The 40,638-nt window shown below is 64.0% G+C and carries 34 protein-coding genes (1 of these 34 cut by a window edge); 20 read left to right on the top strand and 14 right to left on the bottom strand.

Annotated features, from left to right (window positions below; all coding sequences use genetic code 11):
• Window positions 1-191 precede the first annotated feature (191 nt).
• The 3 genes from FDY95_RS23990 to FDY95_RS23980 all read right to left on the bottom strand — a co-directional run bounded on the left by FDY95_RS23990 (window position 192) and on the right by FDY95_RS23980 (window position 1,520).
• A complete protein-coding gene (locus tag FDY95_RS23990; protein WP_138081905.1) occupies window positions 192-395 on the bottom strand; it encodes a hypothetical protein in 204 nt (67 codons plus the stop codon).
• Window positions 396-404: 9 nt separating this feature from the next.
• Window positions 405-794, bottom strand: a complete 390-nt coding sequence (locus FDY95_RS26630) for a hypothetical protein (RefSeq protein ID WP_212744949.1) — start codon at window positions 792-794, stop codon at window positions 405-407.
• A 123-nt stretch (window positions 795-917) separates the two neighbouring features.
• Window positions 918-1,520, bottom strand: a complete 603-nt coding sequence (locus FDY95_RS23980; protein ID WP_212744948.1) for an RNA polymerase sigma factor — start codon at window positions 1,518-1,520, stop codon at window positions 918-920.
• Window positions 1,521-1,961: 441 nt separating this feature from the next.
• Here FDY95_RS23980 and nuoK point away from each other — a divergent pair, with 441 nt between their 5' ends.
• The 4 genes from nuoK to FDY95_RS23960 all read left to right on the top strand — a co-directional run bounded on the left by nuoK (window position 1,962) and on the right by FDY95_RS23960 (window position 7,379).
• Window positions 1,962-2,294, top strand: a complete 333-nt coding sequence (gene nuoK, locus FDY95_RS23975) for an NADH-quinone oxidoreductase subunit NuoK (protein WP_111480783.1) — start codon at window positions 1,962-1,964, stop codon at window positions 2,292-2,294.
• Between the two features lie 110 nt (window positions 2,295-2,404).
• On the top strand, window positions 2,405-4,345 hold the full coding sequence (nuoL, locus tag FDY95_RS23970) for an NADH-quinone oxidoreductase subunit L (protein ID WP_138081903.1): 1,941 nt from the start codon (window positions 2,405-2,407) through the stop codon (window positions 4,343-4,345).
• 121 nt (window positions 4,346-4,466) lie between these two features.
• Window positions 4,467-5,927, top strand: coding sequence for a complex I subunit 4 family protein (locus FDY95_RS23965; protein ID WP_138081901.1), 1,461 nt, complete (start codon window positions 4,467-4,469; stop codon window positions 5,925-5,927).
• Between the two features lie 12 nt (window positions 5,928-5,939).
• Window positions 5,940-7,379, top strand: coding sequence for an NADH-quinone oxidoreductase subunit N (locus FDY95_RS23960; RefSeq protein WP_138081899.1), 1,440 nt, complete (start codon window positions 5,940-5,942; stop codon window positions 7,377-7,379).
• Window positions 7,380-7,678: 299 nt separating this feature from the next.
• On the opposite strand, the gene FDY95_RS23955 is transcribed toward FDY95_RS23960, so the two are convergent.
• From FDY95_RS23955 to FDY95_RS23935, 5 genes are all read right to left on the bottom strand, one after another.
• Window positions 7,679-8,992, bottom strand: a complete 1,314-nt coding sequence (locus tag FDY95_RS23955) for an OmpA family protein (protein ID WP_138081897.1) — start codon at window positions 8,990-8,992, stop codon at window positions 7,679-7,681.
• Window positions 8,993-9,081: 89 nt separating this feature from the next.
• Window positions 9,082-10,398, bottom strand: coding sequence for an OmpA family protein (locus FDY95_RS23950; protein WP_138081895.1), 1,317 nt, complete (start codon window positions 10,396-10,398; stop codon window positions 9,082-9,084).
• A gap of 346 nt (window positions 10,399-10,744) precedes the next feature.
• Window positions 10,745-11,545 (bottom strand): 3'-5' exonuclease, encoded by an 801-nt coding sequence (locus tag FDY95_RS23945; protein WP_212744947.1) that lies wholly within the window; start codon window positions 11,543-11,545, stop codon window positions 10,745-10,747.
• 486 nt (window positions 11,546-12,031) lie between these two features.
• Window positions 12,032-12,685 carry a response regulator gene (locus tag FDY95_RS23940; RefSeq protein ID WP_138081893.1) on the bottom strand — a complete coding sequence of 218 codons (654 nt, stop codon included), beginning with the start codon at window positions 12,683-12,685 and terminating at the stop codon, window positions 12,032-12,034.
• Window positions 12,686-12,873: 188 nt separating this feature from the next.
• Entirely contained in the window at window positions 12,874-15,945 is a 3,072-nt protein-coding gene (locus FDY95_RS23935) for a sensor histidine kinase (RefSeq protein ID WP_138081891.1), read from the bottom strand.
• 319 nt (window positions 15,946-16,264) lie between these two features.
• Between FDY95_RS23935 and FDY95_RS23930 the strand changes: the two genes are divergently transcribed.
• The 6 genes from FDY95_RS23930 to ureG all read left to right on the top strand — a co-directional run bounded on the left by FDY95_RS23930 (window position 16,265) and on the right by ureG (window position 21,619).
• Window positions 16,265-16,864, top strand: a complete 600-nt coding sequence (locus tag FDY95_RS23930; protein WP_138081889.1) for an urease accessory protein — start codon at window positions 16,265-16,267, stop codon at window positions 16,862-16,864.
• A gap of 108 nt (window positions 16,865-16,972) precedes the next feature.
• Window positions 16,973-17,716 carry an urease subunit beta gene (locus FDY95_RS23925; RefSeq protein ID WP_138081887.1) on the top strand — a complete coding sequence of 248 codons (744 nt, stop codon included), beginning with the start codon at window positions 16,973-16,975 and terminating at the stop codon, window positions 17,714-17,716.
• Window positions 17,717-17,751: 35 nt separating this feature from the next.
• Window positions 17,752-18,189, top strand: a complete 438-nt coding sequence (locus tag FDY95_RS23920; protein WP_138081885.1) for a hypothetical protein — start codon at window positions 17,752-17,754, stop codon at window positions 18,187-18,189.
• Between the two features lie 46 nt (window positions 18,190-18,235).
• Window positions 18,236-19,951 (top strand): urease subunit alpha, encoded by a 1,716-nt coding sequence (gene ureC / locus FDY95_RS23915; protein ID WP_138081883.1) that lies wholly within the window; start codon window positions 18,236-18,238, stop codon window positions 19,949-19,951.
• 108 nt (window positions 19,952-20,059) lie between these two features.
• A complete protein-coding gene (locus FDY95_RS23910; RefSeq protein WP_138081881.1) occupies window positions 20,060-20,731 on the top strand; it encodes an urease accessory protein UreF in 672 nt (223 codons plus the stop codon).
• Window positions 20,732-20,866: 135 nt separating this feature from the next.
• The gene (ureG, locus tag FDY95_RS23905; RefSeq protein ID WP_138081880.1) at window positions 20,867-21,619 is read left to right on the top strand and encodes an urease accessory protein UreG; all 753 of its coding nucleotides are present in this window, start codon (window positions 20,867-20,869) and stop codon (window positions 21,617-21,619) included.
• 226 nt (window positions 21,620-21,845) lie between these two features.
• Here the strand turns inward: ureG and FDY95_RS23900 are convergent, their stop codons facing one another.
• On the bottom strand, window positions 21,846-22,742 hold the full coding sequence (locus tag FDY95_RS23900) for an urease accessory protein UreD (RefSeq protein WP_138081878.1): 897 nt from the start codon (window positions 22,740-22,742) through the stop codon (window positions 21,846-21,848).
• Between the two features lie 210 nt (window positions 22,743-22,952).
• On the opposite strand from FDY95_RS23900, the gene FDY95_RS23895 reads away from it, so the two are divergent.
• Window positions 22,953-23,981 (top strand): phytanoyl-CoA dioxygenase family protein, encoded by a 1,029-nt coding sequence (locus tag FDY95_RS23895; RefSeq protein ID WP_138081876.1) that lies wholly within the window; start codon window positions 22,953-22,955, stop codon window positions 23,979-23,981.
• A 73-nt stretch (window positions 23,982-24,054) separates the two neighbouring features.
• Window positions 24,055-24,729: an MCP four helix bundle domain-containing protein gene (locus tag FDY95_RS23890; protein ID WP_138081874.1), complete on the top strand. Its 675-nt coding sequence runs from the start codon at window positions 24,055-24,057 to the stop codon at window positions 24,727-24,729.
• Window positions 24,730-24,817: 88 nt separating this feature from the next.
• On the opposite strand, the gene FDY95_RS23885 is transcribed toward FDY95_RS23890, so the two are convergent.
• Window positions 24,818-25,207 (bottom strand): hypothetical protein, encoded by a 390-nt coding sequence (locus FDY95_RS23885; protein ID WP_138081872.1) that lies wholly within the window; start codon window positions 25,205-25,207, stop codon window positions 24,818-24,820.
• Between the two features lie 69 nt (window positions 25,208-25,276).
• The gene (gene aspS / locus FDY95_RS23880; protein WP_138081870.1) at window positions 25,277-27,037 is read right to left on the bottom strand and encodes an aspartate--tRNA ligase; all 1,761 of its coding nucleotides are present in this window, start codon (window positions 27,035-27,037) and stop codon (window positions 25,277-25,279) included.
• A gap of 246 nt (window positions 27,038-27,283) precedes the next feature.
• Here aspS and FDY95_RS23875 point away from each other — a divergent pair, with 246 nt between their 5' ends.
• Window positions 27,284-27,754, top strand: coding sequence for a hypothetical protein (locus tag FDY95_RS23875; protein WP_138081868.1), 471 nt, complete (start codon window positions 27,284-27,286; stop codon window positions 27,752-27,754).
• A gap of 267 nt (window positions 27,755-28,021) precedes the next feature.
• Window positions 28,022-28,600, top strand: coding sequence for a hypothetical protein (locus FDY95_RS23870; protein ID WP_138081866.1), 579 nt, complete (start codon window positions 28,022-28,024; stop codon window positions 28,598-28,600).
• Window positions 28,601-28,664: 64 nt separating this feature from the next.
• Here FDY95_RS23870 and FDY95_RS23865 read toward each other — a convergent pair whose 3' ends face one another.
• Window positions 28,665-29,462 (bottom strand): LytR/AlgR family response regulator transcription factor, encoded by a 798-nt coding sequence (locus FDY95_RS23865; protein WP_138081864.1) that lies wholly within the window; start codon window positions 29,460-29,462, stop codon window positions 28,665-28,667.
• Between the two features lie 15 nt (window positions 29,463-29,477).
• Window positions 29,478-30,764, bottom strand: coding sequence for a sensor histidine kinase (locus tag FDY95_RS23860; RefSeq protein WP_138081862.1), 1,287 nt, complete (start codon window positions 30,762-30,764; stop codon window positions 29,478-29,480).
• Between the two features lie 387 nt (window positions 30,765-31,151).
• On the opposite strand from FDY95_RS23860, the gene FDY95_RS23855 reads away from it, so the two are divergent.
• The 4 genes from FDY95_RS23855 to FDY95_RS23840 all read left to right on the top strand — a co-directional run bounded on the left by FDY95_RS23855 (window position 31,152) and on the right by FDY95_RS23840 (window position 37,490).
• Complete coding sequence (locus FDY95_RS23855) at window positions 31,152-32,051, top strand: ABC transporter ATP-binding protein (RefSeq protein WP_138081860.1); 900 nt, start codon at window positions 31,152-31,154, stop codon at window positions 32,049-32,051.
• Window positions 32,052-32,230: 179 nt separating this feature from the next.
• Window positions 32,231-35,854: an ABC transporter permease/M1 family aminopeptidase gene (locus tag FDY95_RS23850; RefSeq protein ID WP_138081858.1), complete on the top strand. Its 3,624-nt coding sequence runs from the start codon at window positions 32,231-32,233 to the stop codon at window positions 35,852-35,854.
• A 451-nt stretch (window positions 35,855-36,305) separates the two neighbouring features.
• A complete protein-coding gene (locus FDY95_RS23845) occupies window positions 36,306-36,725 on the top strand; it encodes a nucleoside deaminase (RefSeq protein ID WP_138081913.1) in 420 nt (139 codons plus the stop codon).
• A 150-nt stretch (window positions 36,726-36,875) separates the two neighbouring features.
• Window positions 36,876-37,490, top strand: a complete 615-nt coding sequence (locus FDY95_RS23840; protein WP_138081856.1) for a superoxide dismutase — start codon at window positions 36,876-36,878, stop codon at window positions 37,488-37,490.
• 65 nt (window positions 37,491-37,555) lie between these two features.
• Here FDY95_RS23840 and FDY95_RS23835 read toward each other — a convergent pair whose 3' ends face one another.
• On the bottom strand, window positions 37,556-38,395 hold the full coding sequence (locus FDY95_RS23835; RefSeq protein ID WP_138081854.1) for a hypothetical protein: 840 nt from the start codon (window positions 38,393-38,395) through the stop codon (window positions 37,556-37,558).
• Window positions 38,396-38,566: 171 nt separating this feature from the next.
• Here FDY95_RS23835 and FDY95_RS23830 point away from each other — a divergent pair, with 171 nt between their 5' ends.
• Together FDY95_RS23830 and FDY95_RS23825 are read left to right on the top strand one after the other, a co-directional pair.
• Window positions 38,567-39,856 carry a nucleoside permease gene (locus tag FDY95_RS23830; protein WP_138081852.1) on the top strand — a complete coding sequence of 430 codons (1,290 nt, stop codon included), beginning with the start codon at window positions 38,567-38,569 and terminating at the stop codon, window positions 39,854-39,856.
• A gap of 96 nt (window positions 39,857-39,952) precedes the next feature.
• Window positions 39,953-40,638 carry the 5' portion of an AAA family ATPase gene (locus tag FDY95_RS23825; protein WP_138081850.1) on the top strand. Its footprint extends 439 nt past the window's final position, so the window shows 686 of its 1,125 coding nt (coding positions 1-686); it begins with the start codon at window positions 39,953-39,955; its stop codon lies beyond the right edge, outside the window.

Below are 40,638 nucleotides of genomic sequence, written 5' to 3'. Positions count from 1 at the left end.
CTCCCGCACTTGCCGCAGCTCATCGTGGTCTGAATCATACCGCTTGTACGTAAAAACCACGCATTAGACCACCGCCCATCATTAAACTGCCCAGCAGGGAGTAGCCATTCTTGGCATAAACTCTAGTGCTTAAAGCAAAAGCGGCTCCTGAACCATCAGGAGCCGCTTTTGCTTTACAGGATATTATCGTGTCACTGGAGCCGCCACCACTTACGCACCAGGTGTCCCTTCCACAGCCACAGCCCCGACAGCGCCACCAGGGGCAGAATCACCCAGCGCACAGCGGCGGCAGCTTCGGGCTTCTCGGCCACGGGGCCGTAGATGAAGCCCAGGATGGGGATACTGGCCAACAGGTGCAGCCAGCGGATAAGCTTACGCTCGGTAGCGGCTTTCATGATGCGGAACTACTCGGCGGTGGGCGGCGTAACGGCGGGGCGGGCGAAGGGCTGCTCGGGCATGCGGCTCCAGGGGCCGCAGTTGCGCATGCGCTGGCGGAACTTCTCCCGCTGCTCCTCGCTCATGCCTTCCATGCGGCTGGCCATTTTCTGGCGCCAGTGCTGCTGGGCTTTGGCTTTCCAGGCGGCGCCGGGGCCGCCGCCGCGGAAGCCCCCGAGCAGCAGCTTGCTGAGGATGAACAGACCCAGGGCCTGGGCAAAGGAAACGGTGGGCAGGTGGAACAGGTAAGGCATCAGCCAGTTCCAGAGCGACATGACGACGAAGCCGGCCAGGGCGACGAAAAAGGCCACGGCGAGTATGATGCGCAGGCCGCGGAGCAGCCAGAATTTGCGGTCCATGAGAAGGGAATGTGCTACTGTGGGAAATGTGCTGATGTGCTAATGATTGAGTTCAGGAGCAGGTTTGCCCCTCTGTGTGCGTCCGTGCCTTAGCACCTCAGCACGTTCAATCACATTAGCACATTAATCGAGGAAAAGGTCGTCGTACAGGGCTTGGAGCTTCACGCGGAGCTGCTGCACGGCGTAGTGTTTGCGCGAAATCAGGGTTTTGAGGGGCACGCCGGTTTCTTCGGCCATCTGCTTGAAGGTCTTGCCCTCGAACTCGTGCCAGACGAATACCTCCCGCTGGGCGGGCGGCAGTACTTCCAGCGCATCGAGGATGGCCTCCATGATGGTTTCGCGGGCCATGGCCGTTTCGGTGGAGTCGTCGGGCGCGGGCAGGATGTCGGCCAGCAACAGGGGCTCGTCGGAATCCGAGGCGGAGTGGTAGGCGGCGGCTTCCTCCAGGGAGGCGGCTTTGGGGCGGCGGTACCGGTCGATGATTTTGTTGCGAGCCACGCGGAACAGCCAGGCGGCCATCTGCTCCACGGGCTTGACGAGGCGGTAGGTTTGCACCAGCTCGTAGAAGACGTCCTGCAGCACGTCTTCGGCATCGTCCTCGTCGGGGATGCGGCGGCGGATGAACGAGAGCAGCTTGCCGCGCTGCTCGCGCACGGCCTGCTGCAGCCGGTCGTTTTGCTCGGTCATGGCCGCGCTGGTGGATGGTATGATCAAGGCCTGTTCCATTCTGAAGGGGAAGACGCCGGCCGCCGAAAATTACTTTACGGGGAATAGAAAATTTTCGGGCGGGCTAGCTGGCCACGCTGCGGGCACGGCCGGCGGTAACACTGGCAGTCATTGCGAGGCGTAGCCGAAGCAATCCTTCCTCTAGTAGTACAACGGTACAAACCGCACCACCCGCAACGGGTATCTGCGGTTTCAGGTGGTACCGTTTTCGGTTCCTGCCAGTTGGGCCGTCGTGCCGCGAGAGGAAAGATTGCTTCGTCGTGCCTCCTCGCAATGACGGCCACCCGAACCGTTGTCTGGGCATTTGCCATCGGCAAGGCGCGGCGGCGGCCGGACAATAAGGGCAGTTTTGCGCGTGGTTTTCCCAAGTTTCGGGCTACCTTTGCCCGCTAATTGGCCCCAGTTTGTTGTGGGCTTTTTTCCGCCGTTACCCCGTCCTGAATGGAACAGACGATACCGGAAGTCATTCGCACCGTTCCGCTCCAACACTACGTGTTCTTCGCCGCTGCCCTCTTCAGCATCGGCGTTCTGGGAGTGCTGACCCGGCGCAATGCCATCATCATTTTTATGTGCGTGGAGCTGATGCTCAACGCCGTCAACGTCCTGCTCGCGGCCTTTTCGGCCTACCGCGCCGATCCGAACGGGCAGGTCTTCGTGTTTTTCATCATGGCCGTAGCCGCCGCCGAAGTTGCCGTCGGCCTGGGCATTATCGTGATGATCTACCGCAACATCCAGAACACCGACGTCAACCTGCTCGACAGGCTTAAGTGGTAGTGGCGTTGAATGTGCTAATGTGGAAATGTGCTGAGGTGCTAATGCACTGAGGTCGGCTCCGCTAAGAATTAGCACATCAGCACATTCCATCACATTAGCACATTACACTAATGGCTGAACAAGCGCCCCTCGCCGTCTTTGGCGGCTCGCCGCTGCTCTACGTCCTCATTCCGCTGCTGCCGTTTCTGGGCTTCCTGATCAACGGCTTGCTCAACCGCCGGCTTTCGGGCACGGTGGCCGGGGTCATCGGCAGCGCCACCGTGCTGGGTTCCTTCCTGATTTCGGTGATGCTGTTCACGCAGTTTACCGGCACGCCCTACACGGTGCACCTGTTCGACTGGATTTCCGTCGGCTCGCTGCACATTCCGTTTGATTACCAGATCGATCAGCTCAGCCTGATCATGCTGCTGCTGGTGACGGGCGTGGGTTTCCTGATCCACGTGTACAGCATCGGCTACATGCACCACGACGAAAACGTCGGGAAGTTTTTCGCCTTCCTGAATTTGTTCGTCTTCTCGATGCTGCTGCTGGTGATGGGCGCCAACTACGTGATTCTGTTCATCGGCTGGGAAGGCGTGGGGCTGTGCTCCTACCTGCTCATCGGCTTCTGGAACAAGCACACCGCGTTCAACAACGCCGCCAAGAAGGCCTTCATCATCAACCGCATCGGTGACCTGGGCTTCCTGCTGGGCATCTTCCTGATCTACCAGACTTTCGACTCGGTGGAGTACGGCTCGGTATTCCAGCAGGCCGCGAAGTTGCCGGTTGGCGCCGGCGTTGTCACGGTCATCACCCTGCTGCTGTTCGTAGGGGCCATGGGTAAGTCGGCCCAGCTGCCGCTCTACACCTGGCTGCCCGACGCCATGGCCGGCCCCACGCCGGTGTCGGCGCTGATTCACGCCGCGACGATGGTAACGGCCGGCATCTACATGGTGCTGCGCTCCAATATCCTCTACACCCTCTCGCCCGACACGCTGAACGTGGTGGCCTGGGTGGGTGCCCTGACGGCTCTGTTCGCGGCCACCATCGGCCTCGCGCAAAACGACATCAAGAAGGTGCTGGCCTACTCCACCGTCTCGCAGCTGGGCTACATGTTCCTGGCGCTGGGCGTGATGGGCTACACCTCCTCGCTGTTCCACGTACTGACGCATGCCTTCTTCAAGGCCCTGATGTTCCTCGGCGCCGGCTCGGTGATTCACGCCATGAGCAACGAGCAGGACATCCGCAACATGGGCGGCCTGCGCAAGGCCCTGCCGATTACCTTCCTGACTTTCCTGATCGGCTGCCTGGCCATTGCCGGCATTCCGCCCTTCTCGGGCTTCTTCTCCAAGGACGAAATCCTGGCCCACGCCTTCGAGCACAACAAAGTGCTGTGGGGCATCGGCCTGCTGACGGCCTTCCTGACGGCCTTCTACATGTTCCGCCTGCTGTTCCTGACCTTCTTCGGCGAGTTCCGCGGCACGGAGGAGCAGAAACACCACCTGCACGAGTCGCCGGCGTCGATGACCATGCCGCTGATTATCCTGGCTATTCTGGCGGCCATCGGCGGCTTCATGAACGCCCCGCTGGTGCTCGGCAAAGGCTACCTGGCTGACTTCCTGGCGCCGCTGTTCAATTACTCGCGGCAGGCCAACCCCGAAGCTTTCGGCGCCGAAATCGACCACGCCACCGAGTACATGCTCATCGGCCTCTCGGTAGCGGCCGGCGTGCTGGGCATTGTGCTGGCCTACGTGCAGTACGTGAGCCGCCGGGTGCGCCCGGCCGACGACGCCTCGCAGCGCGGCTTCCTCGAAAACCTGGTGTACCACAAGTACTACGTCGACGAGCTGTACAACACCCTGTTCGTGAAGCCCTCCATGTTCCTCTCGCGCGGCCTGCACGACTTCGTGGAGAAGCGCGTGGTGGATGCCGGCGTCAACGGCGTGGGCCGCGGCGTATTCGGCGGCTCGCAGCTGCTACGCAACCTGCAGACCGGCAAGGTGGAAACCTACCTGCTGCTGATGGTGGTGGGCATCGTGGTGGTGCTGGCACTGAATTTCATGAATTTCTAGAACGGTAATGGTGCCACGACTCCCAAGTCGTGGCACCACCGCTGTTTACCCCGAGAAGATACTTGCAGCTTAAAACAGTGGTGGCCCGGCTTTGAGCCTTGCCTCCACTCCCCGACAAAAAATGCTGACTGCCCTTCTGCTTATCTGGCCCGTGGCCGCCGCCCTGCTGCTGCACTTCGTGCGCGGTGGTGCTGCGCGGGCGCTGGCCTTTGGCGCTTCGCTGGTCGAGCTGGTGCTGGCCATCTACGCGGCCTTCCAGTTCCAGACCGACTACTCCCAGCCGCACTTCGAGCTGGACTACGCCTGGCTGGCCTCGGCCGGTATCCACTTCCACATCGGGATGGACGGGCTGAGCCTCTTGCTGGTGCTGCTCACGGCCTTTCTGGTGCCGCTGATTCTGCTGGCCTCCTTCCGCCACGACTACGAGAATCCCTCGGTGTTCTACGCGCTGGTGCTCTTCATGCAGTCGGGCCTGATCGGGGTGTTCGTGGCCCTGGATGCCTTCGTATTCTACTTCTTCTGGGAAGTGGCCCTGATTCCGATTTACTTCCTGGCCGGCGTGTGGGGCGGGGAACGGCGCGTGCAGGTCACGCTGAAGTTCTTCATCTATACCGTGGTCGGCTCCCTGCTGATGCTGGCCGGCTTCGTGTACCTCTACTACATGACCGGGGCCAGCGGCGCCGCCCGCAGTTCCGACCTCGCGGCCTTCTACAACCTGCAGCTCAGCGCCCAGGAGCAGTCCTGGCTGTTCCTGCTCATCTTCGCGGCCTTCGCCATCAAGATGCCGCTGTTTCCGCTGCACTCCTGGCAGCCCGATACCTACGAGCAGGCGCCCGCGCCGGCCACCATGCTGCTCTCGGGCATCATGCTGAAAATGGGTATCTACGGCACCCTGCGCTGGCTGCTGCCGGTGGTGCCGCTGGGCGCCAGCCGCTGGGTGGGCATCGTGATGGTGCTGGCCGTGGTGGGCATCATCTACGGCGCGCTGATTGCCATCCGCCAGCGCGACATGAAGCGCCTGATTGCCTTTTCCTCGCTCTCGCACGTGGGCCTGATGATTGCCGGCATGTTCTCCCTGACGGCCGTGGGCCTGCAGGGCACCGTGATTCAGATGCTGGCCCACGGCGTGAACGTGGTCGGCATGTTCTTCATTGCCGACATCATCGAGCGGCGCACCGGCACCCGGCAGATTCCGGAGCTGGGCGGCCTGACCCGCGCCACGCCCCTGCTGTCGGTAACCTTCCTCGTGATTCTGCTCGGCACCGTGGCCCTGCCGCTCACCAACGGTTTCGTGGGCGAGTTCCTGCTGCTGATGGGCGTGTACCAGTTCAACCCCTGGCTGGGCGCCGTGGCCGGCCTGACCATCGTGTTCGGCGCGGTGTACCTGCTGCGCATGTTCCAGCGCGTGATGCTGGGCCCGGATTCCTCGTTCAGCGCCGTCATCCGCGACCTGACGGGCGCCGAGCTGGCCGTGCTGGTGCCGCTGGTGCTGATGGTGTTCTGGATTGGGCTGTTCCCCGGCACGTTCATGCACATTTCGGAGCCGGCCGTGAACAAGCTGCTGGTGCTCATCAACCGCTAAGCCTCCCGCCCCATGCTCTCGATTATTCTGCTTTCCGTTTCCGGGCTGGCCAATCTGTTCCTGGGTTTCCTGCGCTCCAACCGGCTGATTCTGCCGCTGGTGCTGCTGGTGCTGGCCGCCGTGCTGGCCATCAACATCTTCGACGTGGACAACAGCTCGGCCTTCGTGACCGAGCTTGCCCAACGGGATTACCTGCGTGGCATGCTGTACTTCGATCAGTACGCCCGCGTCTTCACCGGCGTCATCGTGCTGACGGCACTGCTGCTGCTGCCCTTCTCGCAGAAGTACGTGCAGGACGACAACCCCAACCTGGCCGAGTTCTACAGCCTGATGCTGTTTTCGCTGGTGGGCGCCATCATGATGGTGAGCTACACCAACATCCTGATTCTGTTCCTGGGCATCGAGACGCTGAGCATTGCCATGTACGTGCTGGCCGGCTCCGATAAGAGCAACCTGCGCTCCAACGAAGCCGCCCTGAAGTACTTCCTGATGGGCTCGTTTGCCACCGGCATCCTGCTCTTCGGCGTGGCCCTGCTCTACGGCGCCACCGGCACCTTCGACCTCAACCAGATGGGCGCCGCCATCCGCGCCCTGCCCACCGCCGACGCCTCGCTGGCGCCGATGATGTACGTGGGCATTCTGCTCATGCTCATCGGCATCGGCTTCAAGATTTCGGCCGCGCCCTTCCACTTCTGGACGCCCGACGTGTACGAGGGTGCCCCCACCATCTTTACCGGCTTCATGAGCACGGTGGTGAAAACGGCCGGCGTGGCCGGTTTCTTCAAGCTGCTGGTGGTAGCCTTCGGCGGCGACACCATTCCGTTCTGGCTGCCCACGCTCACCACCATGCTGGTGCTGACTTTGCTCATCGGCAACGTGGGCGCCGTGGCTCAGACCAGCGTGAAGCGCATGTTGGCCTACTCCAGCATCTCGCACGCGGGCTACCTGCTGCTGGCCCTGGTGGCCCTGCGCAGCGGCATGCTCTCGGCCTCGGCCATCTTCTTCTACTCGCTGGCCTACTCGCTGGCCACGGTGGCGGCCTTCGGCGTATTGCAGCTGGTGTACAACCAGCGCCAGCGCGAGGACTACGAGGGCCTCAACGGCCTGGCCCGCACCAACCCGCTGCTGGCCCTGGCCATGACGATTTCGATGCTGTCGTTGGCCGGCATTCCGCTGACGGCGGGCTTCTTTGGTAAGTTCCAGCTGTTCAACGCCGCCGCCCAGGAAGGCTACATCGGCCTGATCGTGTTTGCGGTGGTGATGTCGGCTATTGGTATCTACTACTACCTGCGCCCCATCATGGCCATGTACATGCGCCCGGCCGTGGAAGGCGCCGAAGCTCCGGTGCCCGTCACGGCACTGCAGTCGGTGGTGCTGGTGGTGCTGATGGGCCTGACGGTGCTGCTGGGCGTGCTGCCCGGCCTGCTCGACGGCGTGCTGAACGTGCAGTAACAGCTTCTTCGCAGAAACAGAAAAGCGGCTCTCGGGCCGCTTTTTCTGTTTTCAGGGGTTTTGAATGGTTGATGCAATGCAAAGGTTGCAACTGCGCAGGGCACCGTTGAGTTAGAGTTTCTTCTCCGAAACCGAGGTTGAGACAAGAAATATATCTACAGCTCCGATTGCGCGGCGGCCAGCGGAAGCCTGCGCGGTCGGGCAGTTCAGATCCTGTTCAAAAATAGCAGCGCCTGCCGAGGGGTTGATACCCTGGCAGGCGCTGCGTGAATCAGGCGGAAATAAGCGGCTTGAAACGGTTACTTTTTCGTTACGCGCACGTCTACCCGGCGGTTCTGGGCGCGGCCTTCGGGCGTGTCGTTAGTGGCCAGCGGGTGCTCCTGGCCGTAACCTTCGGCCGCCACGCGCCCCGCGTCGATGCCGTTGTTCATAACGGCCTTGCGGGCAGCGTTGGCCCGGTCGGCGCTCAGGGTCAGGTTGGCGTCGGCGCTGCCTTTGTTGTCGGTGTAGCCGCCGAGCTTGATGGCCGCGTTCGGGAAGGCTTTGAGAATAGCAGCAATATTTTTCAGCTGCTGCTGCGACTCCGTCGTGAGGGTAGACTTGCCGGTATCGAAATACACCCGGTCGAGGCTCAGCCAGCCCTGGGTTTTGTCGTCGCTGACGGTCATGCTGGCGTCGTTCAGGAAATTGAACAGCCGGGCTTCCGTCGAGTTGCTGCCTACGTTCAGCACCGTACCGTCGGGTAGTTTCACGTCGGTGTTGGCGCCGGTGTCGTAGATGTAGTTGCCGGTGGCCTCGTCGTAGCGGCCGGTGGGCGTGGCCGCCACGGCCGGCGCAGCCGTCGTGGTGGTCGTATCCACGGTGGTCGTCGTCTCGGTGGTCGTGACCGGCTCTTCGTGCTTGTTGCGCCCGAAGAGGTAGTACAGCAGGCCCGCCCCGAGCAGGAGCAGCAGCAGCCAGGGCCACCACGGGCGGCCTTCGCGCACCACGGGGGCCACGGTTTCAGCTGCCACGTTGCGGGCCGCGTAGCCGGTGTCGCGCACGGCATTGGCCATGCCGGCCCCGGCGGCGGTAGCGGCACCGCCCAGGCCCCCCAGCAGCCCGCCCAACCCAAACGGCAGCGCGTCGAGAATCGACGAGCGTTGCGAGGTCAGCCAGCCGCTAAGGCCGTGGGCATCGAGGTTGTTCTGCGCCGCGTGCCGGCCCAGCAGCCCCAGCACCACCGGCACCACCAGCCCCGCCAGCCGCCCCACGATGCCGCTGTTGACACCGCTGCCGCTGGCAATGGCTTCGGTAGCGGGCTGATACTGGGCTCCGAGAGCCGAGCGCAGCAACTCCGGCCCACGACTGGACCAGCCGCCCCCGTCGCCGGTGAGCAGGCTGCCCACGTTGTCGAGCAGGCCGCTGCTGTGGGCCTGCTGGGCCATGCCAAACACTTCGGCCGGGCCGCCGGGCTGCTCGGTGCGGCGCAGCAGGCCACCCAGTACCAGGGGGGCCAGGCCCATCAGCGCCGAGCGGACGCGGCTGCCGTCTTCGCCCAGCGCGGTACTGGTCTGTTGCACTACGCCATCGGAGAAATAACTCCGCACAACGTCAATGATGTTTTGGCTCATGGCTTTAGAGGGCTAGGTAAGCGTGAAAGGAAAAGAACGAATGTGAAAATTCAACGATTCCTCGCCTGCTTGGTTGCCCACCGCTCCGCTTATTTCTGCGTCACCCGCACGCTGATGCGCCGGTTCAGCGCCCGGCCCACCGGCGTTTCGTTGCTGGCCACGTTGTGCTTCTGCCCGTAGCCCTTGGCCTCCACCCGATTGGCCGCAATGCCCATATCCACCAGCACGGCCATGGCGGCCGTGGCGCGCTGTTCGCTCAGGCGCAGGTTGTCCTTGAAATAGCCGGTGCTGTCGGTGTAGCCGCCGATTTTAACGTGCGCCGTCGGGAAGCTTTTCAGGATGCTGGCCACGTTGCCCAGCTGCGCCGTCGACTCGTCAGTGAGCGTGGCCTTACGGGCATCGAAGTACACGCGGTCGAAGTTGATCCAGCCCTTGGTGCGGTTCACCGGGTCGACCTGCTGCGTGGCGTCGGCCAGGAAGTTGTAAAGCTTGTTTTCGGTGGAGTTGGCCCCTACCGTCAGCGTGGAGCCATCGACCAGCGCCAGGCGCACCGGCCGGCCGGTGTCGTAGATATAATTCTCCGTGCCCGCGTCGTAGCGCCCGCTGATGGCCGTCACCGGGGCTGCATCGGGACCGGTGGCCGCAGCGGCTACGTCACGGCTGGCCGGTGCGGGAGCGGTAGTCGTCGGTACCAGGCTGGCCGTGGCAAGGGCAGTTGTGCCGGGGCCCGGGGCCGGGCGCGGCGTGCGCCCCAGCCAGTAGCCCACGATTATTGCCGCGAAAATGACCAATGCTGGCAGCAGCCACTGCCGCAGCCGGCGGTCCGGGTGGTCGGTTTCCTCTTGCATGGGCAAGGGAGCCGTGTGCGGGTGGGCTCCCACGGTAGGCTCAATGCCGTGGCCGTTACGGGCCTTTGTGGCCGCGTCGGCCAGCAGCAGGCCGGTTACGCTGCTGCGCTGGCTTTGCAGCCAGCGGCCCAGTGCCGGGGCATCGAGGTGGTCGGTGGCAGCATGCTCGCCGAGCACGCTGAGCATGACGGGCGCCGCCAGCCCCAGCAGGCCTTCCACGGCTTCGGTGCGGATGCCACTTTCGGAGGCCACCGAGGCAATACGGCCGCTGTAGTGGTCGGTGAGCAGGGCCTTCATCAGCTCCTGCCCTCGGGGCGCCTGGGCGGCCAGCACGTCGGCGCGGGTGCCGGCCTCGTGCGCGTCGCGGGCCATGAGCCAGACGACATCGATGCCGCCGACCTGCTCTGAGAGCTTAATCAGGCTGCTGAGCACCAGGGGCACCACTTTGGGCAAGGCTTTACGCACCCCGGCTTCGCTCTCTCCCACCACCACACTGGCCTGGCTGACGGCCGGAGCCGTGAAACAAGCCGATACTTCCTCCAACACGTTCTGCGCCATGACTGTAGGGTTTACACGTTAGACCATAGATAATAATACAAATAATTATTAACATAAATCAATTTTATACCAAACAGCACCGCTTCAGCTCCACCTACCGAGGCGCCGTGTTGAGCAGAGAGTTGCCGAATACCAAAGCAGCCGCCTTATAGGCAGCTGATGAAAAGCCACGCAGCGGTCCGGTGCCAGTAAGGCTGCCCGGGTAAATCTGGTCGTCTGAACGCCGGCGCGCCGTAGCCGCATCGACTTCAAAATGCAGCCCGTAGAGGCACCGGAAGCCCAGGGCTTTGCCCGTACCCGCATTCACTTCCGGTTGGCGCCGATAGGCATCCGGGCAGGCCCCGAATCAGGCGCCGCGCAGCACCACCATGGGGGCGACCTGGTCGGCGTACACCACGGCGTCATCGTCGAAGGGCTCGTCGCCGCGGAACTTGAGCAGCAGGCGGGCGGTGGTGATGATGTCCTTCTGGCAATACTTCACGATGCGCGGCAAATCGTGCTCCTCGTAGTACACACGGGCCACGTCGGCGCCGTTGATGTCGTCCTTAGGCGTCGGGATGCCGAACATGGCCGCCAGCAAGGCCAGGGAGGTGAAGGATTTCCGGTCGCCGAACTTCCACAGCTCCATGGTGTCGAGGTGGTTGATTTCCCAGGGCTTTTTGCCGGCCACGTCGAGCTGCGGGGGCAAGGCCACGCCGTTGATGAGCATGCGGCGCGAGAGGTAGGGAAAATCGAATTCCTTGCCGTTGTGGGCGCAGAGGGTGAAAGTGGGCCGCTTGCTGAGGGCCCGCACGAAGTCGCGCAGCAGGTCGGCCTCGTCGTCGCCGGCGAAGCTTTTCACCTTGAAGCGCAGCTGCTCCAGCGCGTCGTAGTAGAAATAGCCGACCGAGATGCAGATGACCCGCCCGAATTCGGCGTAAATGCCAGCCTGGGCGAACAGCGACGCGGCGGTAAACCGGTCGGGCATGGGCTCGATTTCCTCGGCGCCCCAGGTAGGAAAGCCCTGCTGCCGGCGCAGGCTCTGGGCCTTATGCTCCCAGAGGTGGCGCAGCATGTCGTCCAGCTCCTCGTGGCAGCCTACGCAGGGCACCGTCTCGATGTCGAGCACGAAAACGTCGGTCAGCTTGAGGTTACGGAGCAGTTGCATGGGCACACCGGGCGGAGGGTCGGTAACGAAGATAGGCCACTACCGGGGCAAACGCCAAGCCGGCCCGGTTTGTTTTGACGGGGTGTCGGCTCACTAGGGCCAAAAAAATACGCCCGCCGGATCAGAAATCAGGCGGGCGCATTCGCGGTATGCTTCAGCTCGGCCGCGGCCGCTGCTACCGGAAGGGCAATAGGTGTGTCGGGCGAAACACGGGGCTGAGCCGCGCTACGCCAGGGCCGGGCTGCCGGTAAGCCACAGGCCCAGCATGGAAATCAGCAGCTGCCGACGGGATTTCGCAGACATGAGCGGACGGCGGTGAAGAGTGGAGCATATCAGCCGTTCCCCGCATGGGGAGGGCTCGATGACAAATTCGGCAATCGGCTGGCGCCCGTCAATCACATGATGATGTGATACCCGATGTGAGGCGGCCGCAGGGGCCCGGCAAGGTCGTTTTCAGACGAAAAAAACGCAGCGTTTCCCGCAGGCCTAGGTCAGACCCTGGCGCAGGGCCTTGCTCACGGCCTCGGTCATGGAGCGCACGTGCAGCTTCTCGTAGATTTTCTTGATGTGCGAGCGAACGGTGTCGAGCGAGATGCCGCGGTCGTGGGCAATCATCTTGTAGCTGTAGCCTTCCACCAGCAGGCCGAGGATTTCCTGCTCCCGGGCGCTGAGGTTGGCGGGCGAGTCTTCCTGCTGGCGCGGGGCCACGGGCTTCGGGAACAGGCGCAGCACCTGCCGGGCAATGGCGGGCGTCATCGGGGCGCCGCCGGCGCGTACCTCGCCGATGGCGTCGAGCAGCTTGGCGGGCGGGGTTTTCTTGAGCAGGTAGCCGTCGGCGCCGGCGCACACGGCCTGGAACACCCGGTCGTTGTCCTCAAACACGGTGAGCATCACCACGCTGACCTTGGGCGAGTTGGCCTTGATGCGCTTCAGGCCCTCGATGCCGTTGATGCCGGGCATGTCGATGTCCATGAGCACCACGTCGGGCTTGAGGCGCGGAATGTCGGTTTCCACCTGCTGGCAGTTGCCCAGGGCGCCCACCAGCTCCAGGCCCGGCGTGCCGCCCAGCAGGTGGCTCAGGCTCAGGCGCAGGTCGGGGTTGTCTTCGTAAATCAGGACGCGGGTATCGGCGGTTTCCATGGCAGTGAACGGTGGTAAAGGGGTGCGAGTCAGAATGCTGCGAAGGTACGGCCCGCACAGGCGCGGCGCTGTAGCATAATGATGTGAGGCCGTCCGCGTCGCAGCGCGAACTTTCAGCTCGCGTATCCTTGCTGACGTCCGGACGGTGGTCGTCCGACGATACGCGAACTGAAAGTTCGCGCTACAGGCTACTTCAGCGGCACGCGCAGCTCCAGCCGGGTGCCTTCGCCGGGCGCGGTGTCGATGGTGAGATGAGCTTTGATGGCGGCGGCGCGGCTGCGCATGTTGGTCATGCCGTTGCCGCCGCCCTGGGCCGGGGCTTTCGGGTCGAAGCCCACGCCGTCGTCCTCCACGCGCAGCACCAGGCTGCGGTTGTCGTAATCGAGGGTGATACGGGCGAATTCGGCCTTGGAGTACTTCGCCAGGTTGTTGACGGCCTCCTTGAACATCAGGAAAAACTCCCGTCGGGCGCGCATGGGCAGGCGGTGCTCGGTCACCTCGGGCGCCACCTTAAAGATGAAGTCGATGCCGCGGGCTTCGAGCACGTCGGAGGCGAAGCTGCGCATGCGCGAGGTGACGGACTCCATCGAGTCGTGGGCGGGGTTGATGGCCCACACGATATCGTCCATGGAGTCGAGCATGCGGCGCGAGGAGTCGCCGATCTGGTCGAGCAGCTGCGAGGACTGCTCCGCGTTGCCGCGCTGCTGGTGGGTGCGCGCCAGCTGGCTCAGAATGCTGATGGACGAGAGCGTGGAGCCCATGTCGTCGTGCAGGTCGCGGGCGATGTTATGGCGCACGCGCTCCAGGGCCAGCAGCTGGCTCACGCGCACCCGGTAGGCCAGGAAGAGCAGCCCGAACACCAGCCAGCTGGCCAGAATGCGGAACCACCACGTCTGGTACCACGGCGGCTCCACCACTAGGCGCAGCGAGGCCCCCACGTTGTTCCACACGCCGTCGTTGTTGGCGGCCCGCACCCGAAACACGTAGGTGCCCGGGTCGAGGTTGGTGTAGGTGGCCTGGCGCTGGGTGCCCGCGTCGATCCACTTCTCGTTGAAGTTTTCCAGCTTGTAGGCGAAGCGGTTTTTGTCGGACAGCCGGTAGTTCAACGCGGCAAACTCGATCGAGAAGAAATTGTCGCGGGGGTTGATGGTGAGCAGGCGGCTGGCCGTGATGCTGGTATCGAGGGTGGCCCAGCGGTTGAACTTGCGGAAGCCCGTCAGCACCACGGGCGGGGGCTCGGCGTTGAAGCGCACGGCCGCGGGCTGAAAGGCCACCAGGCCGTTGCCGCCGCCGAAAAACAGGCGGCCGTCGCGCCCGCGCCAGTAGGCCCCGGCGTTGTGCTCGTCCTGGGGCAGCCCGTCGCGGGTGTCGTAGGTGCGAAACTCCTTGGTACGCGGCGTGAAGCGGGCAATGCCCTTGTTGGTGGCCACCCACAGGTGTTGCTGGGCGTCCAGGGCCATGCCGTAGATGACGTTGTTGGGCAGCCCATCCGCCTCGCCGTAGTTTTCGAAGCGGCCCCGTTCGGCATCGATCAGGCAGGACAGCCCGCCGCCTTCGGTGCCCAGCCACAGGCGGCCCTGCTCGTCTTCGAGCATGCAGCGCACGAAATCGGTGGAGAGGCTGTGGGGGTCGTCGCGGCGGGCGCGGAAGGCGCGGCAGTGGCCGGTGCGCGAGTCGAACTGGCTGAGGCCGCCCCCGCCAATGCCCACCCACAGCCGGCCGCGGCGGTCCTGGTACACGCAGCGCACGTAGTTGCCGCTGAGGCTGAGCGAGTCGTGGGGGTTGTTGCGGTACACGGCGCAGCGGCCCGACACGGGGTCGATCAGGTTCAGCCCGCCCTCGGTGCCCACCCAGATGCGCCCCTGCCGGTCTTCGTACACGCAGCGCACGTTGTCGTCGGAGAGGCTGGTGGGGTCAGCGGGGTTGTGGCGGAAGCGGCGGAAGCGGCCGGTGGCCGGGTCGAGGTAGGTCAGCCCCTTGCTGCGGGTGCCCACCCAGAGGCGGCCGGCGCGGTCGGGCAGCACGGCGCGGATGAAGTCCTCGGGCAGGGCCTGCGGGTCGGCCGGGTTGGCGCGGTAGGTTGTCACCCGGCCCGATATGGGGTCGTGGCGGAGCAGGCCGTTGGTTTCGGAGCCCACCCAGAGGTTACCGACCGCGTCCTCGGCCACGGCCCACACCGGCCCGGTGAAACGCGAGGGCACGGGCTGGGTGAAGGCATTGGGCCGGGGCTCGAAGCTGACCACGCCCTGATCGGTGCCGCCCCAGAGCAGGCCCGAACGGTCCTGAAACAGGCTTATCACCTTGTCGGTGGGCAGGCTGCGCGGGTTGTTGAGCTGGTGCTGCCACACGGTAAAGTAGTCGGCGGCGGCATCGTAGCGGCACAGGCCCCGCACGGTGCCCACCCACACGCGCTCCTGCTGGTCCACCAGCACGGCATTGACTTCGTTGCTAGGCAGGCTGCCCACGCGGGCGGGGTCGTGACGAAAATGCGTTTTCTGATTGGTCAGCAGGTCGATGAAGCACAGCCCGCCCCCGTCGGCGGCGGCCACCCACAGCCCGTTGCGCGGGGTAGCGGCCAGGGACTTAATGGCGCTGCCGGGCGCCCAGCCGGCCAGGGGCACCAACCGTCCGGTTTTGAAATCGACGACGCTGATGCGCCCCTCGCCGGTGCCCACCCAGATGCGCCCGTCGGGCGTTTGGGTAATGGCGCGGATGGAGTTGCGGTGTACGTTGCCGCTCACCGCCTGGGCGTGCCGGAACTGCCGCACCTTGCCGGTTTTGGGGTCGATCAGGTTCAGGGCCTTTTCGGAGCCCGCCCACACCAGGCCCTGCCGGTCACAGAATACCGACCACACGAAGTCGTCGGCAATGACGCCTTCGCTGTAGCTGGTGAAGGATTCCTTCAGCGGGTCGTAGTACGAGAGGCCGCCGCCGCCGGTGCCCACCCATACGCCGCCACGCGGGTCGGCGGCAATGTCCTGGATGAAGTTGCTGAGCAGGGTGCCGGGCCGCTGCGGGTCGCCGCGAAACACCCGGAACGAGGCCCCGTCGTAGCGGTTAAGCCCGTCCTGGGTGCCCAGCCACAGGAAGCCGGCGCGGTCCTGGGTCAGGCAGGACACGCTGTTTTCCGACAGGCCAACCTGCGACGACAGGGCCCGGAACGTCAGGTTCTGGGCCGCGGCCGGCACGGCCAGCCAGCCAAGCAGCAAGGCAACAAGCAGGGGCAGCCAGGCGCGCTGCCAGCGCAGTACGGAACTCATCCCGTGCAAGGTAAGTCCACTGCGGGCAGCTTGTCAATCACATGATTTTCCGCCGGGCCCATGTGGTTTGCAGCTGCCGCAGCCGGTACGCATACACGACCGAGCCCAAGCTCAGCCTGATCAAGACGCCGTAGCCCAACAATATGAATACCCGCGCACATAGGGCAAGGCACATCACTGAGCGTTTATACCCCCTGTTATTTATAGCTATTTACATTAGAACACTATATAAACCGAGGCACATGCCCATGTTTTCAATAGGGCTCTATCAGAATTTATACATACTCACTCTATATTGCCCCTTCGCATAGAAGGCTACATGCACGCACTGCTACCGATTTTATTCGCCGCCATTATGGGCCTGGGCCACGCGTTTGAGCCCGACCACCTGATTGCCGTCAGCCAGCTGGTGGCCCGGCGCGACAGCACGCTGCTGGCGGTGAAGGACGGCCTGTACTGGGGCCTGGGCCACACCACCATGCTGGTCGTGTTTGGCAGCGTTATCCTGTTCGGTAAGCTCACGCTGCTGTCGGGCGGCTACTTCGAGGTGCTGGTGGGACTGGTGCTCATCGGCATGGGCGTGGGGCGGCTGACCAACCGCGCCAACTTCGTGCCCACCCGCAACGTGCGCAACCCGCACGCCTGGGCCTACGCCATCGGGCTGCTGCACGGGCTGGCGGGCAGCGGGGTGCTGGTGCTGGCCGTGCTCGGCGAGCTGCGCAGCCCCTGGCTGGCGCTGGCCTACGTGCTGGTATTCGGGCTGGGCTCGGTGGTGGGCATGTTCGGGGCGGCCGGACTGATGCACATTCCCTTCACCCGGCGCATGCGCCTGAGCCGCGCCCTCACCGGCTCAGTGGTGGCGGTGTCGTCGCTCATCAGCATCGCCTACGGCGGCTGGATGGTTTATAGTAATTGCTGAATTACTTGATTGCTAAATTGTTATCTGCCTTCATTGCTCTTCTCAGCAACCCAACACGTCCCAGCACAATCAACAATTTAACAATCAAGCAATTTAGCCATTCACCAAATGCACCTCTCGCCCAAAGACCTTGATAAGCTGGTGCTGCACCAGGCCGGTTTCGTGGCCCAGAAGCGCTACGCCCGCGGCCTGCGCCTGAACTACCCCGAAGCCGTGGCTCTGCTGGCCACCCAGCTGCTGGAATTTATCCGCGACGGGGAATCGGTGGCAGCGCTGATGGATAAGGGCAAACACATCCTGGGGCTGCAGGACGTGATGGAGGGCGTGGCCGCGCTGCTGCCCGAGGTGCAGGTGGAAGGCACCTTCCCCGACGGCACCAAGCTGGTGACGGTGCACGAGCCCATCTGCCGCGAAACCGGCTCCACCGAGCTGGCCCTCTACGGCTCCGGCCTCACGCGCCGGGTGGAAGCCGTATCGCCCGATACGCTCATCAACGCCGCGCCCGGCGAATACCTGCTGGTAGACGGCGCCGTGCTCCTGAACGAAGGCCGCGAGACGGTGGAAATCGAGGTGACGAATATGGGTGACCGGCCGGTGCAGGTCGGCTCGCACTACCCCTTCTTCGAAACCAACGCCCGGCTGCAGTTCGACCGCGCCGCCGCCTACGGCTACCGGCTCAACATCCCGGCAGGCACGGCCGTGCGCTTCGAGCCGGGCGAGCGGAAACGCGTGACGCTGGTGGCGCTGGCCGGGGAGCGGGTGGTGTATGGGGGAAATGGGTGGATTGACGGGGCGTTGGGGGAGGAGAACAAGATAGCGGCACTAGAAAATTCAGCAGCTAAAATGCGGTGACTTTAATCGATTTCACTTACCGACAATAAGCTAAGATGACAGACGAAACGCGCAAAATGGCCGGGAAAATTGATGCCATTATTCGATCAAATGCGTGGTTTGATTTTTCCGTTGACTCCTACCACCACAGCAACCTGACTGTAGTGGGAAGCACGGATTTCTCTTATTACCATCAATTAGAAGTGACGTTTCACAATGTGTTTTTTGCCGCCTGCTATTTCCGCGACTGGAAGTCAGATACCACCGCACCAGTGTTTATAATACCCGCGCAGGTAGAAGCGCACCGAATAAACTTTCAGCTTCAGATCGAAGCTGGATATGACCTTTTCGTTTTCAAGGTTGAGAATTCAGAAACTGACGTGGTAATAGCCGCCGAAACTATTTCTTATAACACGGATACCGTGCTTTATTACTACAGAGACGATTTACAGCCCGGTATGAGGCTAGCCGATTTTGTAGTCAAACCCAGCTGATTACAGCACGCACCAACCCAATTCTAAATTCCGCTACACTTCCGCTATGTCCCTCCCCCTCGACCGGCGCGCTTACGCCGATATGTACGGCCCCACGGTGGGCGACCGGGTGCGCCTCGGCGACACCGACCTCGTGATTGAAGTCGAGCAGGACTACTGCGTGTACGGCGAGGAATGCAAGTTCGGCGGCGGCAAGGTGCTGCGCGACGGCATGGGCCAGGCCGCCGGCATCAGCCAGGCCGAGGCGCTGGACCTGGTCATCACCAACGCCCTGGTGCTCGACTACACCGGCATCTACAAGGCCGATATCGGGGTGAAAAACGGGCGGATTTCGGGCATCGGCAAGGCCGGCAACCCGCACATCATGCCGGGCGTGAGTGCGGGCATGACGGTGGGCGTGACGACGGAAGTAGTGGCCGGCGAGGGGCTCATCCTCACCGCCGGCGGCATCGACTGCCACATCCACTTCATCAGCCCCCAGCAGATACCCGAAGCCCTGGCCTCGGGCGTGACGACGATGGTGGGCGGCGGCACGGGGCCCGCGGCTGGCACCACGGCCACCACCTGCACGCCGGGCGCGTTTTACATCGAGATGATGCTCAAGGCTACCGAAGGCTGGCCGCTCAACTTCGGCTTCCTGGGCAAGGGCAACTCGTCCCGGCCCGAGGGCCTGCGCGAGCAGGTGGAAGCCGGCGCGCTGGGCTTCAAGCTGCACGAGGACTGGGGCACCACCCCGGCCGCCATCGACCAGTGCCTGAGCATTGCCGAGGAGTACGACGTGCAGGTGTGCATTCACACCGATACGCTCAACGAAAGCGGCTTCGTGGAAACCAGCACGGGCGCGTTCAAAGGCCGCACCATCCACTCCTACCACACCGAGGGCGCGGGCGGCGGGCACGCCCCGGACATCATCAAAATCTGCGGCGAGCCGAACGTCATTCCGTCGAGCACCAACCCCACGCGGCCCTTCACGGCCAATACCATCGACGAGCACCTGGACATGCTCATGGTGTGCCACCACCTCGACCGCAACATTCCCGAGGACGTGGCCTTTGCCGAAAGCCGCATCCGCGGGGAAACCATTGCCGCCGAGGACATTCTGCACGATATGGGCGCGCTGAGCATCATTTCCTCCGACTCCCAGGCCATGGGCCGGGTGGGCGAGGTCATTACGCGCACCTGGCAGACGGCCCACAAGATGCGCCAGCAGCGCGGGCAACTGTCCGAAGACGCTGGTACCACGCACGACAACTTCCGCGCCCGGCGCTACGTGGCCAAGTACACCATCAACCCGGCCCGCGCCCACGGCTTCAGCCAGGAAATCGGCTCGGTGGAAGTGGGCAAGCTGGCCGACCTGGTCTTGTGGAAACCCGCTTTCTTCGGCGCCCGGCCCGAAATGATTATCAAAGGCGGCATCATCGTGCAAAGCCAGATGGGCGACGCCAACGCCTCCATTCCCACGCCCCAGCCCTCGTTTTCGCGGCCGATGTTCGGCTCCTTCGGCCAGGCCGTTGGCCAGACCTCGATGGTGTTCGTGTCGCAGGCGTCGGTGGCGCACGTGCGGCAGCACTACGGGCTGACCAAGCAAGTGGTGGCAGTGCGGGGCTGCCGCACGGTGCAGAAAAAGGACATGGCCCTGAACGACTACCTGCCCAACATTGCCGTCGACCCGGAAACCTACCGCGTCACCGTCGACGGCCAGCACCTGACCTGCGAGCCGGCCACCAAGCTGCCGCTGGCGCAGCTGTACAATTTGTTTTAGTGCTTGGTGCGTAGTGCCTGGTGCTTGGTTTTCAACCGCAGTTCAGGCCCTGATTCACCAATTGCCGGCTGCGCCTAAGCACCAAGCACCAACAACCACGCACTAAACATGCATTTCGCCCGCCTGCTGCACCTCGTGGATTCGGCTATTCCGACGGGCGCCTTCGCGTACTCGTACGGGCTGGAAAGCAGCGTTACGTTTGGGCTCATCCGCTCGGGCTTCGAGCTGCGCAACTACCTGTACTCGTTTCTGCAGCAGGTGGCCAGTCTGGAGCTGCCGTTTCTGCTCAGCTGCAGCCACCACGCCGGCCTCGATGCCGGTTTGCTCCCGATTGCGGAGGAATACGACGCGCTGCTGCTGGTGCCCGTGCTGCACCGCGCCAGCATCACCCAGGCCAAAAACTGGCTGCGCCTGCTCGAATCCTTCTACCCCGACGCCGCGCTGGCCGACATCAGCCGCTGGCACGAGGACGCCGGGCTGCCGCTGCACTTCGTCCCGGCCTTCGCGCTGGCCCTCACGCGCCTCGGCTACCCAGCCATCGATATCCAGGCCATGTACCTGCACATGGCCCTGCGCGACCAAATCAGCGCGGCCATCCGCCTGGGCCTCATCGGGCCGATGGAAGGCCACCGCCTGCAGCACGACTTCTACGCCGTGTTCGAGGAGCTACTGAGCCGCCACGCCGGCCGTGGCTACCAGCAGGCCACACGCTCTGCCTTCCTGCTCGACACCGCCCAGACCTTCCACGACGACATTTACTCCAAGCTTTTCCAAAACTAATCGTTGAACGTCATTCCGAGCGAAGCCGAGGAATCTCGCGTGCTGATGGCCGATAGTAAACTCAACGAGGGAATTACTATCCAGCGAGATGTCTCGACCAGCTCGACATGACGTTCTTTTTAATCTCCTCAAAAAATGGCCTTCGTCGACAAGCTTGCCATCCTGCTCCACGGCCACAATCCGCACGAGTACTACGAGTCGCCGGGTGACTTCAACGCCCGCGAAACCCGCCAGCTTCCCTCCTACCGCAACTTCCGCCAGCGTGCCTTCACGGTGGGCATCGGCGGACCGGTGGGCACGGGCAAAACGGCCCTGCTCAAGGCCCTGTGCGAGCGGCTGCGCGACGGGTTCGAGCTGGGCGTGGTCACCAACGACATCTTTACCCGCGAAGACGCCCAGTTCCTGACCCGCAACAACGCCCTGCCCCCCGAGCGCATCGTGGGGGTGGAAACCGGCGGCTGTCCCCACGCGGCCATCCGGGAGGACATTTCGCTGAACATGGACGCGTTGGAGGGACTAATGACGCGCTTCGGCCGCCTCGACTACCTGTTCGTGGAAAGCGGCGGCGACAACCTGGCCGCCCACTTCAGCCGCGAGCTGGTCGACTACTCCATCTACGTCATCGACGTGTCGGGCGGCGACAAGGTGCCGCGCAAGGGTGGCCCCGGCATCACGCAGTCAGATTTGCTGGTTATCAACAAAATCGACCTGGCCGAGCTGGTGCGCGCCGACCTGGGCGTGATGGACCGCGACGCCCGCAAGATGCGCGGGGAGGGCCCTTTCGTCTTCGCCCGCGCCCTCGACGGCCACAACCTCGACGTTATCATCGAGCACATCCACCAGGCCAAAGCCCGCGCCCTGGCCTCGGTGCGCGAGGATAGGCGGTAACCTCATGCGCAGCACCGGCTGTCATTGCGAGCGAAGCGAAGCAATCTTTCCTCTCGCGGCACGACGGCTCAACCGGCAGAAACCAGAAACCAGCCCCACCCGAACTTGCAGACGCGAGGTTTCGGGTGGGGCTGGTTTCGGTTGGCGGCTATTGTAGCGGCGGTGCTACTGGAGGAAGGATTGCTTCGTCGTGCCTCCTCGCAATGACGGCCGGTGTCGCCGCCGCTTAGTACTTGCGTGCCCACGGATTGTAGCCCAGCACGTCGGCGGCGGCAACGAGCTGCATCAGGGCCTCGCAGAGCGGCTGCAGATCGAGGCGGGAGCGGGCGGCGGCGCGCAGTACGAAGGCGTCGTCCTTGGCGCGGGCCACCGTGAGGGCGCAGGCGTGGTCGGTCAGGCGAAAGTTCAGCTCGCGGCGACCGGGCATCTGCAGCGCCAGCAATGCGGCCCCCAGGCGCTCAAACCGCGCTTCGCCGGGCGTGCCCACCAGGTACACCGACAGCGTGGTCTGGTACTGCTGAAAGTTGGCCGGCGAGGTGGCAATGTGCGCGGCGGGCTCGAAGCTAAACCGGTCGAGCACGCTCAAGCGGCCGGCGCGCCGGATGCGCAGCTCGGCGTGGTAGGCGTCGAAGGCGAATCGCTCGCCGGCATCGGTGCGGCCGGCGCTGAACCAATCGGCCAGCAGCAGCAGGGCGCCGGGTTGCAGCTGCCAGTGCTGCACCTGCCGGTAGCGGCTGCCCGCCTGCGGCACCACGGGGTCGGGAAACACCACGGCCACGGCATCTTCGCCCACTTCGCCCTCGAGGCGCTGCTCGGCCACGGCTCCGGCGGGCGACTTGTAGACCTTGGTGCTGGCCTGGGTGCCCAGAAACAGCCGCGTTGCGGCCTGGGCCCGCACCCGCAGCCGAATCACGTCGCCGGCCAGCATGCCGCCGCCGTAGCTGGACAGCACCACGTGGCAGCCGGCGGGGGCGCGCGGGTTCAGCAGCTTCAGCGGCTGCACGCTGCGGCTGCTGATGAGGCGCGAGTGGCCGCGCACCAGCGCCACGTCGATTTCGCTCCAGGTTTCGCGCGCGGGAGCCACCGGAAGCGCGGCCAGATGGTCGGGTAACGATGTGGTCATTCGGCGCTAATATGCGGCTTTCCGGGGCAGTTTCGCGCCGTGGGGCCCGTGCCCCCGGCAGTAGCCGACAGGACGAGCCGGATTCCGCCGCGGCTCCCGGTCGGCAGCTTCGGTTTCAGTTGGCGCAGTGGATAGCTCCGTTTACCTTGCTGCTACCATTCCGGCGCATTGGGCGCGGGTGGTTATCAGGGTCTTTAAATTCGAATGATTATGCCGCATCAACTGGCCAGCACGGAGGAAACCGGGGAGCTGGGAGTTCAATACCTGAAGCGTTTCTGGTCGCAAGCTCTGGCCAAGCGCAACGGCGTGTTCCTGGAGCCGAACGAAAAAAGCTGGCGCTTCGATAACCTGCTGCTCAACGGGCTGAGCCTACCGCTCGAAGAAACCACGCAGTACCTGCTAAGCCACGCCCCGAGCTTTGCGGAGTTTGAGCACTGGGTGCTGAGCAAGCACGACGGGCAGCTCGACCCGCTACAGATCGAGCGCCTCAACAGCCTGTTTTCCGGCCAGCCGTACTCCGCCGCCCTGCTGCAACGCCTGCAGGCGCTGGAGCAGGCCGACGACGTGCTCAGCGCGGAAGACCTGGCGTTCTGGGACGAGCACGGCTACGTGATTCTGCGCGGAGCCATTTCGAAAGAGCAGGCCCGGGCCACGGAAACGGCCGTGTGGGAAGCCTTGGGGATGAACCCACGGGACCCGGCTACCTGGTATGAGAAGCCCATCGGCAAGGGCATCATGATGGATTTTTACCATCACCCCACGCTGCGGGCCAACCGGCAGTCGGCGCGCATTCACAAAGCCTTTGCCCAGCTCTGGCAAACGGCCGACCTCTGGATGACCACCGACCGCACCAGCTTCAACCCACCCGAAACGCCCAAGCTTCCTTTTCAGGGCCCGCGCCTGCATTGGGACATGAGCCTGGAGCCGCCCCTGCGCTTCGGCACCCAGGGCCTGCTCTACCTCTGCGACACCCCGGCCGAACAGGGCGCCTTTTGCTGCGTGCCCGGCTTCCACCGCACCCTGCCCGCGTGGCTGGCCAGCCTGCCGCCCGGCACCGACCCGCGCCAGGTGAACCTGGACGCGCAGGCCGTGCCCATTGCCGCCGAAGCCGGCGACTTGGTCATCTGGCACCACGCCCTGCCCCACGGCAGCAGCCCCAACCGCGGCCATTACCCGCGCATCGTGCAGTACCTGAACATGTACCCGGTGGAGTTCAAGGAGAATCTGGCGTGGCTGTGAGCGGGCCTGGAGTCGGGCCCGACAGCTTTGCCCGCTTCTTTGTAGTTTATGGCTTCCCACCCACCCATCGGCTATGACTTCTCTTCGGCGAATCCACCATAAAGCCAAGTCCGCGGCTCTGTTTCTGGTTGTGTTGCTTGTCGTGCTAGGCAGTAGCGTCTGGGAGAAGCGCATGATGCACGCGATGCATACGTCCGCCGCGTCGCTGTACCAGGACCGGCTGCTGCCGGCCACCGGCCTGTTTCAGCTCAACGACCTGATGTACACCAAACAGCAGCTGCTGGACAGCTACCTGTTGCGCCCTTCGGCCACCCGGCAGCACTACGTGCAGGTGCAGCTCGGCGGCCGCAACGTGGAGGTCGACTCCATTCTCAGCCGCTACGAGGCGACCTACCTCGTGGCCGAGGAAACGCGAGTATTCGGGGCCCTCAAGGCGCGGCTGCACCAGTACAACGCCCTCGAACGGGAACTGCTGACCGCCGCCGGACCGACCGATCCGGCGCAGGCTCGCCGGTTGGCACGGCAGTTCACCCGCATCCACAACGACCTGACCCGCCTCAACCAGATTCAGCAGCGAGTAGGCCAGGAGCTATCCAAAAGCTCCCAGGACATGGAAGTGGACGCGGGTCTGCTCAGCAACCTGAAAATCGTAGTGCTGGTGGTATTCACGCTGGCCATTCTGCAGGCCCTGCTGCTCGACCGGCACCCGCTGGTGCCTAAAAATCTAAAGAACTTCCGGCTGAATTAACGAGCAAACCAAACAGCTCATTTCGAAAAATACGGGCAGCTACGTCCTCAAATGCGACTAATGTTGCTCGTGTCAGTGATTATAAGGGTTACAAGCTCAGATACCCAGGGCTTGGATGCTCTGTTTCAAAGTATACAAGCTGATTGTTGCCCAGAATCAGCAAGGTTGCTTCCTGCCCAAACGCAGTAGCTACTGCATCCTTGGTATCAAGCTCCAACTCATTGATTCGGTCATCATACGAAACGATATAACCAGACTTCAACTTCAGCTCAGTCGCTTTCTGAAACAAGGCCGTTCTTTTCTCGCCCGGATGGCCTTGCAACTCTTGAAACAAGCTGTAATTAATGTCTTGGCCGTGCTGAAGCATGGAAGCAATATATCCGTTACTCCTTCCTTTTTCTAAAAAGTATAGGTAATTCGGCCGCTTGATTTTGGCTATAAACTTCCGAATAAATGCTTCTTCTAAATCTGGCCGCATAGCGTGAAAATAAAGAAAGCGGCGCCTGATTCCTCAGGCGCCGCTTTCGTATAGGCTAATTCGCAAGTACTACTTCCCCGCTTCCACCTTGGTATCGATGCTCAGCTCCTTGAGCTGGGCGGCCGAAATTTCCGAGGGCGAGTCAATCATCACGTCGCGGCCGGAGTTGTTTTTGGGGAAGGCAATGAAGTCGCGGATGCTATCGGCGCCGCCGAACATGGAGCAGAGGCGGTCGAAGCCGAAGGCAATACCGCCGTGGGGCGGGGCGCCGTACTCAAAGGCGTTGAGCAGGAAGCCAAACTGCGCCTCGGCCTCCTCGGGCGAGAAGCCCAGCAGCTCGAACATGCGCGCCTGCACGCCGCGGTCATGAATACGGATGGAGCCGCCGCCGATTTCGGTGCCGTTGATGACCAGGTCGTAGGCGTTGGCGCGCACCTCGCCGGGCTTGGTGTCGAGCAGGGGCACATCCTCGGGCTTGGGCGAGGTGAAGGGGTGGTGCATGGCGTAGTGGCGGCCGTCCTCCTCGTTGTACTCCAGCAGCGGGAAATCGAGCACCCACAGCGGGCGGAAGTCCTCCTTGTTGCGCAGCCCGAGGCGCTGACCCATTTCCAGGCGCAGCTCGTTGAGGGCCTTGCGGGTTTTGTCGGCCGGGCCGGCCAGGATGAGCAGCAGGTCGCCGGGGTTGGCGCCGAAGGCTTCCTTCCACTGCTGGAGCACCTCCTGGGCGTAGAACTTATCTACCGACGACTTCACCGTGCCGTCGGGCTCCACGCGGGCGTATACTAGGCCGGTGGCGCCCACCTGGGGCCGCTTCACGAAGTCGGTCAGCTCGTCGAGCTGCTTGCGAGTGAAGCTGGCGCAGGTGTTGGCGTTGATGCCCACCACCAGCTCGGCGTTGTCGAACACTGGGAAACCCTGGCCTTGGGCCACCTCGTTCAGCTCCACGAACTCCATGGCGAAGCGCGTGTCGGGCTTGTCGGAGCCGTAGCGGCGCATGGCGTCGGCGTAGGTCATGCGCGGGAATTCGCCCGGGTCGAAGCCCTTCACCTCGATGAACAGCTGGCGCGTGAGGCCCTCGAAGGTCTGCAGGATGTCTTCCTGCTCTACGAAGGCCATTTCGCAGTCGATCTGGGTGAATTCGGGCTGACGGTCGGCGCGCAGGTCCTCGTCGCGGAAGCATTTCACGATCTGGAAGTAGCGGTCGAAGCCCGACACCATCAGCAGCTGCTTGAACGTCTGCGGCGACTGGGGCAGGGCGTAGAACTGGCCGGGGTTCATGCGCGAGGGCACCACGAAGTCGCGGGCACCTTCCGGGGTGCTCTTGATGAGCACCGGCGTTTCCACTTCCAGAAAGCCCTGCCCGTCGAGGTAGCGGCGCACCGACTGCGCGAGGCGGTGGCGCAGCTCCAGGTTACGGCGCACCGGATTGCGGCGCAAATCGAGGTAGCGGTACTTCATGCGGGCCTCGTCGCCGCCGTCCGTTTCGTCTTCGATCAGGAAGGGCGGCAGCTTGGCGGGGTTGAGCACCGTCAGGGTCTCGGGGCGGATTTCGACGTCGCCGGTGGGCAGGTTGGCGTTTTTCGAGTAGCGCTCGGCCACGCGGCCCGTCACGCTGACCACGAATTCGCGGCCCAGCTCGCGGGCCTGCTCGCGCAGCTGCTCGGCTTCCACGCCCTGCTCGAACACCACCTGGGTGATGCCGTACCGGTCGCGCAGGTCGAGGTAGAGCAGGGCGCCCTTGTCGCGGGTGCGCTGCACCCAGCCGCTGAGCGTAACGGTTTGACCAACATGTTCCTGGCGCAAGTCGCCGCAGGTGTGGGTTCGGAGCATAATTCGCAGGGTAAGCCCGCGCCGCGGGGCAGGCGGCAGCCGGGGTCGTTAGGGCCACTTGAAAGCGGCCGTACAATCAATTTCGGAGCCGGCAAAGATAGGCAAGCCGCGCGCCCGATTGGCACGTACAAGGCGCGTTGTGCAATTTGGCCCGGAATCTGCAAAGGGCCGCCCAACCGGCCATCCGGGCCCCAGAACCTGTCATTTCATCGTTTGTCCGCATCATTGCGGAAACTCTTTCGCCCCATGAAACGCTCCGCTTACCTGCTCGCCGCCACCGCCCTGCTCACCGTTTCGGCCGCGCAGGCCCAGACCAAGGTCAAGACCAAAACCAAGTCGGAAACGACCGGCACCCAGATCAAGTCCAAGTCGGAGGCCGAGCCGTTGGTGCTCGACGGCGGCATCAAGCGCGTGGAAACGCTGTCGGGCATTGACGTGTTTCCCAAGCCCAACTCCAACGCCGTGCTGCTGAGCTTCACCCAGCAGTTCACCAAGCCTGGCACGCTCACCATGACCAACTACAAGAAGGCCGTGGTGTACCAGCAGGCCCTCGACCCGGCCACCCACACCGGCGCCCCCGTCGACCTGGGCCACATCCCGGCCGGCACCTACTTGGTAGAAGCCAAAATCGACAACTACCTGTACTGGAAGAAGGTGAACATCAAGTACCCGTCGACGCCGGTGTCAAGCACCAAGAAAAAGAAGGGGCTGTTTTAAGTCTGAAGCCAGCTTCCCTACGTCACGCAGCGCAGAGCGAAGAATCCCGCGTGCTGACAGTGGCGTAATAGAACGTCATGCTGAGCGCAGCCGAAGCATCTCTACCGCTTCGTCCGATACTAATCTCAACGAGTGGATTACTATCCGTAGAGATGCTTCGGCTGCGCTCAGCATGACGTTCTTTTTTTGTTGCCTTTTGATCTGGCTCTTCCCACCTCCGAGAATTTTCCCGCCGCCGGCTGCGTTACTTTGCCGCCGATGACTGCCATGAAAACTGCTTTGCCCACCCGATTTCCCCACCTGTTGCTGACTGTATTGCCGCTGCTGATGGCCTTGGCCGCCTTTGCCCCGCCCAAGCTCAAGAAGGTGCAGGTGGCCAAAAACCTCACCGTGGGCCTGCCCGCCGACTTTCAGCCCCTGCCCGACGAGGCCATTGCCAGCAAGTATCCGGCCGTGCGCAAGCCGCTGGCCGTGTACAGCAACCCCGCCGGCCGCATCGACTACAGCATTGCCGCGCGTCAGACCACGTTCAGCAACAAGGATTACGGCCTGCTGCTCAAGATTTACGAGTCGAAGCTGAAGAGCACCTATTCCAAGGTCGACGTCATCACCCACGACATCAAGACCATCAACAAGCGCGACTTCATGGTGCTGGAGTTCGTCTCGACGCTGAGCGACAACCGCCGGGGCCGCGAAATGATGGCCCCGCTGCGTCGCTACGAGCTGATGCAGTACGCCATCGAGGGCGACCAGCAGTACGTGTTTCACTTCATCTGCCCGGTGGAGGAGCAGGCGCAGTACCAGCCCGTGGCCCAGGCCATTATGCAGAGCGTGGAGCTGAAGTAATCTTGCCGCTGAAAGCAACAAAAAAGCCCCGCCTAGCAACAGGCGGGGCTTTTTTGCAGGCTGATTACAGCTGATTGTAAGCCCGAATCAGCGCCATGAACGACTCGCGGTAGGCGTCGCCGACGGGGAGCAGGCGGCCGGCAATCTGCACCTTGCCGCGCTCCACGTGCTCGATGCGGTTCAGCGCCACCAGAAAGGACTTGTGGATGCGGGCGAAGCGCTGCGGCGGCAGCACCTCCTCCACCCGGCGGAAGGACTGCAGGGTGAGGATTTTGCCGCTTTCGGCGGTGTAAATCATCAGGTAGTCCTTCATGCCCTCGATATAGAGGATGTCGTCGAAGGCCACGCGCTGCAGGCGGTGCTCGTTCTTGACGAACATGGCGTCGGCCGCCACGGGCGCGTGGTGCTCCGGGTGCGCCGTTACCGCATCAGCACCCGCGGGCTCGGTGGGGGCGGCGACGGTTTCGGCGGGCGCGAAGCTGTGGTAGAGGCGGTTGGCGGCCTGCACGAAGCGCTGGAAGCCGATGGGCTTGACCAGGTAATCGGCCACGCCCAGCTCGTAGCCCTGCACGGCGTACTGGTCGTAGGCGGTGGTGAGCACCACTCGGCTGCGGCCCGGCGGCAGAATCTGGGCCAGCTGAATGCCGGTCAGGCCGGGCATCTCGATGTCGAGAAAGACCACGTCGACGGGGTGGGTTTGCAGGTAAGCCAGGGCCGACATGGCGTCGTGGAAGGTGGCCACCAGCTGCAGAAACGGCAGCTGGGCGCAGTAGCGCTGCATCACGGCGGTGGCCAGCGGCTCGTCGTCGACGGCAACGCAGGTGAGCACGCGGGTGGGCGGAGCGGCAGACGGGGTTTCCATAGGCAAAGAAGGCGGCTAGGCCAGGGCGGGTTGGGCGAGGGGCAGCGGCGCGGGCGTGGCCCCGGCCGGCGTCAGAATCAGCGTGAGCGTGGCGCGGTAGTACTCCGGCGTTTCGTCGATGTGCAGGCCGTAGCGCGTGGGATAGAGCAGCTGCAGGCGGCGGCGCAGGTTGCTCAGGCCCACCCCCCCGGGCTGGGGCGGCCCGGGGCGCGGGGCGCGGCGACGGTTCTGCACGCTAAATATCAGCTCGGGGCCGGTGTGCGTCAGCTCCAGCTCCACGGCGTGGGGCCGGGCCGTCAGGTCGCCGTGCTTGAAGGCGTTTTCGACCAGGGGCAGCAGCAGCATGGGCGCCACCGCCAGGTTGGATTCGGCCAGCTCGGGCGCTACGTCGAAGCGCAGGCACTCGGGGCCCGCGCCGGGCAGGCGCAGCAGGTGCAGGCTCAGAAAATTGCGCAGGTGGGCCACTTCCTTGCGCAGCGGCACGGTGTCGGTGGCCGATTCGTAGAGCAGGTAGCGCATCAGGTCGGCCAGCTGCAGCACGGCGTTGGCGGCGGGGGCCTCCACGTCGTCGGCGCTGGCCAGGGAGTAGATGTTGTTGAGCGTGTTGAAGAGAAAGTGCGGGTTGATCTGGGCCTTGAGCAAACTCAGCTCGGCCGCCAGGTGCTGCCGGGCCAGCTCCTGCTGCTGCCGCTCGGCCTGCTGGCGGCGGCGCTGCTCGTGCTGGTGGTCGTGGGCCAGGCGCAGGTAGATGCCCAGCAGCAGCACCAGCAGGGTGGCCGGCACGATGTTCTTGCCGGTGGTGCCGGCGCCGGCTTCCTGGGCCGCGCTGGCCGACTTGTAGCCCTGCCGGTAGCCCGCCCGCAGCCCGGCCATAAACGAGCTGGGCGCGTCTTTGCCGGGCGCCGGCACCTCCACTTTGGCGGGAAAGAGCGAGGGCATCAGCCCCAAGGACACGTTGGTGGTCAGGCGCAGCACGCTGGTGGCGGCCACCGTCAGCAGCACCACCAGCAGCAGGCGCACGGGCCGCTGCCGGTGCAGGTGGCGCGGCACTACGACCAGCCAGGTGAAGTAAAACAGCGCGGCGTAGGTGGCTACCGTCAGCGCCAGGTCGGTCAGCATCAGCGGCCACGACCACGCCGCGGCGTCCTCCACCAGCCACTTGATGCCCAGGCGCAGCAGGTTGGTGCCCAGCAGCAGCGTCCAGAGCAGGGCGTGAATGCCCACCGGAATGGCCTGCGGGGCCGCCGGGCGCAGCCACCACGCGGCCAGGGCCGAGGCTCCGCGCTTCATAAATTCAGCCATAGCAAAGCGAAAAAGCCCGCGCCGGGCACGGCAGCACCCAGTCACGGTACCCGAAAATAGCCATTGGCGGGCGCACGACGGGCGAAGAATCGACCAACGCCGGTGCGGGGGCGCCCCAACGGCCCCGGCGGCGCCCAAAACGCCGGGCCCGACCGGCACATGGCCCGGCAGCCGCCGTTGCCGTTCGTCGCGGCGGGGTTGGTCGATTTGGCGGGGCTTGCCAGAGCAGAAAAAGTAGGTTTGTTTTCGGCGGTCGGGCGCTGGCGCGGTGGCCGTCAGCGGCTTGCCGCGGCGGAATTAATCGGTGCCCCGGACAACTGTGGCCCGCCCGGCGCCTATCTTATCCGCGAATCTTCCCAACGCTCCTTCTTTCAACCCTTTCTGTGCATGGAACTGCTGATCGAACACCTCTCCAAAACCTACCCCAACGGCACCAAGGCCCTCAACGACGTGTCGCTGCGCATTGAGCCGGGCATGTTCGGGCTGCTGGGCCCCAACGGCGCCGGCAAGTCCTCGCTGATGCGCACGATTTCCACCCTGCAGGAAGCCGATTCGGGCTCCATTCAGCTAGGCGACATCGACGTGTTGCGCCAGCCCGAGCGGGTGCGGCAGGTGCTGGGCTACCTGCCCCAGGAATTCGGGGTGTACCCCAAGGTGACGGCGGCCGAGCTGCTGGAGCACTTCGCCGTGCTCAAGGGCATCAGCAATAAGTCGGAAAGAAGGCAGGTGGTCGACGCGCTGCTGCAGCAGACCAACCTCTACAACGTGCGCAACAAGAACCTGGGTGGCTACTCCGGCGGCATGAAGCAGCGCTTCGGCATCGCGCAGGCGTTGCTGGGCAACCCGCGCCTGATCATCGTGGACGAGCCCACCGCCGGCCTCGACCCGACCGAGCGCAACCGCTTCCACAACCTGCTGGCCGAAATCGGCGAGGACCGCATCGTGATTCTCTCCACCCACATCGTGTCGGACGTGTCGGATTTGTGCCGGCAGTTTGCCATCATCAACAAGGGGCAGGTGCTCTACACCGGCGACCCGCTGCGCGCCATCGAGGAGATGCGCGGGCAGATCTGGCGGCGCACTATCCGCAAGGACGAGCTGGACAGCTACCAGCAGCAGTTTTCGGTGATTAGCTCGCGCCTGTTCGCCGGGCAGACCATCATCCATGTGCACAGCCTGGCCCAGCCCGGCAACGGCTTCGAGGGCATCGAGCCCACGCTGGAAGACGTGTACTTCGCCCGCATCCACGCCGCCGAGCAGGTGGCGACGCAAACGGTAAACGGCTAAACCCTAACGCCATGCTGAGCCGACGCCTGGGCGTCATGCTGAGCTTGTCGAAGCATCTCTACCGCTTCGTTGGATAGTAATTCCACTATCTGGCGTCAGCACGCGAGATTCCTCGACTGCGCTCGGAATGACGTGCTGATGAACTTCGCTCGACATGACGGTCAAGAAGACCCCAACCCATGTTCCTCGAAATATTCCTCTTCGAACTGCGCTACCGGCTGAAGCGGCCGGCGACGTACATCTACTTCGCGCTGCTGGCCCTGATGGCCTTCCTGTTCATGCTGGCCATTGCCGGCGCGTTCGGCGTCAACATCTCGGTGGGCGGCGGCTCGGGCAAGATGCTGGCCAACTCGGCCTACCAGATCAACACGCTGCTGACGGTCATCAGCCTGTTCGGGGTGTTCATCACCTCAGCCATGATGGGCACGCCGGTATTCCGCGACTTCGACCACCGCACCCACTCGCTGTACTACACCGCGCCCATCACCAAGACCGGCTACCTCGGCGGGCGCTTCCTGGGCTCGTTCGTGGTGACGCTGCTGGTGTTTCTGGGCGCGGCCCTGGGCGCCTGGCTGGCCACCTACTGGCCCACCATCGACGCGACGCGGCTGGGGCCGAACCAGCTGGTGAACTACCTGATGCCCTACCTGCAGTTCGTCATTCCGAACGTGTTCCTGACCGGGGCCATCTTCTTCACCGGGGCCACGCTCACGCGCTCGGCCCTGGCCATTTACCTGGGCGGGGTGCTGTTTCTGGTGCTCTACTCCATCAGCGGCTCCCTGCAGCAGGACATGGACAGCGAAACCCTGCGCAGTCTGCTCGACCCGCTGGGCGGCCAGGCCATCGACCTGACGCAGCGCTACTGGACGGTGGCCGAAAAGAACACCCTGCTGTTGCCCTGGAGCCAGTGGGTGGTACAAAACCGCCTGCTCTGGCTCACGGTGGGCCTCGTCACGCTGGGCGTGTGCTTTGCCGTGTTCCGCTTCTCGTTTGCCAACAAGGCCGACTCGGGCCCGCGCCCCAAGGCCGGCGCCCTGGGCGTGGCCGACGCGCCGGGCAAGCTGGTGCTGCCCCGCGTGACGCCCCGCTTCACCGCCGGCCTGGCCTGGCAGCAACTCGGGCGCCTGCTGCGGCTGGAGTTCCTGAGCACCGTGCGCAGCGTGTACTTCATCGGCATTGCCGGCGCGGGCGTGCTGTTCCTGCTGATTTCGGGCATGCAGGTGGGCAAGATGTACGGCACCAACACCTTCCCCACCACCCCGGTGGTGGTGCAGCTGCTGGCCGGCACCTTCGCCCTGTTTCAGCTCATCATCATCACCTTCTACGCCGGCGAGCTGGTGTGGCGCGAGCGGGACTCGAAGGTCAACCAGATCTACGACGCCATGCCCATGCCCTCCTGGGTGCCCTTCGTGGCCAAGCTGGGGGCGCTGATGGCCCTGCAGGTGGTACTGCTGGCGGTGGTCATGCTCTGCGGCATCCTGCTGCAGACGTTCAAGGGCTACTTCCACTACGAGCTGGACGTGTACGTGAAGGAGCTGTTCGGCTTCCGCCTCATCGGCATGCTGATGATGTGCGTGCTGGCCATGCTGATTCAGGTGCTGGCCAACAACAAGTTCATGGGTCACTTCATCATGATCCTGTACTACGCCCTGAACATCTTCAAGGGCACGCTGGGCATCGAGCACAACCTGATTGCCTTCAACTCCAACCCCGCGGTGCTCTACTCGGCCATGAACGGCTACGGGCACTTCGTCTGGCCGTTCTTCGCCTTCAAGCTCTACTGGGGCGCCTTCGCGGTGCTGCTGGCCCTGGCCTCGGCCCTGCTCTGGCCCCGCGGCACCGAAACGCGCTTCTCGTGGCGCCTGCAGCAGGCCCGCTTCGGCTTCTCGCCGGCGCTGGCGGCGGTGGCCGGCGCGGCCCTGCTGGCCTTCGTGGGCCTGGGCGGCTACATCTACTACAACACCAACGTGCTGAACCAGTACCGCACCTCCGACCAGGACGACGAGCTGGCCGCCGCGTTTGAGCGCAAGTACAAGCGCTACGAAAAGGCCGCCCAGCCGCGCATTTCGGCCGTCAACGTGAACGTGGACATCTTCCCCGAGGAGCGCGACGTGCGCTTCCGGGGCGCCTACTGGCTCGTGAACCGCACCCGGCAGGCTATCGACTCGCTGCACCTGATGGGCGCCGCCGAGGCCGAGGTGAAGCAGCTGGCCCTGGCCCGCCCGGCCAAGCAGGTGCTGCACGAGCAGATCGGCGACGCCGACTACCGCATCCTGCGCCTCGCGCAGCCCCTGCAGCCCGGCGACTCTGTGCAGCTGAACTTCGATTTGGCCTACACCAACCCCGGTTTCCAGAACCGCGGCTCCAACACCAGCATCGTCTACAACGGCACCTTCGTCAACTCCCAAATGCTGCCCCACATCGGCTACCAGTCCGATTGGGAGCTGGGCGACGACGACACCCGCAAGGAGCAGGGCCTGAAGCCCAAGCCGCGCATGGCCGCAGTGACTGACTCGCTGGCGCGCATGAATACCTACATCAGCAACGACGCCGACTGGATTCGTTTCGAGACGACGGTGAGTACCTCGCCCGACCAGGTGGCCGTGGCCCCGGGCTACCTGCAGAAGGAATGGACCCAGGACGGGCGCCGCTACTTCCACTACAAGATGGACGCGCCCATCCTGAACTTCTACTCCTTCCTCTCGGCCCGCTACCAGGTCTATAAGGATAAGTGGAACAACGTGCCGATTGAAATCTACTACCACCCGGGGCACGAGTACAACCTGCAGCGCATGGTGCGGGGCGTGAAGGAAGGGCTGAGCTACTACACCACGCACTTCGGCCCCTACCAGCACCGGCAGGTGCGCATCCTGGAGTTTCCGGGCTATAGCTCGTTCGCGCAGTCATTCCCGAACACGATTCCCTTCTCCGAAAGCATCGGCTTCGTGGCCGACGTGGACTCGACCGACCCCAAGGACATCGACTACCCGCTCTACGTGACGGCCCACGAGGTGGCCCACCAGTGGTTTGCCCACCAGATCATCGGCGGCAACGTGCAGGGCTCGACCCTGATGGCCGAAACCCTGAGCCAGTACGGGGCCCTGATGGTGATGAAGCACCTCTACGGCGCCGACAAGATGAAGAAGTTCCTGCGCTTCGAGCTCGACGACTACCTGCAGGGCCGCGGCTTCGAGCAGAAAAAGGAAGTGCCGCTGTACCTGGTCGAAAACCAGCCCTACATCCACTACCGCAAAGGCTCCCTGGTGATGTATGCCCTGCAGGACTACATCGGCGAGGACGCGGTGAATGCCGCCATCCAGGAATACCGCGACAAGGTGGCCTTCCAGCGCCCCCCGTTCACCAACTCGGTGGAATTCATCGGCTACCTGCGCAAGCACACGCCCGACTCCTTGCAGTACCTGGTCACGGACATGTTCGAGAAGATTACGCTCTACGAGAACAAGGTGGACTCGGCCTCCTACCGCAAGCTGCCCAACGGCCAGTACCGGGTGCAGTTCACCGTGGATACCAAAAAGTTCTACGCCGACTCCCTGGGCAACGAAACGGCCGCCAAAACCCAGGATTTCGTCGACGTGGGCGTGATGGGCCGCCGCAAGGACAAGGCCGGCAAGTGGCACGACGTGCCGTTGCTGGTGCAGAAGCGCCGCCTGCAGCCCGGCCGCAACCGCATCGAGCTGACCGTGCCCACCAAGCCCGAGCGCGTCGGCATCGACCCCTTCAACAAGCTCATCGACCGCAACCCGGACGACAACGTGAAGATTCCGGAGGAGAAAAAGGCCTAGCGCGCCGCTCACTCCCCGATCAAAAAGCCCTCACCCTGGCCGGTGGGGGCTTTTTGTATGCTCCGATGCCCGTAACCGGTTTTTCTCACCCGTTGGGAAGGCCCCCCATGGGCTTTGAATGATTTCCCAACCAGTGGCAATAGGCTGCGAAGCCCTTTGGATAGCACTGCCACCGGTGGCAATAGGCTGCGGAGCCCTTTGGATAGCATTGCCACCGGTGGCAATGGCATCCGGAGCCCTTCGGACGATACCGCCACCGGTGGCAACAGCCTCTGAAGTCCTTTGGATAGCGTTGCCACCGGTGGCAATAGCCGCTGAAGTCTTTGGGTACTTTCTCAACCGCTGGCAGTAGCTTTCATGTCTCCGTCGCGGCACCCGGCCGTATCTTTGTGGCCGGTACCACCGCCTTTCCGTGCAGCGCTCTACTCCTTCCGCCATCCACGAACAACTCATGCGCCAGGCCCTGCGCGAGGCCGAGCGGGCCTACGCGGCCGGCGAAATTCCCATCGGGGCGGTGGTGGCCTTCACGGCCACGGGCCAGATCATCGGGCGGGGACACAATCAGACCGAGCAGCTGCGCGACGTGACGGCCCACGCCGAAATGCTGGCCCTGACGGCGGCGGCCAACTTCGTCGGCAACAAGTACCTGCACGACTGCACCCTGTACGTGACGGTGGAGCCCTGCGTGATGTGCGCCGGGGCCGCGGCCTGGGCCCAGGTGCCGCGGGTGGTGTACGGCACGCCCGAGCCCAAGGTGGGCTACTCCCGCCACGGCCAGCTGCTGCACCCGCGCTGCCAGGTGGTGCAGGGCGTGCTGGCCGCCGAATGCGCCGCCCTGATGCAGCGCTTCTTTGCCGAGCGGCGGAAATAGCTACTTTTGGCGCCGGCGTAGGATTATTTTGTAACCCGCGCCGGGCTTCGCCGGTTAGCATCTCGGCGGGCCCGCACACCCCACGGACCAATACCGGTGGTCCGGCGGGCTTGCCAACCATCTTATCACCCTTCCTCACCCCCTCACACTATGGCCTTCGAACTGCCAGCCCTGCCTTACGCCTACGACGCCCTGGAGCCCCACATCGACGCGAAGACGATGGAAATCCACCACACCAAGCACCACCAGGCGTACGTGACCAACCTCAACAACGCCATTGCCGGCACCGACCTGGAAGGCAAGTCGCTGGAAGAAATCATGCTGCTGGTGGCCACGGCGCCCCCCGCCGTGCGCAACAACGGCGGCGGCCACTGGAACCACTCCCTGTTCTGGACCATCCTCTCGCCCAACGGCGGCGGGGAGCCCACCGGCGCCGTAGCCGAGGCCATCCAGAAGACCTTCGGCGGCTACGACAAATTCAAGGAAGAATTCACCAAGGCCGCCACCACCCGCTTCGGCTCGGGCTGGGCCTGGCTGTGCAAGATGTCGGACGGCAACCTGCAGATCTGCTCCACCCCCAACCAGGACAACCCGCTGATGCCCGACTCGGGCTGCAAAGGCACCCCGCTGCTGGGCCTCGACGTGTGGGAGCACGCCTACTACCTGCACTACCAGAACCGCCGCCCCGACTACATTCAGGCTTTCTACAACCTGATCAACTGGGACGAAGTGAACCGCCGCTTCGCCGGCACCTCGGCCGCCTAGGCTCCGGACCACGCCATCTACAGAAGCCCCGCACGACACCGTGCGGGGCTTTTTTGTGCCCGCCGCTACAGCGCCACGCCCCAGCGCAGGCCCCAGAACACGGCCGCCGTCACCAGCAGCGCCCCGAGGGCCAGGCCCAGCTGCCGGGGCAGCAGCGGCGCCGTGGCCGCCTGGGGCGACGTGGCGGCCCGCATGGCCCCGCCCCAGGCCGCTCCCAGCACCATGCTGCTCATGGGCGGATAAATCAGGCTCAGCAGCGTGGGCAGCGGCCAGGCCAGGGCGGTGATGATAATCGAGCCCAGCAGCCAGGGCCAGAGCAGCAGGCCGCGCACGTAGCGGCCCCGCTCGGCCAGCACCGGCTGCGCCGCCGCCGGCACGAAGCGCAGAAACAGCGGCCCGGTGCCCCGAATCACCCAGGCCAGCAGCGCCGCCGAAACCACCGCCGCCACCAGCGCCGCCCACTGGGGCAGGCCCAGCAGCACCACGGCCTTGCCCAGGTCGCCGTAGGGCACGAAGGGGCTGGTCATCACGTAGCCCAGGAAGTTGATCAGCCCGAACACGGCCAGAAACAGCAGCGTGAGGCTGCCAAAGCCGCTGCCCCGGTCGCGGCGGGCCAGGGCCAGCAGCACCGCGCCCTGCAGTAGGCTGAACAGCGGCCCGGCCAGGGCCACCGCCAGCGTGGTGGCGGCCGGCACCTGCTCGTTGCGGCCATCCACGTGGGAGTTGTAGAGCACCGGCATCGTGCCCAGCAGCTTGCCCACCACGGCGTGGGCCAGCTCGTGCAGTAGCGTGGTGAGCAGGAAGGCCGCGGTGTAGGCGCACAGCGCCGTGAGGATGGTGCGCCCGAGCGACTGGCCGGGGGCGGTGGCGGGGGCCGGGTGGCTGGCGGCAGCGAGGGGGCTCATGGGCGCAGGGAGTTGGGAGGCAGTGAAAGTACGGCAGGGCAATCATCCTCTACGCCCCGTCAGTGCCTTTTTTCCGGCGGCGGCAGGCTGCATCACCGCCCGTTTGCCACGTCGGATTTCTTGTATCTTTAGGGGCTAAACTGTTCCCTTCCCCCTTTCCCTCCCACTTGCATGAGTACTAAGCTGCGTCTTACCATCCTGAGCTTCCTTCAGTTTTTCATCTGGGGCTCGTGGCTGATAACCATCGGCGCGTACTGGTTTCAGACCAAGCAGTGGTCGGGGGCGCAGTTCGGGGCCATCTTCTCCACCATGGGCATTGCGTCCATCTTCATGCCCTCGCTCATGGGCATCGTGGCCGATAAGTGGGTGAATGCCGAGAAGCTCTACGGCGCGCTGCACATCCTGGGCGGCATCGTGCTGCTGACCATCCCGCTGGTCAACGACCCGAGCATGTTCTTCTGGGTGATTCTGCTGAACATGATTTTCTACATGCCCACTCTGGCCCTCAGCATTGCCGTGTCGTACTCGGTGCTCAAGCGCGAGGGCCTCGACGTGGTCAAGGATTACCCGCCCATCCGCGTATGGGGCACCATCGGCTTCATCGTGGCCATGTGGACGGTGAGCCTGCTGGGCATCGAGAAATCGGCCAGCCAGTTCTACGTGGCGGCCGGCGCGGCCTTCCTGCTGGGCTTCTACTCCTTCACCCTGCCCAAGTGCCCGCCCACCGCGCGCGACACGCCCAGCCGCTCCCTGGTCGACGTGCTGGGCCTGAAGTCCTTCGCCCTGCTGCGCGACACGAAGATGCTGACCTTCTTCCTGTTCGCCCTGCTGCTCGGCGCCGCCCTGCAGCTCACCAATGCCTACGGCGACACTTTCCTGCACGATTTTGCCAACGTGCCGGCTTACCAGGACACGCTGGCCGTGCAATACCCGGCCATCATCATGTCCATCTCGCAGATTTCCGAGACGCTGTTCATCCTGGCCATCCCCTTCTTCCTGCGCCGCTTCGGCATCAAGCAGGTGATGCTCTTCAGCATGATTGCCTGGGTGCTGCGCTTCGGCCTGTTCGCCTACGGCAACCCCGGCGGCGGGCTGTGGATGATCATCCTTTCCTGCATCGTCTACGGCATGGCGTTCGACTTCTTCAACATCTCCGGCTCCCTGTTCGTGGAGACGCAGACGGCCCCCAGCATCCGCGCCTCGGCCCAGGGTTTGTTCATGATGATGACCAACGGCTTCGGCGCCGTGCTCGGCAGCTCCATCAGCGGCCTGGTCATCGAGCGGTACTTCACCGCCGCCGATGGCGTGACCAAGGACTGGCACGGCATCTGGCTGGCCTTTGCCGCCTACGCGCTGGTTATTGCCGTGCTCTTCGTCATCCTGTTCCGCCACAAGCACACCCCGCAGGAAGTGGCGCAGGCCGAGCACCCCGAGCCGCTGCTGTCGGTGGAGCAGGCCTAAACGCCCACCTGAACCCCAACCTCAACCGCGCCGCCGGTTGCCGCCAAACGCGCGGCAGCCGGCGGCGCGGCCGTTTTTTCCGTTTCTTTATAGCCTATGATGCCACCCGTACCCACCATTCCTACGGCCTTATCATCCGCTCCCGACCTGTCGAGCACCTACGACAAGACGCACTACTTCCTGCCCGTGGCCTGGTTTCACCAGACCTTCGGGGTGGTGCCGCGCAAGCTGATGTACCAGCTTTCCAACCTCGAGGCGCGCACCGCCGTGCTCACCGCCCTGGCCGCCCGCTACGACCTGGAACGGGCCACCGTGGCGCACTCGGTGTACGTGGAGAAAGTAGGCAAGGAGCCCGAGCTGAACCTCTGGGCCCTGCTGCTGGCCCCGCACCTGCTGATCCTGCTCACCGACCACGGCCCCTACGCCGAGCGGGGCGTGCAGGTGTTTTACTCGCCCGCCACCGAGGCCGCCGAGCTGGCCGCGCTGCAAGAGCTGCTCACCACCCACCTCGAAACCGGGCAGCAGGAGCGGCAGCGCATCCACGTGCTGCGCCTGGCCTTCAATGACCTGGAGTTTACCCCGCTCGACATCAACATTCCCGAGTTGGACCTGAGCACGCACTACAACGATGACCTGCTGCCGGCCCACGACACCATCGTGCGGCGCCTGCAGCAGCCCCAGGACAAGGGCATCGTCATTCTGCACGGCCCCCCCGGCACCGGCAAAACCAGCTACATCCGCCACCTCTGCGGGCAGACCGACAAGCCCAAGCTCTTCATTCC

This window comes from Hymenobacter jeollabukensis (assembly GCF_005771675.1).
In the GTDB taxonomy this organism is placed as follows: Bacteria; Bacteroidota; Bacteroidia; order Cytophagales; family Hymenobacteraceae; genus Solirubrum; species Solirubrum jeollabukense.
This window is presented reverse-complemented; position numbering and strand designations above follow the sequence as displayed.

Coding starts and splice junctions, on each gene's coding strand:
- FDY95_RS23990 (WP_138081905.1), bottom strand. CDS start 395: ATGAAAGCCGCTACCGAGCGTAAGCTTATCCGCTGGCTGCACCTGTTG.
- FDY95_RS26630 (WP_212744949.1), bottom strand. CDS start 794: ATGGACCGCAAATTCTGGCTGCTCCGCGGCCTGCGCATCATACTCGCC.
- FDY95_RS23980 (WP_212744948.1), bottom strand. CDS start 1,520: ATGGAACAGGCCTTGATCATACCATCCACCAGCGCGGCCATGACCGAG.
- nuoK (WP_111480783.1), top strand. CDS start 1,962: ATGGAACAGACGATACCGGAAGTCATTCGCACCGTTCCGCTCCAACAC.
- nuoL (WP_138081903.1), top strand. CDS start 2,405: ATGGCTGAACAAGCGCCCCTCGCCGTCTTTGGCGGCTCGCCGCTGCTC.
- FDY95_RS23965 (WP_138081901.1), top strand. CDS start 4,467: ATGCTGACTGCCCTTCTGCTTATCTGGCCCGTGGCCGCCGCCCTGCTG.
- FDY95_RS23960 (WP_138081899.1), top strand. CDS start 5,940: ATGCTCTCGATTATTCTGCTTTCCGTTTCCGGGCTGGCCAATCTGTTC.
- FDY95_RS23955 (WP_138081897.1), bottom strand. CDS start 8,992: ATGAGCCAAAACATCATTGACGTTGTGCGGAGTTATTTCTCCGATGGC.
- FDY95_RS23950 (WP_138081895.1), bottom strand. CDS start 10,398: ATGGCGCAGAACGTGTTGGAGGAAGTATCGGCTTGTTTCACGGCTCCG.
- FDY95_RS23945 (WP_212744947.1), bottom strand. CDS start 11,545: ATGCAACTGCTCCGTAACCTCAAGCTGACCGACGTTTTCGTGCTCGAC.
- FDY95_RS23940 (WP_138081893.1), bottom strand. CDS start 12,685: ATGGAAACCGCCGATACCCGCGTCCTGATTTACGAAGACAACCCCGAC.
- FDY95_RS23935 (WP_138081891.1), bottom strand. CDS start 15,945: ATGAGTTCCGTACTGCGCTGGCAGCGCGCCTGGCTGCCCCTGCTTGTT.
- FDY95_RS23930 (WP_138081889.1), top strand. CDS start 16,265: ATGCACGCACTGCTACCGATTTTATTCGCCGCCATTATGGGCCTGGGC.
- FDY95_RS23925 (WP_138081887.1), top strand. CDS start 16,973: ATGCACCTCTCGCCCAAAGACCTTGATAAGCTGGTGCTGCACCAGGCC.
- FDY95_RS23920 (WP_138081885.1), top strand. CDS start 17,752: ATGACAGACGAAACGCGCAAAATGGCCGGGAAAATTGATGCCATTATT.
- ureC (WP_138081883.1), top strand. CDS start 18,236: ATGTCCCTCCCCCTCGACCGGCGCGCTTACGCCGATATGTACGGCCCC.
- FDY95_RS23910 (WP_138081881.1), top strand. CDS start 20,060: ATGCATTTCGCCCGCCTGCTGCACCTCGTGGATTCGGCTATTCCGACG.
- ureG (WP_138081880.1), top strand. CDS start 20,867: ATGGCCTTCGTCGACAAGCTTGCCATCCTGCTCCACGGCCACAATCCG.
- FDY95_RS23900 (WP_138081878.1), bottom strand. CDS start 22,742: ATGACCACATCGTTACCCGACCATCTGGCCGCGCTTCCGGTGGCTCCC.
- FDY95_RS23895 (WP_138081876.1), top strand. CDS start 22,953: ATGCCGCATCAACTGGCCAGCACGGAGGAAACCGGGGAGCTGGGAGTT.
- FDY95_RS23890 (WP_138081874.1), top strand. CDS start 24,055: ATGACTTCTCTTCGGCGAATCCACCATAAAGCCAAGTCCGCGGCTCTG.
- FDY95_RS23885 (WP_138081872.1), bottom strand. CDS start 25,207: ATGCGGCCAGATTTAGAAGAAGCATTTATTCGGAAGTTTATAGCCAAA.
- aspS (WP_138081870.1), bottom strand. CDS start 27,037: ATGCTCCGAACCCACACCTGCGGCGACTTGCGCCAGGAACATGTTGGT.
- FDY95_RS23875 (WP_138081868.1), top strand. CDS start 27,284: ATGAAACGCTCCGCTTACCTGCTCGCCGCCACCGCCCTGCTCACCGTT.
- FDY95_RS23870 (WP_138081866.1), top strand. CDS start 28,022: ATGAAAACTGCTTTGCCCACCCGATTTCCCCACCTGTTGCTGACTGTA.
- FDY95_RS23865 (WP_138081864.1), bottom strand. CDS start 29,462: ATGGAAACCCCGTCTGCCGCTCCGCCCACCCGCGTGCTCACCTGCGTT.
- FDY95_RS23860 (WP_138081862.1), bottom strand. CDS start 30,764: ATGGCTGAATTTATGAAGCGCGGAGCCTCGGCCCTGGCCGCGTGGTGG.
- FDY95_RS23855 (WP_138081860.1), top strand. CDS start 31,152: ATGGAACTGCTGATCGAACACCTCTCCAAAACCTACCCCAACGGCACC.
- FDY95_RS23850 (WP_138081858.1), top strand. CDS start 32,231: ATGTTCCTCGAAATATTCCTCTTCGAACTGCGCTACCGGCTGAAGCGG.
- FDY95_RS23845 (WP_138081913.1), top strand. CDS start 36,306: ATGCGCCAGGCCCTGCGCGAGGCCGAGCGGGCCTACGCGGCCGGCGAA.
- FDY95_RS23840 (WP_138081856.1), top strand. CDS start 36,876: ATGGCCTTCGAACTGCCAGCCCTGCCTTACGCCTACGACGCCCTGGAG.
- FDY95_RS23835 (WP_138081854.1), bottom strand. CDS start 38,395: ATGAGCCCCCTCGCTGCCGCCAGCCACCCGGCCCCCGCCACCGCCCCC.
- FDY95_RS23830 (WP_138081852.1), top strand. CDS start 38,567: ATGAGTACTAAGCTGCGTCTTACCATCCTGAGCTTCCTTCAGTTTTTC.